We start from the raw sequence: 57671 nt of genomic DNA on the forward strand, positions 1-57671 counted from the left end.
TGTGCTGCTTTAATATTTAGTATAATTTTAAAAGCTCAATAGTCAGTTTTTTAGCATCATTTTTATTCATCCTTGATGCATATGATTTAGCTATTTCAATAATTTTTTTATTATCAAATTCATATATGTCTTGATAAATTTTATGTGATAAAGAACTTAAAAATTCTTTAGGTTTCTCTTTTATTCTTTTATAAAATTTTTCTAACTCACGATATGTTATTTCTTCTTTACTTTTAAATTCAGTTATTCTTTTAATATTATCATTTTTAATTTCAGTAGAGTGTTTTAGAGAATTGTTAACTTCTCTTAATTGGTCAACTTCTGCATATGCGTTTATAGTTTTTATGTCAATATTTTTTAAAGTTAAATATTGATTTAAATCTCTCCAATTAAATTGTTTATTAACTGATTTATCTTCATAAGAAGCGGAAATTAAGTTTTTAATGTTTATTTCTAAATGTTTGAATGAATAAATAATTTTCATTTCAAAAAGAACAAATAATTCATCTTCTATATAATGAATATCCTGTATATATTCATATTCTTGAATGTGTAAACTATGTCCTGTTTGTTGTGCTATTTCATCTAATTCCTCATATCTCTTCGGGTTTTCGGATGATAAATCAATAAGTTTTTTATGCTCATCATAAAGTTTATTGATGTCAAGTTTTAAATTTTCAATCAGTTTATCTATTGGAAAATCTAAAACATTGTGCTTGTCAAAAACGAATGTATCCAATGAAATCTTATTCATTTCCCTTTTTATTTCTATATCATTTCCATAAAAATTTTCCATTAATTACCTTATTTCTTGATTAATCATTTTTTCAACTTTCTTAATACTTTCATAGCTTCTAGCTTCACATACATCTTCCCAACCAAATTCGTGCTGTATTTTTAATACGCTATCTTTAGATTCTGCTATAAAATTAATAGATGCCCTTAAATGTACTAAACCTTGAGAAGATTTTGCATTCCAAGAAAATTTCGGGTCTAATCTTAATTTATTTGCAAGTTTTAATCTTTGTCGAGTTAATTTTATTTTACTTTTTTTGTCACAATTTATAATTTCATTTATATTTTCAGTCATAAATGGAGCAAAATACCATTTAAATTCATCGTAAGTTAGATAATCAAGTGGATTAATAAAAGGTTGAAAAAGAGGAAATATTCGATTGCTAAATTCTTTATCTTGCTCAAAAAGGTTATGAGGAAATTCTTGAGAAATCATAATTCTACATCCTTTTGCAATTCCTTCAAGTTTAACAGCTTCTGTGACTGCATTTCCAACTATAAATCTTCCGAGCTTGTGATTTTGATATGTTTCAAGAATTTCACCATATGACAAACCACCACGACAGAAAATCCCATTATTAATACATTCTGACATTATATTATTTGCAACAATTATAACTTCTTTTATGTTTTCTGACCAAACAAAAGCACAATCAGAAAGTTGGGATATTACAACGTTTTTGTATTTTCTGTCAATCTTGTTTAATATCTCTCTAAATTCTGCAAGAATAGATGCCGCTAAAACCTGATTGTCATAGTTTTGATGATATTTGTCTAGCCAAATTGAAAAATCTTTATTGTCTAGATTAACTTGATTTTGAGTTAAAGCACCAAAACCTAATATATCCACAAAGAATACAGCTCCATTAGTTCTTTTTAAAAATTTCATTAAAGTTTGTTTTTAGTAGTATTTTGGTTAAAAGTTGCACACAACTTGTTTATACGTCTGATAGCGTCCGACTTATCCACCCTAAATTGGGTTGTTATGTCTGATAAGTATCAGTAGTTATTTATTTTCAAATATATAATAATTATCTTATAAATCATCAACAGAGCTTTTTATTTATTGGATGCTTTTTGTACTTATGGGAGTGTCGATTGAGTACGTTTCGCGTGAAGGATGGCAGTGGAGCTCTTTATTGTTTTATCCCGAAGGGTAAAACAATAAAAGCGGGAACAAACAGCCTGACCTTGTTGCGGGACTAATCAAAGTGATTTATAAAATAGTGCTGCAACAAGGACACGCCCAAAAATAATTAAATGCCATAAAAAAACCGACTTACTTTCACAAATCGGTTCGTATTTTAAAGGGGATTTTCGTTTATACAAATAAGCCTTCGATGCTTAAATAATGTTCGCCGGTGTCGTAACAAAAAGTCAGGACTTTGGCGTTTTCAGGGATTTCGGGTAGTTTTTTGGCCACTGCTGCCAGCGAAGCTCCAGAGGATATCCCTACGAACATGCCTTCTTCTTTTGCGGCTCTTTGGGCATAGACAAATGCTTCGTCTTTGCTCACTTGGATGGTTCCGTCCAGCAAATCAGTATGCAGGTTTATGGGGATAAATCCGGCGCCAATTCCTTGAATAGGGTGAGGAGCAGGTGCGCCACCGCTGATAACGGGCGATGCTTCGGGCTCTACTGCGTATACTTTTAAGTTTGGGAAATGTTGTTTCAATAGGGTTGCACAACCTGTAATATGACCGCCGGTTCCTACGCCGGTAATTAAATAATCCAAACCATCAGGAAATGCTTTTATGATTTCCTGAGCGGTGGTTTTTTTATGAATTTCGATATTGGCGGGATTCTCAAATTGAAGCGGTGACCAGGCATTAGGCATTTCGGTTACTAATTCCTGTGCTTTTTCCAGCGCGCCTTTCATCCCTTTTTCACGGGGAGTCAAGACAAATTCGGCACCATAAAGGCTCATGAGTCGGCGCCTTTCTATGGACATGGATTCTGGCATGACCAGCACTAATTTATAACCTTTTACAGCGGCAACCATCGCGAGTCCAATGCCCGTATTTCCGGAGGTAGCTTCAATAATGGTACCGCCTTCTCTTAACAATCCTTTTTCTTCGGCATCTTCGATCATGGCAAGAGCAATTCTGTCCTTGATGCTGGCTCCGGGATTTGCACGTTCCAGTTTAATCCAGACATTGTGGTTTGGCCCAAATAAACGGTTGATTTTTACGTGCGGTGTGTTCCCTATTGTTTCTAGTATGTTGTTGTATTTTGTCATAATTTAGATGGAGAAAAAATTAATATCTTTTATTTCCTGCTGATTCAAAACGGTGTTTTTTGTGGATTGCATCACAAATGAATACGGATTCACACTCTTGGTTATAAACGTATTTCCGCCTATAATACTGTGGTTTCCTATGATTGTGCTACCGCCCAAAATGGTGGCATTGGCATAAATAATAACATGGTCTTCTACAGTAGGATGGCGTTTTTTTTCCTGCATGTTTTTTTCCACTTGCAACGCTCCTAAAGTGACTCCTTGATAAATACTCACGTGTTTTCCTATGGTTGTGGTTTCACCAATGACAATTCCGGTGCCATGATCAATGATAAAAGGAACGTCAATTGTAGCACTTGGGTGAATGTCAATTCCGGTTTTACTGTGTGCATATTCGGTAAGAATTCGCGGAAGCAGACATGTGGTACGGGAAGCAATAGCGTTGGCAATACGATAGACTTCTATGGCAAAAAAACCGGGATAGGAATTGATGATTTCCTGAATGCAATCGGCAGCAGGATCCGTATCTAATATGGCTTGTGCATCTTTTTGCATCGAAGTGTACAAATCCGGAAGCGCGGTGTAAAAAGATTCGGCGTCATCCAGAATTTCATTGGCCGTTTTATCTTTTACAATCTCCGAAAGAATGGCAATAAAGTTGGCTTTGTTTTGGTCCAAAAGCAATTCGATTTGTATGGTTTCCAAAGCTTTCTCGGGAAATAATATTCTGAATAAATCATCAATCCAATTGATGATTTTGGAAGAATCGATGGCTCTTACCCAATTTTTATTTTGGTTTTCGTGTAGTGTGTTCGAAAAACGGATGGTTTCAGTATTCATTTATGGTATAATAAAATCGAAATGGCGTTAGTAAAAAGGCTTGAAATACAAATATAGAGTACAATACGATAGGTTCAAAACCTTGATTAGTAAATAAATGTTAATATGCTAAATTCCCACAAAATGGATGCTTTGTGTTGCAAATGATGTTATGAAAAAATCCGATTGACTTTCGCCAATCGGATTTTATATTCGTTTTTCGAAACGCGTTTATATTTACAAATGTATTACCTCACCATACGCATCAGCAACCGCTTCCATAACAGCTTCGCTCATCGTTGGGTGTGGGTGAATTGATTTTAGGATTTCGTGTCCAGTAGTTTCCAGTTTACGCGCCACAACTGCCTCAGCAATCATATCGGTAACTCCGGCTCCAATCATGTGACATCCTAACCATTCTCCGTATTTAGCATCAAAAATTACTTTTACAAAACCATCCGGTGTTCCGGCAGCTTTCGCTTTTCCTGAAGCTGAGAAAGGGAATTTACCAATTTTCAATTCGTATCCTTTTTCTTTAGCTTGTTTTTCAGTCAAACCTACAGAAGCAATTTCTGGAGTTGCATAGGTACAACCCGGTACGTTTCCGTAATCGATAGGTTCTACGTGTAATCCTGCAATTTTCTCCACACAATTGATTCCTTCAGCAGAAGCTACGTGCGCTAGTGCTTGTCCTGGCGTAACATCACCAATAGCATAATAACCCGGAATGTTGGTTTGGTTGTATGCATTTACTAAAATTTTATCTTTGTCAGTAGCGATTCCTACTTCTTCTAATCCTATGTTTTCAATGTTGGTTTTGATTCCAACAGCCGAAAGTAAAATCTCCGCTTCCAAAACTTCTTCTCCTTTTGCTGTTTTCACAAATGCTTTAACACCTGCTCCGGTAGTATCAATTCTCTCAACAGATGAGTTCGTCATGATTTTGATACCTGCTTTTTTCAAAGAACGTTCCATTTGTTTCGAAATGTCTTCGTCTTCAACAGGAACTACGTTTGGCATGAATTCTACAATGGTAACTTCAGTTCCCATTGAGTTGTAGAAGTGTGCAAATTCAACTCCAATCGCTCCAGAACCAACAATAATCATTGATTTTGGTTGTGTTGGTAATGTCATTGCTTGTCTGTAACCAATTACTTTTATACCATCTTGAGGCAAGTTTGGCAATTCACGAGAACGTGCTCCAGTAGCAACAATGATATGATCCGCACTGTATTCAGTAACTTTATTGGCTGCATCAGTAACATCAACTTTTTTTCCTGGTTTTAATTTTCCAAAACCATCAATCACGTCGATTTTATTTTTTTTCATCAAGAATTGAACACCTTTGCTCATTCCATCAGCAACACTACGACTGCGTTGTACAACAGCAGGGAAGTCTTTATCAAATGATGAAACAGTCAATCCATAATCAGAAGCGTGTTTTAGATAATCAAAAACTTGAGCCGATTTCAATAAGGCTTTCGTTGGGATACAACCCCAGTTCAAGCATACACCGCCTAAGTTTTCTTTTTCTATTACGGCTACTTTAAAGCCTAATTGTGATGCTCTAATAGCTGTAACATAACCACCTGGACCACTTCCTAAAACTATAATATCGTATTTCATTTTTTTAGTATTTATTTTTTAATTGTAAAATGAAATTTGCAAAAGCACATTTCATTTTGTGTGTTTTTCTTATTTAATTGATTGGGCGAATTTAAGGATTTATTCTGTTTTGAGAAAGTTTCAAAGTAATAAAGTGGCAAACTAACAAATTTTCAGAAAAACACCTTTGTTTTAAACAAACTGCAGCAGTGTAAATCCATATCTGTTAATTTTTTAGTCTTCGTCCCTTTAATGCCTCGCAGCAAAAAAACTAATTTGCCACCGAAAATTGGGAATCATACAAGTTCTTATAATAGCCACTTTCGCGGTTGATTAATTCCTGATGCGTTCCTTGTTCTACGATCAGTCCTTTATCCATCACCACAATTTTATCAGCATTGACAATCGTTGCCAAGCGATGCGCAATCACAATGGAGGTTCTGCCTTTGGTAATCGTTTCCGTAGCACGTTGAATTAATTCTTCGGAATACGTATCTATCGAAGACGTGGCTTCATCCAAAATCAAAATACTGGGATTACTCACATATGCTCTCAAGAAAGCAATCAGTTGACGCTGACCGGAAGAGAGCATAACCCCGCGTTCCTTCACATCAAAATCATAATTATCCGGTAAACTCATGATGAATTCATGAACGCCAATTTTTTTGGCTGCAGCCAAAACCTGTTCGCGACTTATTTCGGGACTATTCAAGGTGATATTATTGAAAATAGTATCGGCAAAAAGGAAAACATCCTGCAATACAACCGCAATTTGTTTTCGTAAGGAACCCAATGTGTAATTCTCAATATTGTGATTGTCAATATAAATAGAACCGCTGTTGATTTCGTAAAAACGATTCAGTAAGTTGATTATCGTAGATTTTCCGGCACCTGTAGAGCCTACAATAGCAATTGTTTGACCGGCATTAACCTCCAAATCAATTCCTTTTATCACTTCTTCATCCGGAATGTACCCAAAACGGACGTTTTTAAATTCGATGTCTCCCTTAAAGATTGGCGCTTCGATAATTCCGGTATCCTGAATTTGATCTTCGGTATCCAAGATGTCAAAAACACGGTTCGCCGCAATCATTCCCAGTTGCATCTCATTGAATTTATCCGCAATTTGACGCAACGGATTGAATAACATCCCGATGAACATCGTGTACGAAAATAAATCTCCAAAAGTGGTGAAGTTATCTCCGTTTAATATTTTGATTCCGCCATACAATACAATAAAACCAAGCGTTAAAGATGAAATAATATCGGCAATAGGGAAGAAGATGGAGTTATAAAGAATGGTTTTTATCCAGGCTTTTTTGTGTTTGTCATTGATGTTTTTGAATTTTTCGTATTCAATTTCTTCCCGATTAAAGAGCTGAACAATCTTCATTCCCGTTACACGTTCCTGCACAAAGGAATTCATGTTGGCAATTTGGGTACGCACTTCCTCAAAAGCGACTTGCATTTTCTTCTGGAAAATTCTTGTGAAATAAACTAAAATTGGCATTGCCACAATCACAATCCAAGTCAGTTTCCAGTTCATGTAGAACATAAAAGCCAGTACCACAACCATTTTCATCAAGTCACTGATAATCATGAACAATCCCTGACTAAAAATTCGGGCAATCGATTCAATATCCGAAACTGAGCGTGTCACGAGCTGTCCCACAGGAACGTGATCAAAATATTTCATTCGGAAACTTAGAATATGGCGAAATAATTTTGTTCGAATGTCTTTTACAATATCCTGACCGAGCCAGTTCGCCCAATACACAAAGTAAAATTGCGAGAATACCTCCAGTAAAAGTACAATTCCCATCAGGATTACATACAATAATAATCCCTGTTGGTCTTGGGTTGCGATGTATCCATCAACGGTTTGTTTCAATAAATACGGACGTAATGCCGCAAAAATCGATAGCGAAACGGCAAAAATAATCACACCGTTAAAACGCCATTGGTAGGGTTTGGTGAATTTTAATATTCGTTTGAATAATCGGGTATCAAATGCTTTTGCTTTCAAAATTTGAGTTTTGAGTTATGGGTTAGAAGTTAGAGGTTTATCCTGAAATCTGCTGTCTAAAATCTATTCTCTATTTTCTAGAATCTAAAATTGTACTCTATTTTGGTTAAATACAAACCATGCGCCGGAACCGAAAAACCAGCTTTATCTCGGTTTTTACTTTCTATGATGGCCGTAAAATCAGCCAGTGTAATCTTGTGTAATCCTATGTTTACCAATGTTCCCACAATGGCACGAACCATATTTCGTAAGAAACGATTGGCCGAAATGGTGAAAGTTAAGTTGCCGTTTTCTTGTTTCCAATTGGCTTCAAAAATAGTACAATCAAAAGTATTTACATCTGTATTTACTTTTGAAAAACATTGAAAATCAGTGTGATTGAATAGTATTTTTGCTGCTTCATTCATCAAATCGATATCTAACTTTTGATGGAAATACCAACTTTGTTCTTGCGAAAAAACATCTTTAAACGTATTGATATGGTATTCGTAGGTTCTTTTAGTAGCATCAAAACGAGTATGCGCTTCATCATGAACCGGAATAATAGCATAAATCACAATGTCTTTGGGCAAGTAGGAGTTGAGTTTGTGTACTAAACTTGGAATGTCAAATGCTGTTTCAAAATCAAAATGAGCATACATTTCTTTGGCATGAACACCGGTATCCGTTCTTCCGGCTCCCATAAGATTGATGGTTGTATTCAATAGCACCGAAAACGCTTTGTTCATCGTTTCCTGAACGGAGGCAGCATTGGGTTGGTATTGCCAGCCGTGATAATGGGTTCCGTTGTATGCTAATTTTATGAAATATCTCAATTGAATTTTTTTGAAGTCACAAAGATACTTATTAATTTTTTTGCCACGAAGTCGCTAAGGCGCAAAGTTTGTTAAGTTTCAGTTTGATTTTTTATTTGGAATTCGAATGTTTATTTTTACCACAAAATCGTAGCCCTGATTGAAATGGAAATCCTTTTTATTTTTCCTTTAAAAATAAAAAGATTGAAAAGAAAAGCAGGAAATAGCTCCAGATTGCTTCGTACCTCGCAATGATACTATAAATATGAAAAAAATACTACTGCTTTCTGATACACACAGTCATATTGACGATACGATTTTGAAATATGTCGCACAGGCTGACGAGGTTTGGCATGCGGGCGATATAGGTGATTTGGCTGTAACGGATGCGATAAAAAAGCTAAAACCGTTACGTTGTGTCTATGGTAATATTGACGATGCAAAAGCCCGATTGGAATTTCCGTTGCACAATCGTTTTATGTGTGAAGGAGTGGATGTTTGGATTACGCATATTGGCGGTTATCCTGGGAAATACAACCCCAATATTAAAGCGGAGATGGAATCGAATCCGCCAAAATTGTTTATTTGTGGGCATTCGCACATCTTGAAAGTCATATTTGATAAAAAATATAATCTCTTACACATGAATCCCGGAGCGGCTGGGAAAAGTGGTTTTCATCAAGTGCGTACGATGTTGCGTTTTGTGATTGAGGGTGACAAAATCAAGGATATGGAAATTATTGAGATGGAAAAACGGATGTAGTTATTTTTTTTTGATAGGTAATAGGTACTTCAATAACAACAGATGTACCGGAATCAATCTTTGAATGTATTGCGATAGTTCCTTTCAGATTATTTATTCGGGCTTTAATCTGGTTGATTCCGAAGCCCTCCAGAATATAAAATTTATCGGTGTCAAATCCTTTACCGTTATCCTCGATTTCGATTTGAAGTGATTTATTGTTTTCTTGAATAGTTAATTTAGCCTGAGTCGCTTTACTGTGTTTTATGATGTTGTTTAGTAGTTCCATTATGATAAAATACATTTTAATTTCAAAATCTTCATTGTAACGTGTTTTTGTGGGCACAACAATTGCGTAATTGAATTGAATTGCAGAGTTTGAGTTTTTTTCACATAAATCTTCTAATGCATAAAATAAACCAAATCGTGCTAAAAGGGTAGGCATCAGTTCGTGTGATAAATCACGAACTTGATCATGCGCTTCCTCTAATATGGCTTTGGTTTTTATGATTTCTTGAGAAATAATTTGGTTCTTCGAAGTGAAAGTGCTCAAGTGTAATCCTGCCGAAGAGAGTAAGGCACTAATGTTATCGTGTAAAAAAGAAGCTATTTTTTTTCGTTCTAATTCTTGTCCGTTAATGGATGCGTTGATTATATTTTGATGTACTTGGCTTTGAATATCTTTTAGTTTGTTTTTTTGTTTGAGTTTAGAATTTTCAGAAAAAATGTAAAAAAGGAAAAAGAATAATAGTAAACCTGAAATGATTCCAATTACAATTTTTTTGTTTCTGGATTGTTCCTGTATTAATAAATATTCTTTGGTTTTGTATTCATTTCCTATTTTATCAATTTCTCTTTTGTACTCGTCAATTTCAAGATTTATTCCGGCAACATTTGCTTTATTAAGTTTGTCTTCGTTGTTTAATTCGACCGTTAAATCATTGTAAAGCGCAAGATTTTTATACGCATTTTTGAAATCTCCATTTTTTAATAAAAATTTAGAAAACTCATGATAGGAATACGATAAGTCTGATTTCTCATTTCCTTCGTTCCCTAGTTTTATCGCATTTTGGAAAAAAAACAGTGCTTTTTTTGGATCATTTTTATAGTTGTAATACATTCCATTGAGCATGTTCAGTGCAACAATGGTAGATTCATCGCCATATTTTTTGTGGTATTTGTTTATGTATTTTAAATAGGGCAGTCCCTCTTCATAACGACCAATGTCAAAATAGGCCCAAGTAATGTTGAGTTTTGTAAAAACAATTTGAGATGAATCATGAATTTTAGTGCTGTATTGCAGTGATTTTTTGTAGTAGTAAATCCCTTTTTCGTATTGTTTCTTGTCAAAACAATAAATGTTTCCCAAATTATTATTTAACCAATTTTTTAACTCATCATTATCGGTTTTATTCGCATGGGCTAACCCTTTATTGTAATAAAAAAAGGCTTTGTCATATTCAGACAATTGATCAAAATTTGCAGCAATCGTGTTATAGGCGGATGCAATGAGATTGTCATCTTTTAAAGCAATAGCATAACTTAAAACAAGTCTTGATTTTATTAAGGATTTTTCGAAGTTACCGGCTTTCATCAACTTAATGGCCTCGTTGGAAATCAAGGTAACTTCTTTTTTTGAAGGTGTTTTCTTTTGTGAAAAAACAGTGATGCAAGAGAGATTCAGGAGTAAAATCAATACTATAACAATTTGTTTGTACCGCATAGAGAATTTAATTTTATTCTGTTTTTGTGTGATTTTTAAGGGTTCTAATGTTTCAGCCACGGCTGATTAATTGCAAATTTAATTTGTTTCAGAAATAGTTTAAGTGGAAAACATATGTGAATTTTAGCTTTCAGAATCCAGCTAAAGTTTCATGAAAAGTAAATCGTATTTCTAATGGATTGCCATCGATTCAGGATTTAATTAATTTATGTTTAATGGCATATTTAACAAGACTTATGGAGTTTTTTGCGTCTAATTTTTTCATTATATTTTTACGGTGAGTTTCAACAGTATTCATGCTGATAAACAGTTGATCACTAATTTCTTTACCGCTATATTCCAGTGATATCAATGTGATAATTTCTAATTCCCGATCCGTTAAAATAGAATTTACCGCAGACTCGTTTTTTAGTAACTTTATGTTGTCTTTTGTGACGGTACTAAATATTTTTTCCCTGACTGATTTGCAAAAATATTCTTCGCCTCTGGATACCGCTTGAATCGCTTCAACGATATTTTCACCGGCACATTTTTTTGTCAAATAGCCACTGCTACCCAATTTCATCACTTCTTTTATTATTCTTAAATCATCGTAACTGGATAAAACAATAATCTTGCAGGGGAATCCCTTTTTAGCAAATTCCTTGATGACTTCAATACCATCTTTTTCAGGCATATTAATATCCAAAACTAGAATGTCTGCTTTGTTTAGGGTGACTTCATTGAAAATGTTGCCACCATTGAGTGAAAACCCAACTACTTCAAAATTAGGGACGGTATGCAGTAAAGTCCGAATGCCATCAATAAGAATTTGATGGTCATCAGCGAGGTGAATTCTAATTTTTTGTAACATATCGTAATAGCTGTTTCCAAATTTATAAAAAAAATAGGAGAATATCATTTTATAAGAATTTTATTCTCTTTTTTTTGCTAAAATAAAAAATAGAAGGTACAAAAAAACCCGAATTGTTACATTCGGGTTCTCTTCGCACTAATAAACTAAAGTTTATAGGTTTACCTCAATCTGTCCACAGATTTTACAAGATCTTCATCCTTTTTGATGGCCTTATTAGCCAAGACTAATAATACGATAGCTACTACAGGTAGAAACATCCCAATACCTTTCTCCGAAACAGCAGGTGTCTCTCCAGATAGATTTAGTGAACGATATACAAACAATCCTAATAAAATCAAATTTAATATGATATTCAATCTGCCAATAACAAATTGATTTTGTCTTTTTTTATAGGAAACAATACTTAATAAAGTTAGTGTCGTACTCAATCCCAATACTATGGTATAGACTTGACTTTGCATGAAATAAAACTCTTTTCCATCTTTCATGGTCCATAACGGAATAAAAAACAGTAAGATGCCTGTAACTACAAATGCAAGTAGTAAATAGATGGTCTGAATTCTTTGTATCATTTGTTAAATATCTTTTACAAAAATATATTTTCTTTTTTATAAATACTATTGTCTGATTAAATTTTATTCGTATTATTGCATCATAATACCGTAAGCACTTCATACTGCGGTTGATTCAAAATAAAGTTTACTACCTAATCTTTTAGATTATTCCCAATTAATTAAACTCATAGAACATTCATGTTTGATATTTCTGCATTAAAAGAAATGAAGCTTTCTGAGCTTCAAGAAATAGCTAAATCGGCTAAAACCATAAAATTTAACGGTGTGAAAAAAGAGACTTTAATCAGTCAGATTTTAGCGCATCAAGTGGACAACGTTGATTCGGCATTAGACACAAAAAAGGAAAGTGACCTTGAGGACGATAAGCCCAAAAGAGCTAGAATTGTTCCTGTTAAAAAAGTAGCCATTCAAAAAGCTGTGCCAAATTCTCTTTTTGAAAAAGAAGAAATTGATACTGAAACAAATGTTCCTGTTGAAAATAACCTTCCGATTGAAGCTGTTTCAAAAGAAGAGGAATCGGCTCCAAATCCGGAATCTGAAGGGAATGAGAAAAAAGTAGGTAAAATTATTAAATTTAATAAATCAGCTTACGAAAAGAAAATTGCTTTAAAAAAGGATAAAGAAGAGGTTAAAGAAGCAAGTAAAGAGAATGTAGAGGCTACAGATACAGTAACTGAAGAGAAAACAGAAGCTCCTGTTGCTCCGGTAAAAAAGATCAATCCAAATCAATTACACAAACAAAATCCAAATCAGAACCCGAACCAAAACGGGAATCAAAATCCGAATTTTAAAAATAAGAAAAGTAATTTTGCTGCTTCTGATTTTGAATTTGACGGAATTATAGAAAGCGAAGGCGTTCTGGAAATGATGCCTGATGGATATGGTTTCTTGCGTTCTTCAGATTATAATTATTTGGCTTCGCCAGATGATATTTATTTATCGACTTCTCAAATCAGATTGTTCGGTCTTAAAACCGGAGATACGGTAAAAGGCGTGGTTCGTCCACCAAAAGAAGGAGAGAAATTTTTCCCATTAGTTAGAGTTTTAAAAATAAACGGACACGATCCCCAAGTGGTTCGTGACAGAGTTTCATTCGAGCATTTAACCCCAGTTTTTCCATCGGAGAAATTCAAATTGGCGGAGAAGCAAAGCACGATTTCAACTAGAATTATCGATTTGTTTTCACCAATAGGAAAAGGACAACGTGGTATGATTGTGGCGCAGCCTAAAACAGGTAAAACCATGTTGCTTAAGGAAATTGCCAATGCAATTGCGGCAAATCATCCTGAAGTATATTTGATTGTTTTATTGATTGATGAACGTCCGGAAGAGGTTACGGATATGCAACGTAGTGTACGTGGAGAAGTAATTGCTTCTACATTTGATAGAGAGCCGCAAGAGCATGTAAAAATTGCGAATATCGTTCTTGAAAAAGCAAAACGACTGGTAGAGTGTGGACATGATGTAGTGATTCTATTGGATTCCATTACGCGTTTGGCGAGAGCGTATAATACGGTGCAACCTGCTTCGGGTAAAGTATTAAGTGGTGGTGTGGATGCGAATGCATTGCAAAAACCAAAACGTTTCTTTGGGGCAGCCCGTAACGTTGAAAATGGAGGTTCATTGAGTATCATTGCTACTGCATTGACTGAGACTGGTTCGAAAATGGATGAAGTTATTTTTGAAGAATTTAAAGGTACCGGTAATATGGAATTGCAATTGGACAGAAAAATTGCCAACAAACGTATTTTCCCGGCGATCGATTTAACTTCTTCAAGTACAAGACGTGACGATATGTTATTGGATCAAAAAACATTGCAACGCATGTGGATTATGCGAAAATACCTTTCGGATATGAATCCAGTGGAAGCAATGGATTTTATCAATGATCGTTTTAAGAAAACGAAGAATAATGAAGAGTTTTTAATCTCAATGAATGATTAATCAATAGCAATTGCAAAAATCAATATCAAAAAGGAATTTTTGAAATTTATAGTCAATAAAAAAAGTTCCAATTTCAAATTAGAAATTGGAACTTTTTTTATTGACTATTGCCATTGTTATTGCCATTGCTTTTTGAAACTTATTCTTTACGTTCTAACAAAGCCATATAAAACCCGTCAAAACCAGACTCTGAGGCCAAGATTTTTTGGTCTTTAATAAAATTGAATTGTTTTCCAATGTCAGTTGTCAAGAAACGAGCAATTTGTTCTTGATTTTCGGATGGTAATATAGAACAAGTTGCGTATACTAATTTTCCTCCCGGTTTTACAATTTTAGAATAACTTTCTAAAACTTCCGATTGTACTTTACGAATGTTGTCAATAAACTCCGGTTTCAATTTCCACTTAGCATCTGGGTTTCTTTTCAAAACTCCTAATCCGCTACAAGGTGCGTCAATTAAAACACGGTCTGCTTTTTCGTGTAATTTTTTGATGATTTTTGTCGAGTCAATAATACGGTATTCAATATTGAAAGCACCGTCTCTTTTGGCTCTGATTTTTAATTGCTTCAATTTGCTTTCATACAAATCCATAGCGATTAATTGTCCTTTGTTTTCCATCAAAGAAGCAATATGCAATGTTTTTCCACCTGCTCCAGCGCATGTATCAACAACACGCATTCCTGGTTTTACGTCAAGGAAAGCCGCCACTAATTGTGAATTGGCATCCTGAACTTCAAAGAAACCTTGTTTGAAAGCGTCGGTCAAGAAAACATTGGCTCTTTCTTTCAGTACCAAAGCATCGGGCTGATTTTTAAGTGTTTCCGTTTCAATGTTTAAATCCATCAAAATAGCACGAAGCGCTTCCCTCGTAGTTTTAAGTGTATTTACTCTTAGGATTACTCTGGCTGGTTGGTTTTGAGCTGCTATTTCAGTTGCCCAAACTTTTTCACCTAATTCTTTAACTCCCAATTCGTCCATCCAGTCCGGAATAGATTCTTTTAAAGCTCTCACTTTTGAAAGTTCGTCAAAACGCCCTTTTATTTTTCTTTCTGGAGTTCCTTCCAGTTGACGCCAATCCGGAATAGGGTAGCCTCTTAATACTGCCCAAACGGAGAACATTCTCCAAAGATTGTCTCTGTCAAAAGGTTCTTTTACTTCGGCTATTTCTGCGTATAATCTTTTCCAACGTACAATTTCGTAGATGGTTTCGGCAACAAACTTTCTGTCAGAGCTTCCCCAACGTTTGTCTTTTTTTAAGGATCTTGCTACCACTTTATCAGCATATTCGCCTTCGTTAAAAATGGCATTTAATGCGTCAATGGTAGTATAAACTAAATTTCTGTGTAATCTCATTTTAAATAATTGAGGTGCAAAGGTACTATTAATTGATTGAATGTTATATTTTTAATAATGAATGTTGTTTTTTAATTTTTTGGCATAAAAAAACACTGTTTTTAAAACAGTGTTTTTTTAGATTTTTAAATGAAAAAAATTATTTAACTCTTGTCAAGCCTATGTTTTCAGGAGCATGAAGTACCATTGGGAATTTCTCCACTTTTACGGAACTACTGTCTAAACCGAAAGCTCTTTCTTCGGATAAACTTAGTTTTTTGATAAAGAAATAAGAATTCATAATTAATTTTTCATGCCAACGTAAATCACTATCGTTAGAAAGGAACTTTTCAGATAATACAAATTTGAAGTCACCTATGATATTGTTTTTGTTCAAAGATTCATATCTGCTGGTGATATCTACTTCTCCTTTTTGGACCATGTCTTTAATTACTTCTTTAAACATCAGGTTTATTTTGGTAGGTTCTCTAAAACCTAAATTGAAGTCCACACGATACAAATCATCTTTGACTATCTCGGTTACTTTATAATCGGTTCTGTAAGGTTCCGTTAATATATTTACGTGTACAAACCAATAAATATCAGCTCTTTTGGGTCTTTTTTGTAAAATAGAGTACATTACTTTTTCTTCTATTTCATCTGTTCTTCCGGCATTAGTCATGTACACTAAATGCGTTGCATATTTTGGGATGGATAAATCAGCACTTAATTCAACAAGGACTTTTTTATAATCCTCAATTTTAACAATTTTAGTATAGCTCTTATTAATTTTCTTAGCCAAATACCAAATTGTCATTATACTTATCAAAGTGATCGCTATAAGTAGGGTTACATAACCTCCTTCGGCAAACTTCGTGATGTTAGCAATCAAAAAGCTAAATTCAATTATTAGATATATCGTAATCAAGGGTACGATAAAATACAATTTTACTCTTTTCATTATTAAATAAAAATTAAGTAAAATAGTAGTCATTATCATACATAAAATAATAGCTAATCCGTAAGCATGTTCCATATTACTGGATTCTTCAAAGTGCAATACAATACCAACACATCCGATAAACAATAACCAGTTTATGGATGGGATGTACAATTGTCCTTTTAATTCAGTAGGATATTTTATTTTTACTTTTGGCCAAAAATTCAATCGCATCGCTTCATTTATTAATGTAAATGAACCACTAATCAACGCTTGAGAAGCAATCACGGCTGCCATTGTTGCAATTACAATTCCAATGGGTTGAAACCAATCGGGCATGATAAGATAGAATGGGTTTCCATTTTTTCCGCCTAAAGTTTGTAGCGTTTCACCTTCGTGACGAATCAAATAGGCTGCCTGTCCAAAATAATTAAGCACTAAAGCCGATTTTACAAAGATCCAGCTAATTCTAATGTTTTTTCGCCCGCAATGTCCCATGTCTGAATACAATGCTTCAGCTCCAGTTGTACAAAGGAATACAAAGCCCAAAACAAAAAATCCTTCAGGATGAATGGTTAATAAATGATAGGCGTAGTACGGATTGATAGCTTTTAAAACCTCCGTATTTTGTCCGATTTGTAATGTTCCCAGTACGGCAAGCATTCCAAACCAAATAAGCATCATTGGTGCAAAAAATTTACCGACTAACTTGGTTCCAAATTGCTGAATAGCAAAAAGCACAAATAAGATACCTATAACAATTGGGATTGTGTTTATTTCAGGATAATAGGTTCTAATACCTTCAACTGCAGAAGATACAGAGATGGGAGGAGTAATGATTCCATCGGCCAGTAAGGCGCTTCCCCCAATAATGGCGGGGACGATTAACCATTGAATTTTTGTCTTTTTGACTAAAGCATATAGAGCAAAAATTCCACCTTCACCATGATTGTCAGCACTTAAAGTGATCAGTACGTACTTAATGGTTGTTTGTAATGTAAGGGTCCAAAAAACGCAGGATATACCTCCTAAAACAACGTCGGCGTTTATAATATGATCGCTCAATATGGCTTTCATTACATACAAAGGTGAAGTACCTATATCACCATAAATTATTCCTAATGAAATCAATAAACCGCCTAATGTTAATTTACTATGTAGGTCTTTGTGCGCTGCGCTCATGTATTATTTTTAAAAAACTTTTCAAATTTACACTTTTAAAATAAATTAAAGCTTTTTATCTAATAAAAAAAAACACGGCTGTCAGAGCCGTGTTTCAGTTTTATATAGAAATTTTTTAAGATCTTCTGTTGTCGTTTCTTGATGAATTGCCTCTTTGAGATTCATTTCTTTGTGGAGCTGCTTCTCTTGAAGAATTTCCTCTTTGTTGTTCCGCTCTTTGTGGAGCTGCTTCTCTTGAAGGGCTAGTTCTGTTTTGAGAATAATCTCTTGGGGATTCAGCTCTTTGCGGAGCAGCTTCTCTTGAAGAATTACCTTTGTTTTGAGAATAGTCTCTTTGTTGTTCCGCTCTTTGTGGAGCTGCTTCTCTTGAAGAATTACCTTTGTTTTGAGAATAATCTCTTGGGGATTCAGCTCTTTGTGGTGCTGACTGACTAGAAGGATTGGTTCTGTTTTGAGAATAATCTCTTGAAGATTCTGCTCTTTGTGGAGCTGCCTGACTAGAAGGATTGGTTCTGTTTTGAGAATAATCTCTTTGAGAATTTCCTCTTTGCGGAGTTGCCTGACCAGAAGGATTGGTTCTGTTTTGAGAATAGTCTCTTTGAGAATTTCCTCTTTGTGGAGTTGCCTGACTAGAAGGATTAGTTCTGTTTTGAGAATAGTCTCTAGACGAACCGGCTCTTTGCGGCGTTGTTTCTCTTGAAGGATTAGTTCTGTTTTGAGAATAATCTCTTGAAGAACCTGCTCTTTGTGGTGTTGTTTCTCTTGAAGAGCTAGTTCTGTTTTGAGAATAATCTCTTTGTGATCCTGTTCTTCGGTTAGAGGAACCAACTTCATTTCTTGAACCTCTTCTTTGATCTAATTCATAACGGTTTGTTACATTAGCATTTCTTCTGGAGAAGGAATAATTTGGGTATTGTCTTTCATAGCCATTTGAACGTCTTGAATTATATAGAACGACTGCTCGTTCACTTCTTCTGTAATTAACATAATTGTAATTGTTGTTGATGTTCAAACAAATGTTGATGTTATTTCTATATCTGAATATTGGGAATGGATTCCATGCATAATAATAGGAAGGATAATAACCCCAATTCCAAGTGGAGTAATACGGGCGATAATTAGCAGACCAGAATGAAGCATAAATTAATGGAGTGCTATAATATACAGGCTCATAAATATAATTTTGACCATACATGTATACATCTCCTACTACTTGAACGTGAATGTTGTTATTTCTGTCTTTTTCAACGTCAATTGTAGCTACATCTTGATACACATCGGTGTCTATAACAGATTGAATGATAATTACGTGAGTCCGATTTTCGACAGTTTCGATAACTCTTAAATAATCAACTTCATTATCATTATTCAAATCTAAATTTGATATTTGTAGTTCAGGGTCATTCAGGCGTCTTTCAAAATCCTGTAGATTTCTGGAGTCACCAAAAATAGAAGCAACAGCTCTCAAATCAAGGTTGTCACTGATTTCGTTATTCATTGCATTTACTGATGTTCTATCTTGCGCCTGTATTTGTGTTGCGAAAACAGAAGTCAATAGACTCAATAGTAATAGTTTCGTTTTCATAATTAATTGGATTAAGTTTATTCTTTTTTTGATTATCCAATTACTGTGCCATAATTTATTCTTTGTTTCCTATTCTTATTATTAATTGTAAATTAGCCATAAAATGTATAAAAAATGAAAAATATTTTTTTAATTCTGTTAGCTTCAACTGTTTTTGCGTCTTGTAAGACAAGTGTTTATAATGTAAAAAATGAAAATAACAGTGAATTTAAGTCCGTTGTAATTGACACGTTATTTCAGGATAAAATAAGTATTAGGGCAATTTTATTTGATGTAAATAAAGTTTGGTTTGCTGCGGATAAAGGAAGATTCGGTTTTTTTAATTTGGATAACAATCAAAAATTTGAAAGCAAAATTATCAAAGATTCTTTAAAGCTTGAGTTTAGAAGTAATGCCAAAACAAAAAAACATATTTTTATTCTAAACGTAGGGAATCCAGCGTTGTTATATCAAATTTCAAAAGACGGCAAGGAAACAAAATTAGTGTACCAAGAAAACCACGAGAAAGTGTTTTATGATAGTATGCAATTTTGGAATGATAGGGAAGGAATAGCGATCGGTGATCCAATCGCGGATTGTCTGAATATAATAATCACTCGTGATGGCGGAAATTCATGGAATAAAGCCCCGTCTGCTAAATTACCAAAAGTGATCGATGGAGAAGCAGCTTTTGCGGCAAGCAACACTAATATTGTGATAAAAGGGAACAACACTTGGATTGTTTCCGGTGGAAAAAAATCAAGAGTTTTTTATTCTTCGGATAAGGGAAATACATGGACCGTGTATGATACCCCAATTGTTCAAGGAAAGTCGATGACCGGGATTTTTACAGCAGATTTTTATGATGCTCAAAACGGATTTGTTACCGGAGGGGATTATGAGGTTCGAAATCAAAATTTTTCTAATAAAGCAATCACCACAGATGGTGGAAAAACATGGAACCTAATAGCAGAAAATCAAGGTTTTGGATACGCTTCTTGTGTGCAATATGTTCCTGAAAGTAACGGTAAAGGTCTGGTAACAGTTGGTTTTTCAGGAATTTACTATTCCTCGGATAGCGGTAATTCATGGAAACAATTGTCAACAGATTCCAGTCTTAATACCATCAGGTTTATAGATAATCATACGGTCATTGCAGCGGGACAAAATAAAATGATTCGCATCAATTTTAAATAATGAAAAATGACTGTCCGTTACTAATACCAATGTATTTAATTTTGTCATTTCGACGAAGGAGAAATCTCATTAGTTACTCTCGTTATGTGATTTCTCCTTCGTCGAAATGACAAAACAGCTAATTTTATTTATAAGATGTAGCTTGGGACAAGTAACGGACAGTCATTTAATAAAATATGACTGTCCGCTAAGCAGACTAAATTTCTTTTCTGCCACAGATTCAAAAGATTTTCACAGATTCCTTTTCAATAAACGGTTCGTTTTTTCTTTAATCTGTGAAAATCCGTAAAATCTGTGGCTGAAATGATCAACTGGTATTAGTAACGGATAGTCATATAATAAAAATACCCTAAGTCTAATATAATTAGAGCTTAGGGTATTTTTTTTGAACTAATAAAATAAAACTAATGGTTTTTTTGACATTTGTTGCGATATTGTTGTAGCAATTTTCTATTGAAATCTTCTTCAGCTTTTTTAAGCTTAACTATTTTTACGGCTGGCAAAATTGTTCTTACATTTTTCATGAATTTTTTTCGCAATAAAAATAGTTCTTCCTCTGTATTTTCTATTTGGGACAAAAAGGTATTTGCTTCTTTTTCGGTTATTTTATCTAGCGAACCATCATTCATTCTTTTCATGTACGTTCTCATTTTTTGATGTCTCAGTTCAAACTGTTTGTCATCAAATGCATTGTAAATTGGCCAGAATTTTTCGGCTTCATTAGTAGTTAAGTCTAATTCAGTCGTGAAAAAAGCTACTTTTAAAGCTTTTATTTGCTCTTTTTTTTCTTTCATACTTTCGCCTTGAGCGTAAAAGTTGAATGAAACAAATAGCAATACTATTGGGATTAATTTTTTAATATTCATTTTTATTTTTTGTTTAATTATAGCTTAAATTTAAAGCTTTACAATCGGGTTTATTCTAAAATAAGATTTTCTAAATTGGAATTTACTGATAAATGATCTTCTATGGTTTCATCTTCTAAAACAATACCAGTTTTTATGTTATTAATATCTTCGGTTTCTAATACATTTATCAAATCATATTGATTCACATTAGACTGATACGTAATATAATTTTCTAAAGCTGTAGCGTCCAGTTCTTTTTTGTCTGTCGAAGAAGGACTTAAAATTGGAATCATTAATGCAAGTACTAAAACCGCTGCTGCCGCGATGATTAAAGTTTTTCTTTTTTGGAAAATAGAAATTACTTTTGGCTCGTTTTTAGGTAATTGCTCCATCATTTTGATTGAAAAATTTTCAAAATAATGGTCTGGAGTTTTAAATCCAGTTTCAATTTTAGGTTCGTTCTCTAATTTAAATGTTTTCATAATGTACTTTAGACAGTGTTACAGCAAAAAGGTTTAATTTGTCGAAACAAAAGCTTCAATTTTTTTTACAGCAAGATGATAAGATGCTTTTAATCCACCAACGGAGGTTCCCAGGATTTCTGAAATGGCTTCGTATTTCAGTTCTTGAAAATATTTCATTTTAAAAACCAACTGTTGTTTTTCAGGCAATAATGCAATCGCTTTGTGTAATTTTATTTGAATTTCATTCCCGTCAAAAAACACATCGGCTTCCAGATTATCGATAGTTTTGTTTTGTAAAGTTTCTGATGAAATGCCACTTGTTTTTGATTTTTGTTTCAAAAATGTCAAGGCTTCATTCGTAGCAATGCGATACATCCATGAAAAAAGTTTGCTTTCTCCTTTGAAATTTTTCAGATTTTGAAATATTTTTATAAAAACATTTTGCAATACATCATCAGCATCATCGTGATTCAAAACGATGTTACGAATATGATTGTATAACGGTCTTTGATAATCCTGTAACAACTGCTGAAACGCTTGATTTTGCGTTTTAGGGTTTAACAAGTGATTTATAAATTCCTGTTCTTCTTGCAAAGCGATTATTTAGGAGTTAGAATAGAATTTATCAAAAAGGTTTAATAGGCTTTAAAAAAACATTAAAATTCAGATTGTTCTTCTTCCTTATTTATTGCAGGTGCAGGCGTTTTTACGGCTTCAGTTTTCTTGATGGCAGCCGGAGTGAAAGTTTTTACAGGAATTACTTTTGGTTGTATTGGATGATAAATTTCCGTAACCCATTTTGAAGGGTTTTTAATTTCGGTTCTACTGATGGTGAAATTCTCTAAATGAGAAAATGTCGGGTCAATATCAATTCGATTCGTGTTAATGTATGCTTTTGCTTTATCCAAAGCTTTTTTTGTATGCGAATAATCCCCAGTTAAAGTAGTTTTAATTGCGTCGAATGGTTCCAGTTTTCCAGTTAAAATATCACTTCCGGAGCTCGTTAAGATTTGATTTTTTATAGGCACACAAAAAGATAATTTGGTCAATCCGCTTACGGAATCATAAGTGTGATAAATTATAAATGGTTTTCCGTTTAACTCGATATTATTTTGTTCGCAAAAAGTAATCATTTTTGGGAATACGATTTGAGCATTTTTAGTAACCTTTGAAATTTCACTGGTAAAGGTTTGTCTTAAATAAAAAGTGCCTAGTTTTTTTACCAATCCATTTACTTTTACCGCATAAGTATTGATTTCGAAATCAAGAGTCTTGTCTAAGTTAGCTAAGCTCTTTTCATACATTCTTCCTATGATTTTATTTATGCCTCCATTAAAAGCGGTGTAAACCTTCATAGTGAAACTCATTTTTCCGGTAGTTTTCCAAGTTACTTTTGTTCCGCCTATCGTGTCCTTAAAACTCCAGAAAACGGATGATGAAGTTCCATCGTAATTCATTTTTTGAGAAATACTATCATTTTCTTTTACAAAAAGAGTCATCATATCACCCGTTCCCTCTTTTCCTTCCCATGAAAAGGAAGCTCCAGGACCAATTGTTTTTTTAGGATACGTAATTTGCATTTCAGGATCTTCAACAACCCAAGAACTAAAATCTTCCCAGTTTCTATAATCATTAACAAAATTAAATACTGTTGATTTTGGAGAATTTATGATTTGACTTCTTTCTACGGTAAAATCTCCTTTTTGAGTTGCCACAAAAATGGATAAAGCCACAAAACTTAGCAATAGTAAAAGAAATAAGTATTTTAAAATCTTCATAATATACAGGATTGTTAATTTTTGTAAAGTTAAAGATTTTATTTACAAGTCACCGATAGTGTTAAATAAATATAGATCATTTTCTAAATAAAGGATTTTGATCTATTTATGTTTGGTTTGAATTTAAGGTAGGCTTTATGCTATTCGATCATTTTTATCTTATCTGTTTTCGAAGAAAAAAAATAAAGAAGTCGAGTAGTTTAGTTTATTAAGTGTTTGGTTTTTAATTGAATAAAAGAGGTTGTTTGAGGTTTTTTTATTGCCAATTATGAAAGATTTAGAAATAAAAAAGTCCACTATTTAGTGGACATTATTTGTTTGGTTTAAAAAAAACTAACGTTTGAAAAACACTTTTATCAAAAATAAAATTCCAATAAAAATTCCAAATCCTATCAGAATCTTGTAATTTCCTTTATAAAACTCTTTATGTATTCTTATATCTTTTCGATAGGCATAAATTGCAGCAATAACAAATGCAACAAAAAACAAGCCTGCAAACACTAATTGACCTTGACTAAACATAGTTTAAATTATTTCCGGCAAATTTAGTTAATAGTTTAGAAATAGTTGCTAATTTGCCTTTTCATTTAACAAAATAAAAAGATGCAAAAACAGATAGACTCAGTTAAAGAATTTCATACGGCTTTTAAAATAGGTCACAGTGAAATTCCTACAGCTAATTTAGGGGAAAGTAAACACACGCTTCGTTACAACTTAATGAAAGAGGAAAACGAAGAATATCTTGAAGCAGTTCAAAATAATGATCTGGTAGAAATTGCAGATGCATTGGGTGATATGATGTATATTCTGTGCGGAACCATTATTGAACATGGTTTGCAGCATAAAATAGAAGCAGTTTTTGACGAAATCCAACGCAGTAATATGAGTAAGTTAGGAGAAGATGGCAAACCAATTTACCGTGAAGATGGGAAAGTGATGAAAGGACCTAATTATTTTAAACCTGATTTTTCTAAAATAATAGGAGAATAGGGTTTAAAGATTTGTTTACAGATAGGACATAAAAAAAGCGATTTTCACACTGAAAATCGCTTTTTTTTAAATTATGATCTTAGAGTTATACTTTAACAGTCCATCCAAAAGTATCTTCTTCTAATTTATTTTGGATATTTTCCAATTTAGTTTTTAGTTGTAAAGCCATTGTGTTTTCAATTTTTGGCAATTCATAATAAACATCCTGATAAGAAAATCCAGAAATTGGACTTACTACAGCAGCCGTTCCTGCTCCAAAAATTTCTTTCAAAGTTCCGTTTTTGGCAGCCTCAACAAGCTCAGAAACTAAAACCGAACGAATATCTACATTTATACCTTCACTTTTTGCTAAATCAATAAGTGTTTTTCTAGTCACACCATCAAGAATTCGTTCACTTGTAGGAGCAGTAAATAATGTATCATTTATTCTGAAAAATACATTCATAGTACCTGCTTCTTCCAGTTTAGTATGCGTAGCATCATCAGTCCAAATTACCTGTTGGAAACCTTCTTTGTTCGCTAAATTTGTAGGATAAAATTGAGCAGCATAATTTCCGGCAGCTTTTGCAGCTCCTATTCCTCCATTTGCAGCTCTACTGAAATGTTCCGCAATAAGTACTTTTACATCACCAGAATAATAAGAAGTCACTGGCGATAAAATAATCATGAATTTATAGTCATTCGAAGGATTTGCAATTACTCCGGTACCAGTTGCAATCATAAATGGTCTGATGTACATAGCATTTCCTTTTCCTTTTTTAATCCATGCTTCGTCTAATTGCAACAATTGATTCAGACCGCTCATAAATATTTCTTCAGGAACTTCCGGCATAGCCATTCTTACTGCTGACGTATTAAAACGCTTATAGTTTTCATCAGGTCTAAAAAGCCAAACGTCATTATTTTCATCTTTGTACGCTTTCATACCTTCAAAAATCGCTTGCCCATAATGAAAAACTCGTGTAGATGGGTCTAACAAAAATGGTGCGTAGGGTTTAATGACTGGTTTCTGCCATTCCCCATTTTTGTAATCACATTCAAATAGATGATCTGTAAAAACAGAACCAAAGCTTAAGTTCGAAAAATCAACTTCATTTATTTTTGTAGAGGAAGCTTTTATTGTTTCAATTTTGTTAGTTTGAGTAGTACTCATAGTAATGTGTTGTTTTTTGATTTTTTTTAAATGATAAACTAGAGCTTAAAAAAACTAGATTTCTATAAGTTGAAGTTTAATGTTTGCAAAATTAAATAAAAATCAACAAATGACTTGTCAAAAAACTATTAATTATAGCATTTAACTAAGATTTGTTTACATTTTAAAAAAAATAAAAAAATCATGCCTATTTCTATTAATTATACAATAAATATAGATTTTTCAGAGGCAAACGTATTAGATTTTGATTAATTTTGGACAAACATTGTAGCTTTTAATCCAATATAACCTCAAAATCCAATTTTGAAAAGAGAAATAATCCAAACACTTGATGGTTCAACTACCATTCACATAGCAGAATGGGATGAATGTTATCATTCTAAACATGGTGCCATACAGGAAGCACAGCATGTATTTATTAAAAACGGCCTTTCATTATTTCAAAACAGGAATGTTTCTATTTTGGAAATAGGATTTGGCACAGGTTTAAATGCCTTTATCACGTTGTTAGAGGCAAAAAAAATGAAGCAATCGATAGATTATGTCGGAGTAGAAGCCTATCCAATTTCAGTAGACGAAGTTTTACTGATGAATTATGTCACAGAATTAAATGCAAGTCAAGAAAGCGCAATTTTCGATAGAATGCATGAAAGCAATTGGGGAGAAAAAATTGATTTAAGGGATGATTTTTCACTTACGAAAAGGAAACAGTTTTTTGAAGAAATTGATGATATTGATCAATTTGATTTGATTTATTTTGATGCTTTTGGGTATAGAGTACAACCTGAATTGTGGAGCACCGCTATTTTTGAGAAGATGTATAAGGCGCTTAAAACTAATGGTGTGCTGGTTACTTATGCTGCCAGAGGAGTTGTAAAAAGAAGTATGATCGAAGTGGGTTTTACTGTCGAAAAACTTGCCGGGCCACCCGGAAAAAGAGAAATGTTTCGTGCTAGAAAAAGCTAAGATTTGTTGTTTAAGTGGTTTATTTTCAGCGATTTATTTTTTTCGAACCAAAATCCATGAATTAGAAATAAAAAAATTAAAACTACGTTAAATAGTTATGTTGTAATTAAAAAAAATGTATTTTTACAACACTTTAGAATCCAAATCTAATTAAAATCTTTGTTTACTATGTCAAAAATCATGTATGATTATACAAAATCAATTTTAGAAAGAGTGAGTTTTGATCCATTGCTTTTTTGTAAGGAACTAGAAAAAGCCATCAAAACATTATTACCCTACGAAATGGAACAATTGCGAGAATGGTTATTAAATTATACAATTGGAAAACCGGAATTAAAACAATGTTTACTAATTGTAAATTCATAAAATAAAAAAAGGAACCGCAAAACGGTTCCTTTTTTTATTTTTTAGGAAGTGAACTTATAATTTGAACATTTTGAAATACGATAGCACCTTTTACAACTCCTGCAATTGTATTTCGAAGCGCATCAATTATCTGTATTTTTAATTCGCTCTTAGGGAAGATGAGACTGACCTCTCTGGCAGGTTTGGGTTCCTTAAAGTGGCGTAATTTTAATTTGTCAGTTTCTTTTAAATCCAAGGTGTGTAAATAGGGAAGCAATGTTGTCCCTAAACCTTCGTCGGCTAATTTTATCAGGGTTTCAAAACTCCCGCTTTCTAATTGAAAACGACTCGTTTCATTTTTACCTACATTTTTGCATAAATTTAAAATTCCGTCTCGAAAACAGTGTCCGTCTTGTAATAATAAGATTTCCTCTAAGTTTAAGTCAGAAACTTCGATTTCTTCCTTTTGAAAATGATGGTGACTTTCTGGAATGTAGGCTACAAAAGGTTCGTAATACAAGACAATTTCTTTTATTTTTTCCTCCATCAAAGGAGTGGCGGCAATGGCAGCATCGAGATGGCCATTGTTTAGTTTTGTTATAATTTCTTCCGTATTTAACTCTTCAATTATGAGTTTTACTTTTGGGTATTTTTTTATAAAATTACTCAAGAACATTGGTAATAACGTAGGCATAATTGTTGGGATTATTCCCAATCTGAATTCGCCGCCAATAAATCCTTTTTGTTGTTCCACAATATCCTGAATCCTATCGGCTTCATTGACTATATTTTTTGCTTGGTTTACAATTTTTTGACCAATGTCAGTAAGCTGAATCGGTTTTTTGGTTCTGTCAAATATCTGAATACTTAATTCTTCTTCTATTTTTTGAATTTGCATGCTCAATGTGGGTTGAGTTACAAAACATTTTTCGGCAGCAAGAGTGAAATTTTTGTGTTCGGCTACAGCAAGAACATATTTTAATTGAGTGATTGTCATCTTTTTTATAGTAATATCTGATGCAAATATAAAAACAATCAATTTAATTTATAGTGTAAAGCAGAGTTTTCTTATCTAAATTTTTAGAAAATAAAAATTATGAAAACAAATATTTTAGGATTACTGGTAAAAGAATCAGAATTGATAGTAAGTGAATTAAATATTTTATTATCAAATTTTCAAGTTTATTATCAAAACTTAAGGGGAATTCATTGGAATATTAAAGGGAAACGTTTTTTTGATTTGCATGTAAAATTTGAAGAATTATATACGGATGCCCAAATAAAAATTGATTTAATTGCCGAAAGGGTTCTTACTGTTGACGGGACACGACTTCATACTTTTGAAGATTATATAAATAATAATCAGTTAGTTGTGGGTAAAAATATTTCAAACGATGAAAAAGCAGTACATTTAATTGTTACGTCATTGACACATTTGTTAAAAATAGAAAGAGAAATTCTTAACAAATCGGGGGAAATTAATGACGAAGGGACAAATTCGATGATGAGTGATTTTATTTCAGAACAAGAAAAGACGATCTGGATGATGCAAGCTTGGCTGGAAGAAAGTTTGTAGTTTTATAGGGATTTAAAAAAGGCAAAATGAAATGGGATAATTTCATTTTGCTTTTTTTTTGAATGTTAATTTTTTTTTAAATTTAGAAAAACGATTGCTTTTTTAATAAACTTAATTCTATTTTTGCGGCAATGAAAATAATATCTAAAATATTTTTAATTGTATTTATCGCCTTTCTGATCACTCCGACAATAGTTACTGTGATTGAGAAAAGTGCAGATATTTCTATTTTCTACAGTATTTCTGAAGAAGAACATGCACACAAAGAAATTAAGACTTTTTTTTATTTTGAATCTTTCACAGAAATAATTACTTCATCGAGATTATCATCTAGCGCTATTCTATCTGAGAATTTATCTAAACACGATAATATAGCCTCATCTATATTTATTCCCCCGCCTGACCAAGTTTAATACAATTTTTGATTTTAGTATTTTGAAATCAATTTTCACATGTAGCATGTGAGCAAACTCTTTGTATTCAAATTTTAGTAAGGTATTATGACAAAAAAAATAAATCTTTTTGCTAACCTTAAATCCGATTTTGCGTCTGGTTTAGTGGTTTTTTTGGTAGCGCTTCCATTATGTTTAGGTATTGCAATGGCTTCAGGTGCTCCATTGTTTTCAGGAATTATTTCAGGAATTATAGGAGGAATAGTAGTAGGCTATTTAAGCACATCCAATATAAGTGTTTCAGGACCTGCGGCTGGTCTAACAGCTATTGTTCTTACCGCAATTACGGATTTAGGAGCTTTTGATATTTTTTTAACCGCAGTTTTCATTGCAGGTTTGATACAATTAATATTGGGATTCGCAAAAGCGGGAAGTATTTCTAATTATTTTCCAACGAATGTTATTGAAGGAATGTTGGCGGGAATTGGAATTATTATTATTCTGAAACAATTGCCACACGCATTTGGTTATGACAATGATTTTGAAGGAGACCAATCTTTTTCACAACTTGATGGCAGTAATACATTCTCTGCGTTGTTTAGTATTTTTGACTATATCCAAATAGGGTCAATCGTTATTACATTGGTTTCTATGGTAATTTTGATTTCTTGGGATAAAGTTCCTTTTTTGAAAAAACTTAAATTAGTTCCGGGAGCTTTAATTGCAGTAGCTATTGGCGTTATTTTGAATGAGATTTTCGTTGGTACAGGAAGTGCTTTGGCTATTGGAAAAGAACATTTAGTTTCCTTACCGGTTCCTTCTTCTTTCGAAGAATTTAAAGCAATTATTGTAACTCCTGATTTTTCTGGGGTTATGAATCCAAAGGTTTGGGTAGTCGCATTTACAATTGCTATTGTTGCTTCGGTTGAAACTCTTTTGAGTATTGAAGCGGCTGATAGAATGGATGTTCAAAAACGCTACACAGACACTAATAAGGAATTAAAAGCGCAAGGAATTGGTAACATGGTGAGTTCTCTTTTGGGGGGGTTACCATTGACTTCAGTAATTGTTCGTTCCTCTGCAAACAGTAATTCAGGTGCTAAGTCTAAGATGTCAACCATTATCCACGGATTATTATTATTGATTAGTGTACTAGCCATTCCGGTGATTCTGAATAAAATTCCATTGGCTACTCTAGCGGCTATTTTAATAGTAATTGGATATAAACTGGCTAAACCAGCGACATTCAAACATTTTTGGGAAAAAGGAAAATATCAATTTGTTCCTTTTATTGCCACATTATTGGCGGTTGTATTTTTGGATTTATTGAAAGGAGTTGCTTTGGGAATTATCATCAGTATCATTTTTGTATTGAAAGGAAATCTAAAACGAGCTTATAATTTTAGAAAAGAAGCGTATGAGGATGGCGATGTGATTCATATTGATTTGGCTCAGGAAGTTTCTTTTTTGAATAAAGCAGCAATCAAATTGACCTTAAATGACATTCCTGAAAATTCTAAAGTGATCATTAATGCACATGATACGGTATATATTGCGCATGATGTTTTAGATTTAATTCATGAATTTAAAACGACAAGAGCCAGAGATAAAAAGATTAAAGTCAAACTCAAAGGGTTTAAAAAAGCGTATCAGTTAGAAAATACTGGAGAAGAAGAAAAGCATGTTTTTGTTGAACATAAATAATAAATAAAATTTAAAAAAATGAAGACATTAAATAAAGAATTGCAATCTGCAATTACACCAAGAAAAGCTTTAGAGATATTAAAAGAAGGGAATAACAGATTTGTAAATAATCTAAAAGCGCATAGAGATTTACTCGAACAAGTTAATGATACTCGTGATGGTCAATGGCCGTTTGCAACAATTTTAAGTTGTATTGATAGTAGAACTTCTGCAGAACTCATTTTTGACCAAGGTTTAGGCGATATTTTTTCGGTAAGAATTGCGGGTAATATTGTAAATACAGATATTCTAGGAAGTATGGAGTTTGCCTGTAAATTAGCTGGTTCTAAGCTTATTGTTGTTCTTGGACATAGCAAATGTGGTGCTGTAAAAGGTGCTTGTGACCATGTAGAAATGGGAAATCTTACTGAATTGTTATCAAAAATTCAACCAGCAGTTTATCAGGAAAAGGAAACTTTAACTGAAAGAAATGCTAAAAACGCTTCATTTGTTGAGAATGTTGCTCAAATTAACGTAAAGCGTAATGTAAAAAACATCATTGAAAGAAGTTTTATTTTAGAGCAAATGATTGAAAATGGTGAGATAGGAATAATTGGAGCTATGCACAATATAGAAACAGGTGAAGTTATTTTCTATGATGATGTTGAATACATTAAGGATGATAAAAATCTAGATTTCACAATAGCCGAATTGAGACATTAATATTTTTAAATTTCATATATTTGAACTTTATTGTATAATCTAACAATTCAAAATTAATCAGATTAACAATCAAAATAATTATGAGCGATTTTTATAAAAAAATATTAGAGAATAATAAAAAATGGGTTGAAACTTCTTTAGCGAGTGACCCAAATTATTTCCAGGATCTTGCCAAAGGTCAAACACCGCCATTATTATGGATAGGTTGTTCAGATAGCAGGGTTCCTGCAAATGAAATTGTAGGTGCAAAACCTGGAGAAGTTTTTGTACATAGAAACATAGCCAATATGGTAGTGCATAGTGATATGAATATGTTGAGTGTACTGGATTATGCAGTAAACGTATTGAAAGTAAAGCATGTACTGGTTTGCGGGCATTATGGTTGCGGAGGTGTGAAGGCAGCAATGGGAAATGATTCTATTGGTATTATTGACAACTGGATTCGCCATATAAAAGATGTTTATCGTTTGCACAGCACCTATTTAGATTCTATCGAAGATGAAACGGAGCGTTTTAATACTTTTGTAGAATTAAATGTAAAAGAACAGGTTTTTGATTTAGCCAAAACATCAATTGTACAGTCTGCTTGGAAAAACGGTCAGGATTTAACCTTACACGGATGGGCTTACGGACTTAATTCCGGTTTTGTAACGGATTTAGATGTTAACATCAGTTCCGATAAAGATTTGGACGAAGTATACCAATTGAAATTTTAATACAAGAATTCAAATAAAAAATCCGCTCTTTAGCGGATTTTTTTTATTCGTTATCCAGATTTTCATTAAAAGCAGAAGGCAATAGAGTAGGGATGAATTTTATTAAAATAGGCAACAATAAACTACCGCCAGGAAGTAAAAAGATAGTCAGCGAAGGAATGGTTTTACAAATTTCCAACAGTTGTTTTTTGACTTTTTTCTTTTCTTTTTCGTCCAAATCTCTTCGAGTAGAGTAGGCCAATAGCATCATTAATTCTTTGCTTTGCTCAATTTCCTTTATCAATCTGTTTTTATTACGGCTTATTAGCGTAACAACACTTTGAGTCGTTTGATCGTAAAAATGTTTGACAGGATTTGAATAATTGAAATACGGTATTTCTTTTTTATGTTTCGTTATAAATGCATCGGTACTGTCTATGCTTTGATTTACAAAATCATCTGAAACCGATAATGTTTCAGCTAATGAATGTAAAAAATAGGATTCATTGTTTTCAATTTTGCCATCACTCCATAAAGCCATTCCGGCAATATCTATTAAATAATATTTTTCCAGTTCATTTGTAAAGTAATCCAATTGAAGTGTTTCCAAACTCTGAACAGAAACTTTCGAGAATTTGCTGTAGCGTATCGAAGCCTCAAAAAGTTTGATTAATAAATCATCATATTGTGATTTTTCCGATTTGATTTTTAACGCAAGTGTTACAATATTGACAACCGTTTCTTCAATTTTCTTCAGGTACTTTTCTGGAATTTCACCGTGTATTAAGTATTGGCGGAAAGCCAGGACATCTATAAAAAGTAACGCATTGGTTACCAGATGGGAGAAGTTTTTACTGATGATGCTATCGTTCGTTTGAACACGTTCATCAATTATTTTTTCCAGTGTTAAGGAAAGAGAATTTTTAGGCAGTATCTTTTTAAACAAATTGAAACCCTGAGGATTCATTTGATTGTAAAAAGTGACTGTTTGTTTAATGAAATTTTCGGAACTGATTTCGTCACTGGTCAAACAAAAAACATTATATAAAGTGTTTAATAGTGCAACTTTAGAGATCTCTTCTTTAAACCAGCCTTTGGTTTCAATTGTATTTACGGTGTCAAATGTGATTATGTGGCCATAAATAAATCCTGTTTCTCTAACTTTTTGATAAAATGTATCCGTAGTTTCAGAAACCGTTTTCTCTGAAATTTTTTGTTCAATAAAAAATTTATCTATCCAACCTGATGCCGAAGGGTTAATCATTGCTTTAATTTGAAGATACAAAGCTATACTTTTTTGCGGTAGTTTTAACTGGTGTTTTTTAGTTTAACACAGATACTACAATTAATTAGTATTGTTTTTTTTGTTTTAAACAAGATAAATTTAATTGTTATAATTTTTGATGAAAAACACCCACAATCAGGCACTTTTTTAATCGCAATGATTGAGAATGGGCATTAATAAAAATAGGATTTTGATACAAGATGTATCTGTATAATAAGAAGCCCTGATTTGCAATGAAAACAGGGCTTTTATTGGTATTTAAGAATTGAATAAAGTTTCTGCGGCTTCCCAATTGACTACATTCCAAAAAGAAGCAATATAATCGGCTCTGCGGTTTTGGTTTTTCAAATAATACGCATGTTCCCAAACGTCTAAAGCTAAAACAGGTTTTCCTTTTAATCCTTTACCACGCAAACTCATCAATGGATTGTCTTGATTTGCCGTTGAACCGATAACTAATTTGCCGTCTTGAACCACTAACCAAGCCCAACCGGAACCAAATCGTTTCATCGAAGCATCACTAAATTGTTTTTTGAATTCATCAAAAGAACCAAAAGTACTCGTTATAGCATCTCCTAATTTCCCTTTTGGAGTACCACCGCCATTTGGTTTCATTAAACTCCAAAACAAACTGTGATTGTAATGCCCACCACCATTATTACGAATTGCTTCCGGAAATTTCGACATTTTTCCGAAGATGCTTTCCAGTGATTTAGAATGTTCCACTACGTTTTTATCCAAAGTTTCTATTGCTTTGTTCAAATTCGTGACATAAGCTTGATGGTGTTTGCTGTAATGAATTTCCATTGTCATTTTATCAATATGAGGCTCTAAAGCATCATAGGCGTATGGTAATTTTGGAAGACTATAGTTTCCTTGAAAATCCATAGTGTCTAATTCTGGTATTTGATTTTCTAGTTTTAAAGCAGATTCAGAAGCAAATGCGGAATTAAATAAGCTAGAGCCAATAATTGTCCCAGTTGAAAGTATTGCTGTTTGTTTTAAAAAATTTCTTCGTGTATTATTATTTTCCATAGGTTGAAAATTTATCCTAAAAAGGTTATTAAAGTAGGACATAAATTTAAACATTAAAAGATAGGGATGGGTTAATAAAGACTTAAAATTTGGTTCCTTTTTTGTTTCCAATATATTTTAAGAGCTTTAAAAGGTATAGGAATTATGTAAATTTCATTTCAAATTTGTAGGGTCAATAATTATTATTTTAATCTGGGTTTATTATTAGGTTATACTATAATATTTTGGAGCCAAATTTACGCTATTGTGTATGGCAATAAAACTATTCCAAATGCTTATGCAGTTGGAATTAAGATGAAGGTTGTAGAGACAAAAAGAATTAGATTACTATTTCCGACAGTAAAGATTTGATGAGTTTAAAAACAGCCTTTTGTAAGACTCTATTTTGTGATTTTTTTTGGAGAAACGATATATTGGCAATGTTTTTGCTTTATCTTTAAAAATATAAAAATCAAAAATTGAACACATGAAAAAAGTAATTGTATCGCTGACTATTTCATGCTTGGCATTTATCTCTTGTAACTCGGTCCAAACAGCAACGAATAAAACAGCTTCACTTGAAGGAACGTGGGAGTTAAATTATATTACAGGTCCAAGAATTGCTTTTGCAGGATTATATCCAAACAAAAAACCAACCATCACTTTCGATTTGAAAGAGAACAACGTTTCAGGCAGTGGTAGTTGTAATAGATATTCGGGTAAACTAAATGTAGTTGGCAATAAAATCAGCTTTAAAGAGGGAATGGCAATGACCAAAATGATGTGTACGGATATTCAAGGTGAAAATGTTTACATGTCAACTCTAGAAAAAATAGATTCTTATGCAATTTCAGAAGATGGAAAAACCTTAAATTTCATCATGGGCGATATTGCCATGATGCGTTTTGAGAAAAAATAAATCTAGAGTTTTAGTTTAATTTATCTTCAGAATCTTTCAATGTGTATTTAATATTGGATTTGAATTATGAAATAGCAATACCATAACAGTAAAAAAGTATATCATGAAAATAAAAACATCAATATCAGTAATTTTTCTGTCACTCCTCATGACTACTGGTTATGCCCAAGAAAAAAGTAAGAAAGAATTAAAAGAAGAACGCAAAATAGAGAAGCAAAAACAAACAGCGGCTTTGGTTGATTCTAAAGAGTTTGTTTTTATTGGAAAAACAGCTTTTCCTCAAGGGTTTAGAACTATGGATTTAACCACTAATTCTAATTATATAAAATTTCAGCCTGATTTTATCAAAAGCGAAATGCCTTTTTTTGGAAGAGCCTATAGCGGTGTTGGATATGGTGGAGGAGGCGGATTAAATTTTGAGGGAAAACCTCAAGAATTTACTATTGAAAAAGGTAAAAAGGCGTATCAGATAAAAGCAGTTGTCAGAGGCGATAAAGATACATACAGACTGTTACTTTCCGTTTTCTTTGAGGGTAGTGCTACACTTTCAATTAGTTCCAATAATCGAAGTACCATTTCCTATAATGGAGAAATAACACCAATAGAGAAAAAAGAGGCTAAGTAGTTTGGCTACTGAATCAATAAAAAAACCGTCTTGTTTTCAGGAACAAGGCGGTTTTTTAACAAATAAAATCAACTAAAAACTATCTTCTAATTAAAAACAATATTGATTTTCAGCCACTAATTTTGAAGTGATTATTTCTCTTAATCCTACAATATTCGGCATGTTCGTGTATTTTGTAAAACGACGTAATCCCATTAACATCATGCGTTGTTCATCACCTTCAGCAAAAGAGATAATACTTTCTTTTCCTTTTTGAGTTACAATATCAACCGCTTGGTAAAGGTATAATTTAGCCATAGCGATTTGCTCTTGTATTTTAGCTTCACCTTCTTTTTTGGCTAATTTCTCCGTTCTAAGAATAGTACTTTCAGCCATGTAGATTTCGATTAAGATATCTGAAGCTGCCATCAATAATTGTTGGTGTGCATCTAAATCCGGTCCGTATTTTTGAACTGCTCCACCAGCAACCATTAAGAATGCTTTTTTCAATTTACCAACCATTTCCTTTTCTTCTGCAAATAATTCAGAATAATCAGGTGTGTCAAAAGATGGAATTCCCATTAATTCTTCTTGCACTTTTGATGCAGGTCCCAATAAATCAACATGGCCTTTCATGGCTTTTTTGATCAGCATTCCTACAGAAAGCATTCTGTTTATTTCGTTTGTTCCTTCGTAAATACGAGCAATTCTGGCATCTCTCCAAGCACTTTCCATAGGAGTGTCTTCAGAGAATCCCATTCCACCAAAGATTTGAATTCCTTCATCGGCACAGTTTTGAACATCTTCAGAAACAGCTACTTTTAGAATAGAACATTCAATAGCATATTCTTCAACTCCTTTTAGTTCCGCTTCTTGATGAGAAGATCCTTCGGCTTCACGAGCTATTATTCGATCTTCAATATCTTTTGCGGCTCTGTATGAAGCACTTTCTCCGGCATAACAACTCGTTGCCATTTCTGCTAATTTTGCACGAATAGCGCCAAATTGAGAAATTGCAGTGTTGAACTGAATTCTTTCGTTTGCATATTGTACAGAACCTGAAATCACTCTTCTTTGCGCATCCAAACAAGCTGCTGCTAATTTGATACGACCTACATTCAAAGCATTCATGGCAATTTTGAAACCGTTTCCTCTTTCAGAAAGCATGTTTTCAACAGGAACTTTCGTTTCACTGAAGAAAACCTGACGCGTAGAAGAAGCACGAATCCCTAATTTATGTTCTTCTTCACCCATTGAAATTCCATTATCAGCTGTATTTTCAAGGATAAAACCAGTAATGTTTTTATCATCACCAATGCGTGCAAAAACGATGAATACAGAACAAAATCCAGCGTTCGAAATCCACATTTTTTGTCCTGTGATTTTATAATGCGTTCCGTCTTCAGATAAAACTGCTTTTGTTTTTCCAGAATTTGCATCTGATCCTGCACCTGGTTCTGTCAAACAATAGGCTCCAAACCATTCGCCAGAAGCTAGTTTAGGAACGTATTTTTGTTTTTGTTCTTCTGTACCGTATAATGTAATTGGCATAGTTCCAATTCCGGTATGTGCTCCAAAAGCAGTTGAGAATGAACCCGTTGCCCCTGAAATATAATCACAAACAAGCATTGTTGAAACAAATCCCATTCCTAATCCACCGTAAGCTTCAGGAACAGCCACTCCAAGAAGTCCAAGTTCACCTGCTTTACGCATACTTTCTTCTGTAAATGCGTAATCTTTACTTTCAAAACGATTTTTATTTGGCCAAATTTCTTTGTCCACAAACTCTTTTACAGAGTCACGCATCATTAATTGCTCTTCCGAAAAATCTTCTGGAGTGAAGATATCTTCGCACTTTGTTTCTTTTACCAAAAACTGACCGCCACGGGTTACGTTTTTTTCAATTGTATCTGCCATTTTTTTATTTTTTTAATATGTTTTTATTTATAATCTAAATCCTCAATATTGTCATTCTGACAAAGGAGGAATCTCAATAGTTAATTCTGCAATACTGGTGAAAATTCCTCCTCCGTTGGAATAACAAACGGATGGAAATCTATGACTACAAAAGTTCGTAAATTCCTGCTGAACCTTGTCCGGTTCCTACACACATAGAAACAATTCCGTATTTGCTTCCTCTGCGTTTCATCTCGTCGAATAATTGAACAGAAAGTTTAGCTCCAGTACAACCCAGTGGGTGGCCTAATGCAATCGCTCCACCATTTACATTGATGATATCCGGATTTAGGTTTAACTCACGTGTAACCGCTAATGCTTGTGATGCAAAAGCTTCGTTTAACTCAATTAAATCAATATCATTCAACGTTAAACCAGCTTGTTTCAAGGCTTTTGGAATCGCTTTTACAGGTCCAATTCCCATGATTCTAGGTTCCACTCCAGCCGAAGCGAAGTTTACCAAGCGGGCGATAGGAGTAAGGTTCAATTCTTTTACCATTTCTTCGCTCATGATTAGAACAAATGCTGCTCCATCACTCATTTGAGAAGAGTTTCCTGCAGTTACACTTCCGCCAGCTTCAAAAACGGGTCTTAAACCTGCCAAAGCTTCTACAGAAGTTCCGGCTCTTGGGCCTTCATCTTTATTTACGACATACGATTTGGTTTCTTTTTTACCATTTTCATTGATAAACGTTTGTTCTACTGTAATAGGAACAATTTGTTTGTCAAATTTACCTTCAGCTTGCGCTTTCAGGGCTTTCATATGGGAGTTATAAGCAAACTCATCTTGGTCCGCACGAGATACATTGAATTGTTTGGCAACCGCTTCCGCAGTTAGTCCCATTCCCCAATAGTAATCTTCGTTTCCAGCTTTTGCAACAGCATAATCCGGAGTTGGTTTGTACCCTCCCATTGGAATAAAACTCATGCTTTCGGCGCCACCGGCAATGATACAATCTGCCATTCCAGATTGAATTTTGGCTGTAGCCATACCAATAGTTTCTAATCCTGACGCGCAATAACGGTTTACGGTTACACCCGGAACATCTTCGATTTTTAATCCCATCAAGGAGATCAATCGTCCCACGTTTAATCCTTGTTCTGCTTCCGGCATCGCATTTCCTACCATCACGTCGTCAATACGTTTTTTGTCGAAATCAGGCAACTCATTCATCATAAACTGAATCGTTTCTGCTGCCAATTCATCAGGACGTTTAAATCTAAACACACCTTTTGGGGCTTTACCCACGGCTGTTCTGTATGCTTTTACTATATAGGCTGTTTTCATAAATTATGTATTAAGATTGGAGAATTAAGTATTAAGATTTTCCAATGTTTGTGTTAATTTTTTCTTTTAATGTTTTTTGAAATGAAAAATTCATATTTGAAACTTCGACTAATTGATTAATAATAGGTTGAATTAAATCTTCATTTGCAAGTTTAAGCCTTTTAGCAAGTATTAATTGAGTTATTAATTCAAAAGTAGAACCATTTGCAATTCCTAAAAATTGTACAAATTCTTTATCATAATTTCTTCCAGAACCTTCAGCAATGTTAGAAGGAATAGATACTGCGCATTTTTTTATTTGATGAATTAAATTAAATTTTTCATCATTAGGCAATAAAGTAGAAACTTCATAAACTTCAACAGCAATATCCATCGCTTTTTGCCAAATTTTTAATTTTTCAAAATTGTGCATAGTCTTTTTTTTAAGTCTTAATACTTAATACTTCAGTCTTAATTCTAATTTCTCAACGGTTTTCCTTTGGTTAACATAAATTGGATTCTCTCCAATGTTTTTCTTTCTGTACAAAGCGATAAGAAAGCTTCACGTTCCAAATCCAATAAATATTGTTCGGTTACTAATGTTGGTTCTGATAAATCACCACCAGCCATAACATACGCCAGTTTGTTAGCAATTTTCTTGTCGTGTTCCGAGATATATTTTCCGGCTTCCATTTGGTCCGTTCCTACTAAGAACATTCCAAGAGCTTGCTTTCCAAGAACTTTTACATCGCTTCTGCGAATCGGTTGTGTGTAACCTGCTTCTGCCATTAGTAAAGCGTGTTTCTTCGCTTCGGCAATCTGACGGTCTTTGTTCACTACAATGATATCTTTCCCTTGTTGTAAAAGTCCGGTATCAAAAGCTTCATAACCAGAAGTGGACACTTTTGCCATAGCGATCGTCAAGAAATATTCTTGCAATACATTCAACTCGACATCATTTTTATGGAATAAATCAGCTGCACGCAGTGCCATTTCTTTCGATCCGCCACCGCCAGGAATTACTCCAACACCAAATTCCACCAATCCCATATACGTTTCCGCCGCGGCAACTACTTTATCAGCATGCAAACTCATTTCGCACCCCCCGCCAAAAGTCATTCCGTGTGGCGCAACCACAACCGGAATTCCAGAATAACGCACGCGCATCATCGTGTCCTGGAACATTTTGATAGCCATGTTCAACTCGTCGTATTCTTGCTCGACTGCCATCATGAATATCATTCCGATATTGGCTCCAACAGAGAAATTCGCTGCTTGATTTCCAATAACCAGACCTTGATATTCTTTTTCAGATAAATCAATCGCTTTATTGATTGCTGCCAAAACATCGCCACCAATCGTATTCATTTTTGACTGGAATTCTAAATTCAAAATTCCGTCTCCTAAATCTTGTATGATTGCTCCGCTATTGCTCCATACTTTTTTGCTTTCGCGAATATTGTTCAGGATAATAAAGGAATCCTGACCCGGAACTTTAGTTTGCGATTTGGTTGGTATATTGTAGAAAAAAGTTGCTCCTTCTTTAATAGTATAGAAACTAGAACTTCCTGAAGTCAACATATCAGTTACCCAAGCTGCTGGTTCTAGACCTTCAGCTTTCATGATTTCGATTCCTTTTTCGACACCAATGGCATCCCAAATTTCGAAAGGACCATTTTCCCATCCAAAACCGGCTTTCATCGCATCGTCAATCTTGTATAATTCATCTGTAATTTCAGGAATTCTGTTCGAAACGTAAGCAAACATTCCTGCAAAACTTTTTCTGTAGAATTCTCCCGCTTTGTCTTTTCCTTTTACCAGAACTTTAAAACGGTCAATAGGTTTGTCAATCGTTTTTGTCAGTTCTAAAGTAGCAAAAGAAGCTTTTTTAGCCGGACGGTATTCTAAAGTATCTAAGTCCAAAGACAAAATATCTTTGTCTACTTTTTTATAAAAACCTTGACCCGTTTTACTACCCAACCATTTGTTTTCCATCATTTTGTTGACGAAATCAGGCAGTTTGAACAAATCGTGTTGTTCGTCATTCGGGCAGTTTTCGTAGATTCCGTTGGCAACATGTACCAAAGTATCCAATCCAACAACATCAACCGTTCTAAAAGTAGCCGATTTTGGTCTTCCAATAACCGGACCGGTCAATTTATCCACTTCTTCAATGGTTAGTCCCATTTCTTTTACCAAATGAAATAAACTTTGAATCCCGTAAATTCCAATTCGGTTTCCGATGAACGCCGGAGTATCTTTGGCCACGACCGAAGTTTTACCTAAGAATTTAGAACCATAATCAGTAAGGAAATCTAAAACTTCCGTTGCTGTTTGTGGGCCAGGAATGATTTCGAATAATTTTAAATAACGCGCAGGGTTAAAAAAGTGTGTCCCACAGAAATGCTTTTGAAAATCGTCGCTTCGTCCTTCACTCATAAAATGAATTGGAATCCCCGATGTGTTTGAAGTCACCAAAGTTCCCGGTTTTCTGAATTTTTCAATTTGTTCAAAAACCATTTTTTTGATATCCAAACGTTCCACCACAACTTCAATAATCCAATCGACATTGGCAATTTTAGCCATATCATCAGTAGTATTTCCCGTAGTGATTCTGCTGGCAAATTTCTGATTGTAAATAGGGGATGGTTTTGATTTCAGCGAATTGGCTAAATGCTCGTTCACCAATCGGTTTCTTACAATTTTGCTTTCTAAAGTGAGTCCTTTTTTAGCTTCCGCTTCGGTAAGTTCTCTTGGAACAATGTCCAACAGTAACACTTCAACTCCAATGTTGGCAAAATGGCAGGCAATTCCTGAACCCATAATTCCGGATCCTATTACTGCAACTTTTTTAATTGTGCGTTTCATACGTTGTTTATATTTGTTTTTTATTTGAATATGGGAGCGCCATTATTGATTGTTCTTTTGAATCTTGGCGATGTCATTTTCTGTTTTTTCGGTTTGCTCCGCCAGTTCGCTGACGCTCGTGTGATTAAATATGTTTTTGTCTAGAATTAATTCGTTGATCGTTTCCGCTACTTCTATAAAGTGTTTCAACTTCTCCTCTGAGATGTGTTGTTTCACCGTTTCATTGAATTTCAACACTGTATTCTTTGATAATTCTCTTTTTTCTTTACCAAAATCAGTCAGGTAAATCAATACGCCACGGCCATCTTCCGGGTTTTTCTTCCGGGTGATTAAGCCTTTTTCCTCCATAGATTTTAAGGTTCTGGTCAGGCTGGTGGCTTCCATTCCCATTTTTGGCCCCAAAGACGTCGATGGTGTTCCACCTTCTTTATCGATACTCAACAAAGCAAAACCTGTTGCCATGCTCGCATCATATTTAGAAGCTTCCTCATTATACATTCTTGCTACTGCTTGCCAAGTGGCGCGTAAAATATAATCTATCGTTTTATCTTTCATATGTAACTATATCGATTTCAAATATAATAAAAAAATACTATGCATGCATAATATATTAAAATATTTTTTTGTGAATTTTTGTTTAAACCAAAAAACTCCCCATAAAATGAGGAGTTTATTTGTGTGTTTTTATATTTTATTTTAGTTTCCCATTAACAAGAGCAATTACTGCACCTACTAATGCGGCCATTACAACAGTGATTACAATATCTAACCCCATAGTTTGATAATTGATGTCGCTTGTCATCGAATTCATAAAGAAATTACTGTACAGCGCCATGAATAATCCAATAACGGCACCAGCTTTAAAACCAGTCGTTGCATTTGAAATTCCGGCCCATTTCGTAAAAATGTAAGAGACAAAAAAGCCAAAAGTCATGCATCCTAAAAATATGAATACCATGTTTTCATTTCCATCAGTAGGGAATGAGTTTTTAAATAGGATTGCGTAAAACAACCATCCTAAAAGAAATTGGACGATACCACCTACAATGCCTGAAACTAAAAAATTTTTTACATTCATAATGTTTGGTTTTATTGGTTAACAGAATAAAGGTATTAAAAAATAATAAAATAACAGATAGAGTGTTAAAAAACAATTAAATATGAAATAATTGGTTTCGTTTTCGTTTTTAGATTTAAAAAAAAAAACTCATCAGCTATTGATGAGTTTATAATTATTTCCAATTATGTTTTTTCTAGAATCTAGTTGTAGATTTTATGGAACAAATCACTGTATTTCTCCATCACTATTTTTCGTTTTAGTTTTAGAGTAGGAGTCAATTGTCCACCTTCAATAGACCAAACGTCAGGTGTGAGTTCAAAACGTTTAATTTTTTCCCAATTCCCAAATTTTTCATTTAAGCTATCTACTTCTTCCTGAATTCTGGCAATAACTTTTTCGTTTGCAATGATTTCTTCATTACTTTTTCCAACACCAATTCCGTGAATATTCGCCCATTCTTTAATGAAGTCAAAACTCGGCTGAATGAATGCTGCCGGCATTTTTTGCCCGTCACCAATCACCATTATTTGTTCAATGAAACGGGATTGTTTCATCGTGTTTTCAATTAATTGTGGCGCAATGTATTTTCCTCCCGAAGTTTTGAACATTTCTTTTTTACGATCTGTAATTTTCAAGAAACCTTCTTCATCAAATATTCCAATATCACCCGTGTGGAAATAACCGCCTTGAAGTGCTTCGGCTGTTTTTTCAGGATCTTTGTAATAGCCCATCATCACGTTAGGCCCTTTACAAAGAATTTCTCCGTCTTCGGCAATTTTTACTTCTACATTATCGATTACTTTCCCTACAGTTCCTATTTTGAAACCGTGATTTCTCGTGTCGTTTACTGATATTACAGGAGAAGTTTCGGTTAAGCCATAGCCTTCCATTACCGGAATTTCTGCGGCAGCAAAAATCCTGGCTAATCTAGGTTGTAAAGCGGCACTTCCTGAAACCATCAGGTCCAAATTGCCTCCCAAACCTTCTTTCCATTTGCTGAAAATCCATTTGCGTGCTATTTTGAGTTGCAATTCATACCAAAAACCATTGGCACCATAAGGTTCATATTTCAATCCTAAATCAATGGCCCAAAAGAAAAGTTTCTTTTTGATGCCTGTTAATTCGGTCCCTTTTGCATAGATTTTATCATACACTTTTTCAAGAAGTCTGGGAACCGCAGTGATAACATTTGGTTGTACTTCTCTGATATTGTCACCAACTTTATCTATCGATTCACCAAAATAGATAGAGATACCATAATATTGGTATAAATACAAAATCATTCTTTCAAAAATATGACAAATAGGAAGGAAGCTTAAGGCACGACTTTTTCCTGCTTCAAAAGGAATTCTCGAAGCACTGTCCAAAACATTGGATACAATATTTTTATGCGATAGCATGACTCCTTTTGGTCTTCCTGTTGTTCCCGAAGTATAAATAATGGTCGCTAAATCTTCTGATTTTACATTGTTTTTTCTTTCTTCAACTAGGTTTTGATTGCTACGGTCTTCGCCAAGGTTAAGCAATTCAGTCCAATTTTTACAACCTTCGATTTCGTTGAACGAATAGACTTCTTTTAAATTTGGAACATTATGTTTTATCAAATTTACTTTTCGTAATACTTCAGCATCCGATACAAAACAATAAATGGCACCGGAATGATTCAGGATATATTCGTAATCTTCTTCGGAAATAGTAGGATAAACAGGGACATTTTGAGCGCCGGTTTGCAAAATACCAATATCCATAATATTCCATTCGGTTCTATTATTAGTAGATATAATGGCAATTTTATCGTCTTTTTGAACGTTCATTCTTAAGAGCGCTCTCGAAACAGCATTGGCTTTGGCTATATATTCTTGGGTAGAAGTTTTTACCCAAACGCCATTTTGCTTTGTTGTTAAAGCGTCAGGAATTGAAGTATATTTATTTTGCTGGTAATAAGGAAAATCAAAAAGTCTGGTTATTGGAGTCATTATTCGAATATTGAATTGACTCGCAAATTAGAAAAAAATAGCGAAATTTTTAATTTTTTTGTAAAATTTTAAAATATAATTTTATTTTATTGGTTTGATTTCAATAATATTTAAAAAAAGAGTATTGAAATCAATAATTGCTGGCTACGCAATAATTGCAAAAGATTCATTTACAATCATATAATATAACCTTCATAATTATGTAATGTGTTGCGCCTTTCTTTTTTGTGACTTTGCTAAAATTATTCTATGAAAAAGGCATACAAACGAATTGGAGGATTTTTAGTGTTATTTTCTTTGTGCTATATCGCAGCTTGTCTTTATGATATTCATTTAAATTATAATTTTAAAGAAATCGCAACAAAGAAAGTATATAAATCAGGGGTAATTCCACCGGATCAAATTAAAGATTATGTTCTGAAATATAAAATTAAATCTATTATTGATTTAAGAATACCGGGTACAAACGATTTGAAGTTGAATCCTGAAGTGCCGGGAGAATTGCAAGCGGAGAAAAATGCGGTTGCAAAAATTAAAGGGCTGAATTATTTTAGCAATCCGTCTGACCAAATTCCGAGTCAAAAAAACATAAATTATTTTCTTGAAATTATGGACAATCCTGCTAATTACCCCGTTTTAATCCATTGTCATCATGGTACTGGCAGGGCCATTTTGTATTCGGCAATTTACAGAATAGAATTCGAAAACAGCAGTAATGAGCAAGCTCGTTTAAACACGCGTGATCTTGTTTTATTCAGTTCTTTTGACAACGGAACTCCAAAAGGGGAATATTTAAAAGCGTATGTTTCCAGAAATAGAGTCGTTGCGCAAAAGTGATTTGTTCAATTTATAATAAACCTTGCAAGGTACTTTTTCGAATTAATTGAGCCGTATTTCTAGAGTTGGATTTCTTTAAAATATTTTTACGATGCTGTTTCACAGTATTTACGCTGATAAAAAGTTCATTCGCAATTTTATTGTTGTCAAAACCTTCTGCAATTAGCCTAATAATATCAATTTCTCTTTTTGAAAATTCTGAAAAACATTGGATGTCTTCAAAAACATCAATATTCATATAAGATGCCTCGTCTTTTAATCCTATTATGGAATATTGATAGGTATTGTTTTTGGTCAAATGATCGATTCTGGTATGAATATTCAATGATTTTCCAAAACCGCCGTTTGGATCTAATGTCAGTATTATGGCTTGATGATTGAGCATGCAATACTCCCCATTTTTCATTCGACTTCTAAAACTGTAATTCATTTTGTAGTTAGTCAATTTTTCCGGACCTATTTTGGTATAAAAAAAATTAAGTATTGAAGCTTCGGCTTTTGATATAAAGTCAATATCGTCAGGATGAATTGTTGCAAGAATATCATTAAAACATACGGTTTCCGGATCGAATCCATGAATGTCAGCTATCGCTGGACTAATGTTTGATAAGGACATATCATAAAAATCAATAATGTAAAAATAAAATGGACCTGTGCTTATTATTGAACTGGCAATTTCATCAAACTTTATTTGTGGTAATAAAGTGTTCTCGTTGGCTCTTTTTTGAGTGTCAATCCAAACCGAGTGAAGTTTTTGTAGTTCTTGGGTCATTTCTCATTATTTTTAATATGAAACTTTGTTAAAAATACAATTGTTTTTATAATTCGATGAATAATAAATGAGATTTTGTTTAAATAAATGAAATTATACTAAAATTCTTAAATTTTAGTAGTGTAAATTTTTATGACAAAAAAAGCGTTCACCTTGGCGAACGCTTTTATGTAAGTATTGATGTAGTTAAAATTAGATTTTATCAATCCATTTTCTGGCATTCACAAAAGCTTCATGCCAAGGTGTAACTTCGTCATTACGGTCTTTTGGATAATGAGCCCAGTTCCACTGGAAAGTAGAACGCTCAATGTGTGGCATCATTACCAAGTGACGACCTGTTGTGTCGCACATCATAGCAGTATTATAATCAGAACCGTTAGGATTGGCAGGGTAACTCTCATAACCGTATTTACCTACGATGTTATAGTGCTCTTCGTCCATTGGTTTGCTGAATTTTCCTTCACCATGCGAAACCCAAACTCCAAGTGTAGCACCAGCAAGTGTTGATAGCATCACCGAATTGTTTTCCTGTATTGTTACAGAAGTAAAGATGCTCTCGTGCTTTTGGCTTTCGTTGTGGAGCATTTTTGGTTTATGCTTGTGTTCTGGGTTGATTAATCCTAATTCGATGAACAATTGGCAACCGTTACAGATTCCAACAGAAAGTGTATCTTCTCTTTTAAAGAAATTGGTCAAAGCTGTTTTAGCTTTTTCATTGTACAAAAAGGCTCCAGCCCAACCTTTGGCCGAACCTAAAACATCCGAGTTAGAGAATCCACCAACAGCTCCGATAAACTGAATGTCTTCTAGATTTTCACGTCCCGAAATCAAATCGGTCATGTGTACGTCTTTAACGTCAAATCCAGCCAAGTACATAGCATTCGCCATTTCACGCTCGGAGTTACTTCCTTTTTCGCGAATGATTGCTGCTTTTGGTCTTGGTTTTGAAGAGTCTATAACTGGTGCTTTCCCCGTAAAATGAGTTGGGAAAGTATAGTTTAAAGCTTGATTTTTATAATTGTCAAAACGGGCTTGAGCTGTTCCGTTTTTAGATTGTTTTTGGTCTAATAAGAAAGACGTTTTAAACCAAATGTCTCTGTATTTGGCAATGTCTAATTTGCAAGGACCAAAGTCTAAAGTAGCTTCGGTTGTTGCAGTTCCTAATTTATAGAAAGCAACATTGTTTGCTTTTAATTTAGCTTCAACAGCTTCATCTGAATTAGCTTGGAAAACTATAGCTATGTTTTCGGCAAAAAGATATTTGATGATGTCTTTTTCTTCGAAAACAGAGAAGTCAATTTTTGCTCCCAAATTCACATCAGCAAAACACATTTCCAGTAAAGTAGTGATTAAACCACCGCTTCCGATGTCGTGTCCAGCCAAGATTTGATTGTCTAAAATCAGTTCTTGAAGGGTGTTGAATGCATTTTTGAAGAAAGCTGCGTCTTTAATTGTTGGTGCATCGTTTCCGATAGCATTCAATGTTTGTGCGAAAGAAGAACCTCCTAATTTGAAGTCGTCTTGAGACAAATTGATATAATAAATAGAACCTCCGTCTTTTTGTAAAACTGGCTCCACTACTTTTCTAATATCGATACAGTTTCCACCTGCAGAAATAATAACCGTTCCCGGTGCGATTACTTCGTCGTTTGGATATTTTTGTTTCATCGAAAGTGAATCTTTTCCTGTTGGAATGTTGATCCCCAATTCGATTGCAAATTCAGAACAACCTTCTACAGCAGCATACAAACGAGCATCTTCACCTTCGTTTTTACAAGCCCACATCCAGTTGGCCGAAAGTGAAATACCTTTCAATCCGTCTTTTATTGGAGCCCAAACGATATTCGATAAAGATTCGGCAATTGCAGTTCTACTTCCTGCAACAGGATCAATAAGTGCAGCAATAGGAGAGTGTCCAATTGAAGTAGCGACACCTTCTATTCCTTGATAATCCAAAGCCATTACACCACAATTGTTCAAAGGCAATTGCAATGGTCCAGCACATTGTTGTTTGGCAACTTTTCCTCCAACGCAACGATCCACTTTATTAGTCAACCAGTCTTTACAGGCTACGGCTTCCAATTGTAGAACTTGTTCTAAATAAGTCGAAATATTTTTTACGCTATATTCTAATGCAGGATAATTGTAATTAATGGTTTTATCAGTCATTACCGTTTTTGGAGAACTTCCGAAGAAATCTTCCAAAGCATAATCCATTGGTTTTAAACCAGTAGTTTTAGATTCGAAAGTAAAACGATTATCACTGGTTACATCACCTACTTGATACATCGGAGAACGTTCTCTGTCTGCAATTCTTTGTAAAATATCGATATCTTTTTTACCAATAACCAATCCCATTCTTTCTTGAGATTCGTTACCGATAATCTCTTTTGCCGAAAGGGTTGGATCTCCAATAGGCAATTTGTCTAAATCAATTAATCCTCCTGTTTCTTCAACTAGTTCAGAAAGACAGTTTAAGTGTCCACCTGCTCCGTGATCATGAATAGAAACAATTGGGTTATTGTCGCTTTCTACCAAACCACGAATGGCGTTGGCAGCACGTTTTTGCATTTCTGGGTTCGAACGTTGGATCGCATTCAATTCAATTCCTGAACCAAAAGCTCCTGTGTCAGCTGATGAAACCGCAGCTCCACCCATTCCGATTCTATAATTTTCTCCTCCAAGGATAACAATTTTGTCTCCTTCTTGTGGTTTCTTTTTGATAGCTTGGTCTAATTTTCCGTAACCAATTCCACCCGCTTGCATGATTACTTTATCGTAACCAATTTTACGGTTATTTTCTTCATGTTCGAAAGTAAGAACGGAACCTGTAATAAGTGGTTGCCCAAATTTATTTCCAAAATCAGATGCTCCATTCGAAGCTTTGATTAAAATATCCATTGGAGTTTGATACAACCATTTTCTAGCTTCAACAGCATCTTCCCATGGTCTGTTTTCTTCCAATCGAGAATAAGAAGTCATATAAACCGCAGTTCCTGCCATTGGCAATGAACCTTGTCCTCCTGCCAAACGGTCACGAATTTCTCCTCCAGATCCTGTTGCAGCTCCGTTAAAAGGCTCTACAGTTGTTGGGAAATTGTGCGTTTCTGCTTTTAAAGAGATAACCGAATCAAATTCTTTTACTTCGTAAAAATCAGGTTTGTCAGCTGTTTTGGGAGCAAATTGCTGTACTCTTGGTCCTTTTACAAAAGCCACGTTGTCTTTGTAGGCCGAAACAATGTCGTTAGGGTTTTCCTGAGATGTTTTTTTGATTAATTTAAAAAGAGAAGTTTCTTTTTCTACGCCATCAATAACAAATGTTCCGTTGAAAATCTTGTGGCGACAGTGTTCTGAATTGGCTTGTGAGAAAGCAAAAATCTCTGAATCCGTTAATTTTCTACCTAATTTAGTGGCTAAATTATCTAAGTACTCTACTTCTTCAGGACTTAAAGCTAGACCTTCACTTTTGTTGTAAGCAGCGATATCTTCAATATCCAATATAGCTTCCGGAAGTACATTGATAGTAAAAATATCTTGATTCAACTCGGTATATTTTTGCGAAAGCATAGGGTCGAAATCATTGAAATCAGCCGTAGCTTTATGGAATTCTTCTATACGAATGATTCCAGAAATTCCCATGTTTTGGGTAATTTCCACCGCATTGGTACTCCAAGGAGTAATCATAGTGGCGCGAGGACCAACAAAAAAATCCGTCAGTACGGATTTTTCTATTTTATTTGAGTCGGCAAAAAGCCAGTTTAATTTTGAAATGTCTTGAGCCGAAATTTCGTTTTGCGTTTGTACGGCAAAAACAGTTTTGCTTTGGTTTTCAAAGAAATGGATCATTGTTGTGTAGTTTGTTGTATTTAACGGTGCAAATTTAGTTTAAATAAATAGTAAGAACAAGGGACAAAAGAAAAGACTTTTTAAATTATTTCGGAAATGATTTGTTTTGATAGGCACCTAAATCGGGTGGCAAAGTTCTGGTATTCCCTAAAATATCAAAAGGAATCAGATATGCCGAATTCCCTTTTGCGAAAGCGGCAGAAGTTTCGTCAATATTGAATTTGTTCTGTGATATATTAAAAAAATTCGGGTTTTTGTTTAGAATTATGGCATTGTAATGTGTTGGATCTGTATTGAACTGATAATCGGGATTCGTCGTGAATTGATTGGAAACGTTATCAAATTTAAGCAGGCAATTGTTGAATTGATATTCGAAAGCAGCTCCAGTTTTTTTATTCAATATCATTTCAGTAGAATACGAACCATAGATAATGCAGTTGTTGAATGTTGCTGCGGTTAAATCTTTTACTTCAGGAATTGCGCCTGTTATATAATTGCTCACAAAAACCGCCACTTGTTGCGAGCTGTTCCAGTTATTATTGAAGGTGGAATGTGTAAATGAATAATTTCCGCCATACGAACAGGCTAAACTAGCTTGTCCGGCATTGTTGATGACTAAATTTTCCCCGTTAATTTTTGCGGTCTGCGCCAAAATTCCGTAGTTACTGCTATTGTATATTTGGGTGTTTTTGATAGAAACGGTTGTGCCATCATTATTTTGAATTAACAAACCAATGGTTGCATTTTTAATTGTCAGATGATTAAAAGTGTTATTCGTACTGCCATCAGTAAGCCAAATTGCTCCCCATTGTCCCGGCACATCAGAAAAATCAGGTTCTAATCGGTCACCTTCAAAAATGACTTCGTTTTCTAGTTTATCGGTTGTTGACAGTGTTCCATTAATATTAATAGAGGCATTATTGGCTACAATAAGTCCAGAATTAGCATGAAAATGAACTTTGGTTCCAGCCTCAAAAGTGACCGTTTTATTCGAAGGAACAGCTGCGTAGCCATAAATCACATACGGTTTGTCATTCGTAAACTGTAATTCATTGCCATTTATGGGATCATTTTCATCAAGATAAAATCCATCAATTTTTTCGTCTCCAATAGGAAGTGTTTCAGTAGTGCCATCAGCAAAACGTTTTGGATAAAGGAAAACGGCATCTTGTATAAGGGTTACTAATTCCACATTTTGTAAATTTTCGCCACTGTCAAACTGAATTTGATCGGTGTATAAAAAATCAGTTGGGTTAGCATCTGCAATATTTGCGGTGGTTTCTATGAAGATATACAAACTGTCTTTTGCTAAAAGATCCACATTGTTGAAAATTTTCCCGTCTGTCCCTTGCATTCCATCAACGGTCATTCGGTATTTTGAGTTTAATCCTTTTCCTAGTTTAATGCTTGGAATGGTAATGTCATTTTTGCTTTTATTGTACACTTTGAGTCGGTATGTACTGGAACCTATGCTGGTAAAAACGGTATCTAAATAAATGGTGTCTTTCGAAAATTTCAAATCGCCGGTGCTTGCTACAGTCTCAAAATCGGAACGACAGGAAAAAATAGAAAGCACTATTCCAATAAAAAACAGTAATGTGATGGGACGCATTTAGTTGTATTTTTTTGTAAAAATAGGAAAAATCTAATAGTATTGGGAACGATTTTAAGTTTGAATTTAGAATAACAATTGCATTTACTATTTTGTGACTTATCTTTTAATTATTTTTACATTTTAAAAAGCAATTCTATGACATTAGATAAAGATAAAATGCTTGAATACTGTAATCAGTTTTCAAAAAACACGTTGATGGAGACCTTAAATATTGAATACATAGATGCTGGCGAAGGTTTTCTGGTGGCCAGAATGCCTGTTGATTCATCCGTTCATCAACCCATGGGATTGTTGCATGGCGGTGCTTCGGTGGCTTTGGCAGAAAGTGTGGGAAGTGCCGCGTCTCATTTTTTTATTAACGACAAAGAGCAGGAGGTACGCGGAATTGAGATTTCGGCGAATCATTTAAAAAGTATTCGTGAAGGATTTGTTTTTGGAACAGCACGAATCATTCACAAAGGAAGAAGTCTGCATCTTTGGGAAATTAAAATTACGGATGAAGAAGGAAATTTGGTGTCGCTTTGCAAATTGACGAATATGGTTTTGACCAAAGAAAAAAATAAGAATTGTCAGTAGTTTTTTATTGAAATCCATTTTAAAAATTTAGCGTATGATTGATTTTTTTATAAAAGTAAAACAACAAAAAGCTCAAAATTTACCTTTTGTATTATACAGAAAACCAAATGATATCAAATTAGTGGGTTTTTTTCAAAATAATGACCATTTGTATTTTGCTGAAAATTTTGAAGAAACAGGTTTTGTTTTTGCTCCTTTTGAAGGTAGCCAAATGATACTTATTCCTAAAAATCTGTCCGTAAAATGGGAAGCCTTGATTACTTCTTTTAAAGAAAATGAGGATTCTGATTTCACAGATTCAGAAGATATACAGGCTAAAGAACATTTTGAAATACTTGTTCAAAAAGGGATTGATGCTATTGCAAAAGGGCCTTTAAAAAAAGTGGTTCTATCCAGGAAAGAAATCGTTGATTTGTCAAATTTTGATTTAGTTTCAATTTTTGAAAAGTTAATTCAAAGTTATCCAACTGCTTTTTGCTATTGTTGGTTTCATCCAAAAATAGGATTATGGATGGGCGCTACACCAGAACGATTGCTGAAGGCCAATAACAATACCTTTTATACGATGGCATTAGCTGGAACGCAAAAACTTCAAGGTACGACAGAAGTAGTTTGGGAGAAAAAAGAAATGGAAGAGCAACAGTTTGTTACCGATTTTATTTTGAATAATCTAAAGAACCTGACTTCAGAAGTGGCAGTTTCGAGCCCTTATACGTTACAGGCGGGAACTTTAGCGCATATTAAAACAGATATTGAAGGGGTAATAAATGAGAATTCAAGTTTGAAACAAGTAGTTTCTGTTTTGCATCCAACACCCGCCGTATGCGGATTGCCAAAAGAGGCCGCTAAAAATTTTATTATTAAAAATGAAGGCTACGACAGAGAATATTATACCGGTTTTTTAGGGGAATTAAACAAGGAAGGGTTTAATAAAGAAGAATTAAAATCCGATTTGTATGTCAATTTGCGATGTATGCAAATCAAAGATAATCAGGCGCATTTGTATGTGGGTTGTGGTATTACAAAAGACAGTATTCCTGAAAAAGAGTGGAAAGAAAGTGTCAATAAATCGATGACAATGAAAAAGGTTTTAGATTTAGGATAAAAATTCCAGATTTTAGGTCTATGCAAGAACGTTATACATTAAACGAGAAAATATTAAATAAATTTAGATGAAATTAGACATACTTGCTTTTGGTGCGCATCCTGATGATGTGGAATTGGGTTGTGCAGGAACCATTTTAAAAGAAATCTCGTTAGGTAAAACGGTTGGGATTATTGATTTGACCCGTGGTGAATTAGGAACCCGAGGTTCAGCTGAAATCAGAAATCAAGAAGCGAATGCTGCTGCAAAGATTCTGGGTGTTTCAGCACGTGAAAATTTAGAAATGCGTGATGGGTTTTTTGTCAATGATGAAAAGCATCAATTAGAAATTATAAAAATGATTCGTAAGTACCAACCGGAAATTGTTTTGTGTAATGCAATTGATGACCGTCATATTGATCATGAAAAGGGAAGTAAACTGGTTTCGGATGCTTGTTTTTTATCTGGCTTGATGAAAATTGAAACCACATCAGAAGGGGAGAAGCAAACTGCTTGGAGACCAAAATTAGTCTATCATTATATACAGTGGAAAAATATAGAGCCTGATTTTGTGGTTGACATTACAGGTTTTACCGATAAAAAAATCGAGTCAATTTTGGCTTACGGTTCTCAGTTTTATGATGCAAATTCCAACGAACCGGAGTCACCAATAACCAGTAAAAACTTCTTAGAAAGCTTGAATTACCGTTCCAGAGATTTAGGAAGGCTCATTGGAGTAGATCATGCGGAAGGTTTTACTGTAGAAAGATATTTGGCAGTCAATAGCTTAGCAGATTTGATGTAAATTTCATGTAATTTTTTAAAAAAAATATTTGCAGAAGTAAACTTATGTCGTATATTTGCCACCGCTAAGCAAATGGTGGTTGTAGCTCAGTTGGTTAGAGCATCGGTTTGTGGTACCGAGGGTCGCGGGTTCGAGCCCCGTCTCCCACCCAGAAAGCAAAAGCTTCGAAGAAATTCGAGGCTTTTTTTGTGGGGTAAAGTTTTTTGCTTAAAGTTTTGATAATGTTATCTAATTAGATAACTTTGTAGAAATCTAATAATTAATTCTATTGAAGGAGTTTAAGCGAGAAGTAGGTATTTATAAAGAGTATTTTACAGATTTCTATAGAAAACAGTCTGTCGATGTCAGAAAGAAAATGGATTGGACAATTCTTCTTATTCAAACTATGAAAATTGTTCCTGATAAATTTCTTAAACATTTAACAAATACAGATGGACTTTGGGAAATTAGAGTTGCAGCCGGAAACGGAAATTTTAGAATTTTTTGCTTTTTTGACGAAGGAAATCTTGTAATTCTATTAAGCGGATTTCAGAAAAAAACGCAAAAGACTCCCAAAAGCGAAATCATTAGAGCCGAAAAACTTAAGAAAGAATATTATGAAAACAAATAAAAACATAAAACCATTTACTGCTCACCTTGAAGAGTATTATGGCGAAGCAGGTACTGAGACCAGAGAGAAATTTGAAGAAGAGTTTGACACCTTCAAATTAGGTGTTTTAATACAAGAAGCCCGAAAAAAACAGCATTTAACTCAAGAAGAACTTGCAGAAAGAGTGGGGACTACCAAAAGCTATATTTCAAGAATTGAAAATAATGCAAGTGACATTAGACTATCTACTTTAATGCGAATTATTAAAGATGGTTTGGGTGGAAATTTAAAATTATCCCTTGATTTATAAAAAATAGTGTAAATCACATTTTATCTTACAAGACAAAAATTGAGTATTTTGCAAAAGCTTCGAAAAAATTCGAGGCTTTTTTTGTGGGATAAAGTTTCGTGAGATTGTAGGGGTTACTTTATTGGCTTGAATATTGTAAAAGGGAATAGTATCAGAGTGCAATTAAAGAAGTTATTTAGGATTTCATGATTAAACAAATTAAGGCAATTCCTGTTAGGGGTTATATTATTTGTTTTACATACATCGTATTTTCTTTTGTGTATCTTTGAACGCATTGCAAAGTTAAATCAACCGAAAATAAGCTTTCAATTTTTTAAATATTATTTACATAATTTAATGGAAAACGAGAAAATCAATTCTAAAATTCTTAGAAGTAATTACATTCCAACAGCCGAGTTTTATAGCCAAATAATTGATAGTTTACAAGATTACTCGATTTTTACTCTTGACAATGAATTTATAATCAACAGCTGGAGTTCAGGGGCAACAAAAATTTTTGGTTATGAACCAGATGAAATTATTGGAAAACATTTTGATATAATTTTTACAGATGAAGATATACAAAATGGTATTTCGAAAAATGAAATTGAAACTGCATTAAAGGAGGGAAGAGCAACAGATAATAGATGGCACATTTGCAAAGACAAGAGTGAATTTTATGCCTATGGTCTGGTTTTTCCACTCACTGGAATAGATGGAGAGATGTTAGGATACGTTAAAATCCTACGCGACTTAACAGAAAGAAAGAAATCAGAAGACGCGATAAAAAATTATGTAAAAGAACTGGAAGATCTGAACACTCATAAGGAAAGCGTTCTTGCTATACTTTCGCATGATTTGAGAAGCCCATTGTCTAGTATTATTGCTACTACGGGTTATTTGAAATCAAATTTTGAAAAAATGGATCCAAGCACAGTTAAAGAAATGCTTGAGCTCCTTTACAAAGCATCAATTGATGAATTGAATATGTTAGACTACCTAGTGGAATGGGCAAGAATAAAATACGCAGCAGAAGTATTTTCTCCAAGAAAAATTGAACTGGTCCAGTATGTCCAAAAAGTTTTCGACACTTTAAATGATACCGCTTCTTTAAATACAATAAATCTTCATCATGAAATTGATGTGAATACTAAAGTCTTTGCTGATGGAAAAATGCTACTTTCCGTTATTCAGAATATAGTTTCGAATGCTATTAAACATTCACTGCCTGGAGGGGAAATTATGGTTTCAGCAAAAACTAAAGAAGATAAAATAATAGTTCAGATAAAAGATTCCGGTGTTGGTATGTCAAAAGAAATTCAAGACAAACTTTTTACGCCACAAATGGATATTCTTTCAAAAGCTAGAATAGAAAATAAGGGTGCCGGGATTGGATTATTGTTAGTAAAAGGGTTTTTAGAAAAAAATGGTGGTGAAATATGGGTAGAAAGTATAGAAGGCGAAGGTTCTTCTTTTTATTTTACATTGCCAATGGAGAAACCATTATACAAAATAGATAGTGCAGATAAAATGGAGTTTGACGAAAGGGTTTAAATAAATTAATGATAAAAAAAGAGCTTTGAAGTGATTCAAAGCTCTTTTTTTATGGGGTTTGCACAAGGGATAGCAGTGGAAATCCTTTTATTACCCTGTTTGGGTTTTAAACCCTGACAGGGTAATAAAAGATTGCAACGGATAGCCTGACCACGCTGTAACGCTAGTGAAAGCGTGGATGTGTCCAAATACTAAAACTATTTTTTATCTACAATAGGTCTTTCGGTACGGTTTGCCAGTTCCCAAGCAGTTACAAATGCAAATTGGGCTCTTTTGGTTAACGCATCGTATTCAATTTTGTCCGGACTGTCCGTTGGTTTGTGATAATCAGCATGTACACCATTGAAAAGGAATACAGAAGGAATTCCATTTTTGGCAAAATTGTAATGATCAGAACGCTCATAGAAATGGTTTGGATCTTTAGGATCATTGTATTTATAATCTAAATCCAAATTAGTGTATTTAGCGTTTGCAAGGGTGCAAATGTTATCTAAATCCGTTGACAATCGGTTTGCACCGATAACATACACGTAATTATTGCTGCCAGCATGTGCTTCATCACGGCGGCCTATCATGTCAATATTGATATTAGTTATCGTATTGGCTAAAGGAAACAAAGGGTTTTCTGAGTAATATCTTGAGCCATGCAAGCCATGCTCTTCGCCGGTAACGTGAAGAAATAGCACGGAGCGTTTTGGACCGTGTCCTTCTTTTTTAGCGATTTGAAACGCTTGCGCAATTTCAAGTAAAGCTACGGTTCCTGAACCATCATCATCAGCACCGTTATAAATTTCTCCCTCTTTTGCAC

At 34.0% G+C, this 57671-nt stretch carries 53 protein-coding genes and 1 tRNA gene (1 of these 54 running past the window's edge); 21 read left to right on the top strand and 33 right to left on the bottom strand.

Annotated features, from left to right (window positions below):
• Nucleotides 1-16: 16 nt before the first annotated feature.
• The 7 genes from E0I26_RS15110 to truA all read right to left on the bottom strand — a co-directional run bounded on the left by E0I26_RS15110 (nucleotide 17) and on the right by truA (nucleotide 8299).
• Complete coding sequence (locus E0I26_RS15110; protein WP_131917280.1) at nucleotides 17-796, bottom strand: hypothetical protein; 780 nt, start codon at nucleotides 794-796, stop codon at nucleotides 17-19.
• Between the two features lie 3 nt (nucleotides 797-799).
• The gene (locus E0I26_RS15115; RefSeq protein ID WP_131917281.1) at nucleotides 800-1684 is read right to left on the bottom strand and encodes a hypothetical protein; all 885 of its coding nucleotides are present in this window, start codon (nucleotides 1682-1684) and stop codon (nucleotides 800-802) included.
• Nucleotides 1685-2116: 432 nt separating this feature from the next.
• Nucleotides 2117-3034 carry a cysteine synthase A gene (gene cysK / locus E0I26_RS15120; protein WP_131917282.1) on the bottom strand — a complete coding sequence of 306 codons (918 nt, stop codon included), beginning with the start codon at nucleotides 3032-3034 and terminating at the stop codon, nucleotides 2117-2119.
• A gap of 3 nt (nucleotides 3035-3037) precedes the next feature.
• Entirely contained in the window at nucleotides 3038-3874 is an 837-nt protein-coding gene (locus E0I26_RS15125; RefSeq protein ID WP_131917283.1) for a serine O-acetyltransferase, read from the bottom strand.
• Nucleotides 3875-4090: 216 nt separating this feature from the next.
• Nucleotides 4091-5479 (bottom strand): dihydrolipoyl dehydrogenase, encoded by a 1389-nt coding sequence (gene lpdA / locus E0I26_RS15130; RefSeq protein WP_131917284.1) that lies wholly within the window; start codon nucleotides 5477-5479, stop codon nucleotides 4091-4093.
• 250 nt (nucleotides 5480-5729) lie between these two features.
• Entirely contained in the window at nucleotides 5730-7484 is a 1755-nt protein-coding gene (locus E0I26_RS15135) for an ABC transporter ATP-binding protein (RefSeq protein WP_131917285.1), read from the bottom strand.
• Between the two features lie 77 nt (nucleotides 7485-7561).
• Nucleotides 7562-8299 (bottom strand): tRNA pseudouridine(38-40) synthase TruA, encoded by a 738-nt coding sequence (truA, locus tag E0I26_RS15140; protein WP_131917286.1) that lies wholly within the window; start codon nucleotides 8297-8299, stop codon nucleotides 7562-7564.
• Between the two features lie 244 nt (nucleotides 8300-8543).
• On the opposite strand from truA, the gene E0I26_RS15145 reads away from it, so the two are divergent.
• Nucleotides 8544-9041, top strand: coding sequence for a metallophosphoesterase family protein (locus tag E0I26_RS15145; RefSeq protein WP_131917287.1), 498 nt, complete (start codon nucleotides 8544-8546; stop codon nucleotides 9039-9041).
• Here E0I26_RS15145 and E0I26_RS15150 read toward each other — a convergent pair.
• The 3 genes from E0I26_RS15150 to E0I26_RS15160 all read right to left on the bottom strand — a co-directional run bounded on the left by E0I26_RS15150 (nucleotide 9016) and on the right by E0I26_RS15160 (nucleotide 12171).
• Nucleotides 9016-10743, bottom strand: a complete 1728-nt coding sequence (locus E0I26_RS15150; RefSeq protein ID WP_131917288.1) for a tetratricopeptide repeat-containing sensor histidine kinase — start codon at nucleotides 10741-10743, stop codon at nucleotides 9016-9018. The two genes, E0I26_RS15145 and E0I26_RS15150, sit on opposite strands and share 26 nt — an antisense overlap.
• A gap of 190 nt (nucleotides 10744-10933) precedes the next feature.
• Entirely contained in the window at nucleotides 10934-11596 is a 663-nt protein-coding gene (locus E0I26_RS15155; protein WP_131917344.1) for a response regulator, read from the bottom strand.
• A gap of 161 nt (nucleotides 11597-11757) precedes the next feature.
• On the bottom strand, nucleotides 11758-12171 hold the full coding sequence (locus tag E0I26_RS15160; protein ID WP_131917289.1) for a DUF4293 domain-containing protein: 414 nt from the start codon (nucleotides 12169-12171) through the stop codon (nucleotides 11758-11760).
• 180 nt (nucleotides 12172-12351) lie between these two features.
• Between E0I26_RS15160 and rho the strand changes: the two genes are divergently transcribed.
• Nucleotides 12352-14118: a transcription termination factor Rho gene (gene rho, locus E0I26_RS15165; protein WP_131917290.1), complete on the top strand. Its 1767-nt coding sequence runs from the start codon at nucleotides 12352-12354 to the stop codon at nucleotides 14116-14118.
• Nucleotides 14119-14257: 139 nt separating this feature from the next.
• Here the strand turns inward: rho and E0I26_RS15170 are convergent, their stop codons facing one another.
• The 3 genes from E0I26_RS15170 to E0I26_RS15180 form a co-directional block, all read right to left on the bottom strand.
• Entirely contained in the window at nucleotides 14258-15472 is a 1215-nt protein-coding gene (locus tag E0I26_RS15170; RefSeq protein ID WP_131917291.1) for an RsmB/NOP family class I SAM-dependent RNA methyltransferase, read from the bottom strand.
• Nucleotides 15473-15611: 139 nt separating this feature from the next.
• On the bottom strand, nucleotides 15612-17573 hold the full coding sequence (locus tag E0I26_RS15175; RefSeq protein ID WP_131917292.1) for a KUP/HAK/KT family potassium transporter: 1962 nt from the start codon (nucleotides 17571-17573) through the stop codon (nucleotides 15612-15614).
• Nucleotides 17574-17688: 115 nt separating this feature from the next.
• Complete coding sequence (locus E0I26_RS15180) at nucleotides 17689-19158, bottom strand: hypothetical protein (RefSeq protein ID WP_131917293.1); 1470 nt, start codon at nucleotides 19156-19158, stop codon at nucleotides 17689-17691.
• A gap of 114 nt (nucleotides 19159-19272) precedes the next feature.
• Here E0I26_RS15180 and E0I26_RS15185 point away from each other — a divergent pair, with 114 nt between their 5' ends.
• Nucleotides 19273-20334, top strand: a complete 1062-nt coding sequence (locus E0I26_RS15185; RefSeq protein WP_131917294.1) for a sialidase family protein — start codon at nucleotides 19273-19275, stop codon at nucleotides 20332-20334.
• Between the two features lie 404 nt (nucleotides 20335-20738).
• On the opposite strand, the gene E0I26_RS15190 is transcribed toward E0I26_RS15185, so the two are convergent.
• The 5 genes from E0I26_RS15190 to E0I26_RS15210 all read right to left on the bottom strand — a co-directional run bounded on the left by E0I26_RS15190 (nucleotide 20739) and on the right by E0I26_RS15210 (nucleotide 23946).
• On the bottom strand, nucleotides 20739-21200 hold the full coding sequence (locus E0I26_RS15190) for a sensor of ECF-type sigma factor (RefSeq protein WP_131917295.1): 462 nt from the start codon (nucleotides 21198-21200) through the stop codon (nucleotides 20739-20741).
• Nucleotides 21201-21250: 50 nt separating this feature from the next.
• Nucleotides 21251-21664, bottom strand: coding sequence for a hypothetical protein (locus E0I26_RS15195; protein ID WP_131917296.1), 414 nt, complete (start codon nucleotides 21662-21664; stop codon nucleotides 21251-21253).
• A 33-nt stretch (nucleotides 21665-21697) separates the two neighbouring features.
• Nucleotides 21698-22240, bottom strand: a complete 543-nt coding sequence (locus E0I26_RS15200; RefSeq protein WP_131917297.1) for an RNA polymerase sigma factor — start codon at nucleotides 22238-22240, stop codon at nucleotides 21698-21700.
• Nucleotides 22241-22302: 62 nt separating this feature from the next.
• A complete protein-coding gene (locus E0I26_RS15205) occupies nucleotides 22303-23424 on the bottom strand; it encodes an SRPBCC family protein (protein ID WP_131917298.1) in 1122 nt (373 codons plus the stop codon).
• Nucleotides 23425-23757: 333 nt separating this feature from the next.
• Nucleotides 23758-23946 carry a hypothetical protein gene (locus tag E0I26_RS15210; protein ID WP_131917299.1) on the bottom strand — a complete coding sequence of 63 codons (189 nt, stop codon included), beginning with the start codon at nucleotides 23944-23946 and terminating at the stop codon, nucleotides 23758-23760.
• An 81-nt stretch (nucleotides 23947-24027) separates the two neighbouring features.
• On the opposite strand from E0I26_RS15210, the gene E0I26_RS15215 reads away from it, so the two are divergent.
• The gene (locus E0I26_RS15215) at nucleotides 24028-24414 is read left to right on the top strand and encodes a pyrophosphohydrolase domain-containing protein (protein ID WP_131917300.1); all 387 of its coding nucleotides are present in this window, start codon (nucleotides 24028-24030) and stop codon (nucleotides 24412-24414) included.
• 85 nt (nucleotides 24415-24499) lie between these two features.
• Here the strand turns inward: E0I26_RS15215 and E0I26_RS15220 are convergent, their stop codons facing one another.
• Nucleotides 24500-25567 (bottom strand): branched-chain amino acid aminotransferase, encoded by a 1068-nt coding sequence (locus tag E0I26_RS15220; RefSeq protein ID WP_131917301.1) that lies wholly within the window; start codon nucleotides 25565-25567, stop codon nucleotides 24500-24502.
• 303 nt (nucleotides 25568-25870) lie between these two features.
• Here E0I26_RS15220 and mnmD point away from each other — a divergent pair, with 303 nt between their 5' ends.
• Nucleotides 25871-26533 (top strand): tRNA (5-methylaminomethyl-2-thiouridine)(34)-methyltransferase MnmD, encoded by a 663-nt coding sequence (gene mnmD, locus E0I26_RS15225; protein ID WP_131917302.1) that lies wholly within the window; start codon nucleotides 25871-25873, stop codon nucleotides 26531-26533.
• A gap of 168 nt (nucleotides 26534-26701) precedes the next feature.
• Nucleotides 26702-26899 carry a hypothetical protein gene (locus E0I26_RS15230; protein WP_131917303.1) on the top strand — a complete coding sequence of 66 codons (198 nt, stop codon included), beginning with the start codon at nucleotides 26702-26704 and terminating at the stop codon, nucleotides 26897-26899.
• Between the two features lie 34 nt (nucleotides 26900-26933).
• On the opposite strand, the gene E0I26_RS15235 is transcribed toward E0I26_RS15230, so the two are convergent.
• Nucleotides 26934-27875 (bottom strand): LysR substrate-binding domain-containing protein, encoded by a 942-nt coding sequence (locus E0I26_RS15235; protein ID WP_131917304.1) that lies wholly within the window; start codon nucleotides 27873-27875, stop codon nucleotides 26934-26936.
• 99 nt (nucleotides 27876-27974) lie between these two features.
• Between E0I26_RS15235 and E0I26_RS15240 the strand changes: the two genes are divergently transcribed.
• The 5 genes from E0I26_RS15240 to can all read left to right on the top strand — a co-directional run bounded on the left by E0I26_RS15240 (nucleotide 27975) and on the right by can (nucleotide 31968).
• On the top strand, nucleotides 27975-28454 hold the full coding sequence (locus tag E0I26_RS15240) for a Dps family protein (RefSeq protein WP_131917305.1): 480 nt from the start codon (nucleotides 27975-27977) through the stop codon (nucleotides 28452-28454).
• Between the two features lie 131 nt (nucleotides 28455-28585).
• Nucleotides 28586-28867, top strand: a complete 282-nt coding sequence (locus tag E0I26_RS15245) for a hypothetical protein (protein ID WP_131917306.1) — start codon at nucleotides 28586-28588, stop codon at nucleotides 28865-28867.
• 87 nt (nucleotides 28868-28954) lie between these two features.
• Complete coding sequence (locus E0I26_RS15250) at nucleotides 28955-30550, top strand: SulP family inorganic anion transporter (protein ID WP_131917307.1); 1596 nt, start codon at nucleotides 28955-28957, stop codon at nucleotides 30548-30550.
• An 18-nt stretch (nucleotides 30551-30568) separates the two neighbouring features.
• A complete protein-coding gene (locus E0I26_RS15255) occupies nucleotides 30569-31252 on the top strand; it encodes a carbonic anhydrase family protein (protein WP_131917308.1) in 684 nt (227 codons plus the stop codon).
• 80 nt (nucleotides 31253-31332) lie between these two features.
• Complete coding sequence (gene can / locus E0I26_RS15260; RefSeq protein WP_131917309.1) at nucleotides 31333-31968, top strand: carbonate dehydratase; 636 nt, start codon at nucleotides 31333-31335, stop codon at nucleotides 31966-31968.
• 43 nt (nucleotides 31969-32011) lie between these two features.
• On the opposite strand, the gene E0I26_RS15265 is transcribed toward can, so the two are convergent.
• Together E0I26_RS15265 and E0I26_RS15270 are read right to left on the bottom strand one after the other, a co-directional pair.
• The gene (locus tag E0I26_RS15265) at nucleotides 32012-33211 is read right to left on the bottom strand and encodes an LETM1-related biofilm-associated protein (protein ID WP_131917310.1); all 1200 of its coding nucleotides are present in this window, start codon (nucleotides 33209-33211) and stop codon (nucleotides 32012-32014) included.
• Nucleotides 33212-33490: 279 nt separating this feature from the next.
• Entirely contained in the window at nucleotides 33491-34120 is a 630-nt protein-coding gene (locus E0I26_RS15270; RefSeq protein ID WP_131917345.1) for a superoxide dismutase, read from the bottom strand.
• Between the two features lie 613 nt (nucleotides 34121-34733).
• Between E0I26_RS15270 and E0I26_RS15275 the strand changes: the two genes are divergently transcribed.
• Together E0I26_RS15275 and E0I26_RS15280 are read left to right on the top strand one after the other, a co-directional pair.
• Entirely contained in the window at nucleotides 34734-35165 is a 432-nt protein-coding gene (locus E0I26_RS15275; protein WP_131917311.1) for an META domain-containing protein, read from the top strand.
• A gap of 103 nt (nucleotides 35166-35268) precedes the next feature.
• The gene (locus E0I26_RS15280) at nucleotides 35269-35790 is read left to right on the top strand and encodes a DUF4251 domain-containing protein (protein ID WP_131917312.1); all 522 of its coding nucleotides are present in this window, start codon (nucleotides 35269-35271) and stop codon (nucleotides 35788-35790) included.
• A gap of 90 nt (nucleotides 35791-35880) precedes the next feature.
• Here E0I26_RS15280 and E0I26_RS15285 read toward each other — a convergent pair whose 3' ends face one another.
• From E0I26_RS15285 to E0I26_RS15315, 7 genes are all read right to left on the bottom strand, one after another.
• Nucleotides 35881-37686: an acyl-CoA dehydrogenase family protein gene (locus tag E0I26_RS15285; protein ID WP_131917313.1), complete on the bottom strand. Its 1806-nt coding sequence runs from the start codon at nucleotides 37684-37686 to the stop codon at nucleotides 35881-35883.
• Between the two features lie 145 nt (nucleotides 37687-37831).
• Nucleotides 37832-39013, bottom strand: a complete 1182-nt coding sequence (locus E0I26_RS15290) for an acetyl-CoA C-acyltransferase (protein WP_131917314.1) — start codon at nucleotides 39011-39013, stop codon at nucleotides 37832-37834.
• Nucleotides 39014-39044: 31 nt separating this feature from the next.
• A complete protein-coding gene (locus E0I26_RS15295) occupies nucleotides 39045-39425 on the bottom strand; it encodes a four helix bundle protein (protein ID WP_131917315.1) in 381 nt (126 codons plus the stop codon).
• Between the two features lie 44 nt (nucleotides 39426-39469).
• Nucleotides 39470-41860: a 3-hydroxyacyl-CoA dehydrogenase/enoyl-CoA hydratase family protein gene (locus tag E0I26_RS15300; protein ID WP_131917316.1), complete on the bottom strand. Its 2391-nt coding sequence runs from the start codon at nucleotides 41858-41860 to the stop codon at nucleotides 39470-39472.
• A gap of 42 nt (nucleotides 41861-41902) precedes the next feature.
• Entirely contained in the window at nucleotides 41903-42415 is a 513-nt protein-coding gene (locus tag E0I26_RS15305; RefSeq protein ID WP_235831787.1) for a MarR family winged helix-turn-helix transcriptional regulator, read from the bottom strand.
• A 136-nt stretch (nucleotides 42416-42551) separates the two neighbouring features.
• Complete coding sequence (locus E0I26_RS15310) at nucleotides 42552-42938, bottom strand: hypothetical protein (RefSeq protein WP_131917317.1); 387 nt, start codon at nucleotides 42936-42938, stop codon at nucleotides 42552-42554.
• Nucleotides 42939-43120: 182 nt separating this feature from the next.
• Nucleotides 43121-44896: an AMP-dependent synthetase/ligase gene (locus E0I26_RS15315; RefSeq protein WP_131917318.1), complete on the bottom strand. Its 1776-nt coding sequence runs from the start codon at nucleotides 44894-44896 to the stop codon at nucleotides 43121-43123.
• Nucleotides 44897-45145: 249 nt separating this feature from the next.
• Here E0I26_RS15315 and E0I26_RS15320 point away from each other — a divergent pair, with 249 nt between their 5' ends.
• Nucleotides 45146-45733, top strand: a complete 588-nt coding sequence (locus E0I26_RS15320; protein ID WP_131917319.1) for a dual specificity protein phosphatase family protein — start codon at nucleotides 45146-45148, stop codon at nucleotides 45731-45733.
• A 10-nt stretch (nucleotides 45734-45743) separates the two neighbouring features.
• On the opposite strand, the gene E0I26_RS15325 is transcribed toward E0I26_RS15320, so the two are convergent.
• The 3 genes from E0I26_RS15325 to E0I26_RS15335 all read right to left on the bottom strand — a co-directional run bounded on the left by E0I26_RS15325 (nucleotide 45744) and on the right by E0I26_RS15335 (nucleotide 51963).
• Entirely contained in the window at nucleotides 45744-46505 is a 762-nt protein-coding gene (locus tag E0I26_RS15325; protein ID WP_131917320.1) for a LuxR C-terminal-related transcriptional regulator, read from the bottom strand.
• 192 nt (nucleotides 46506-46697) lie between these two features.
• A complete protein-coding gene (gene purL / locus E0I26_RS15330; RefSeq protein WP_131917321.1) occupies nucleotides 46698-50351 on the bottom strand; it encodes a phosphoribosylformylglycinamidine synthase in 3654 nt (1217 codons plus the stop codon).
• A gap of 85 nt (nucleotides 50352-50436) precedes the next feature.
• The gene (locus E0I26_RS15335; RefSeq protein ID WP_131917322.1) at nucleotides 50437-51963 is read right to left on the bottom strand and encodes a hypothetical protein; all 1527 of its coding nucleotides are present in this window, start codon (nucleotides 51961-51963) and stop codon (nucleotides 50437-50439) included.
• Nucleotides 51964-52101: 138 nt separating this feature from the next.
• On the opposite strand from E0I26_RS15335, the gene E0I26_RS15340 reads away from it, so the two are divergent.
• The 7 genes from E0I26_RS15340 (at nucleotide 52102) to E0I26_RS15370 (ending at nucleotide 56863) form a co-directional block, all read left to right on the top strand.
• Nucleotides 52102-52542 (top strand): PaaI family thioesterase, encoded by a 441-nt coding sequence (locus E0I26_RS15340; RefSeq protein WP_131917323.1) that lies wholly within the window; start codon nucleotides 52102-52104, stop codon nucleotides 52540-52542.
• 34 nt (nucleotides 52543-52576) lie between these two features.
• Nucleotides 52577-53647 carry a chorismate-binding protein gene (locus E0I26_RS15345; RefSeq protein ID WP_131917324.1) on the top strand — a complete coding sequence of 357 codons (1071 nt, stop codon included), beginning with the start codon at nucleotides 52577-52579 and terminating at the stop codon, nucleotides 53645-53647.
• 67 nt (nucleotides 53648-53714) lie between these two features.
• The gene (gene bshB1, locus E0I26_RS15350) at nucleotides 53715-54431 is read left to right on the top strand and encodes a bacillithiol biosynthesis deacetylase BshB1 (RefSeq protein WP_131917325.1); all 717 of its coding nucleotides are present in this window, start codon (nucleotides 53715-53717) and stop codon (nucleotides 54429-54431) included.
• Nucleotides 54432-54505: 74 nt separating this feature from the next.
• Nucleotides 54506-54581, top strand: a tRNA-His gene (locus E0I26_RS15355).
• A 118-nt stretch (nucleotides 54582-54699) separates the two neighbouring features.
• Nucleotides 54700-55041 carry a type II toxin-antitoxin system RelE/ParE family toxin gene (locus tag E0I26_RS15360; protein ID WP_131917326.1) on the top strand — a complete coding sequence of 114 codons (342 nt, stop codon included), beginning with the start codon at nucleotides 54700-54702 and terminating at the stop codon, nucleotides 55039-55041.
• Nucleotides 55028-55330, top strand: a complete 303-nt coding sequence (locus E0I26_RS15365; protein ID WP_131917327.1) for a helix-turn-helix domain-containing protein — start codon at nucleotides 55028-55030, stop codon at nucleotides 55328-55330. Before E0I26_RS15360 ends, E0I26_RS15365 begins: the two co-directional genes overlap by 14 nt.
• A gap of 336 nt (nucleotides 55331-55666) precedes the next feature.
• Nucleotides 55667-56863, top strand: a complete 1197-nt coding sequence (locus E0I26_RS15370) for a PAS domain-containing sensor histidine kinase (RefSeq protein ID WP_131917328.1) — start codon at nucleotides 55667-55669, stop codon at nucleotides 56861-56863.
• A 197-nt stretch (nucleotides 56864-57060) separates the two neighbouring features.
• Here the strand turns inward: E0I26_RS15370 and E0I26_RS15375 are convergent, their stop codons facing one another.
• Nucleotides 57061-57671: the 3' portion of a M28 family metallopeptidase gene (locus E0I26_RS15375; protein ID WP_131917329.1), read on the bottom strand. Its footprint extends 403 nt past the window's final position; the window shows 611 of its 1014 coding nt (coding positions 404-1014); its start codon lies off the right edge, out of view; it ends in the stop codon at nucleotides 57061-57063.

The sequence above is a fragment of the Flavobacterium rhamnosiphilum genome (assembly GCF_004349195.1).
Lineage (GTDB): Bacteria > Bacteroidota > Bacteroidia > Flavobacteriales > Flavobacteriaceae > Flavobacterium > Flavobacterium rhamnosiphilum.

Bases quoted from the DNA above. Each gene is read 5' to 3' on its own strand.
- E0I26_RS15110 (WP_131917280.1), bottom strand. From the start codon at position 796: ATGGAAAATTTTTATGGAAATGATATAGAAATAAAAAGGGAAATGAAT.
- E0I26_RS15115 (WP_131917281.1), bottom strand. From the start codon at position 1,684: ATGAAATTTTTAAAAAGAACTAATGGAGCTGTATTCTTTGTGGATATA.
- cysK (WP_131917282.1), bottom strand. From the start codon at position 3,034: ATGACAAAATACAACAACATACTAGAAACAATAGGGAACACACCGCAC.
- E0I26_RS15125 (WP_131917283.1), bottom strand. From the start codon at position 3,874: ATGAATACTGAAACCATCCGTTTTTCGAACACACTACACGAAAACCAA.
- lpdA (WP_131917284.1), bottom strand. From the start codon at position 5,479: ATGAAATACGATATTATAGTTTTAGGAAGTGGTCCAGGTGGTTATGTT.
- E0I26_RS15145 (WP_131917287.1), top strand. From the start codon at position 8,544: ATGAAAAAAATACTACTGCTTTCTGATACACACAGTCATATTGACGAT.
- E0I26_RS15150 (WP_131917288.1), bottom strand. From the start codon at position 10,743: ATGCGGTACAAACAAATTGTTATAGTATTGATTTTACTCCTGAATCTC.
- E0I26_RS15155 (WP_131917344.1), bottom strand. From the start codon at position 11,596: ATGTTACAAAAAATTAGAATTCACCTCGCTGATGACCATCAAATTCTT.
- E0I26_RS15160 (WP_131917289.1), bottom strand. From the start codon at position 12,171: ATGATACAAAGAATTCAGACCATCTATTTACTACTTGCATTTGTAGTT.
- rho (WP_131917290.1), top strand. From the start codon at position 12,352: ATGTTTGATATTTCTGCATTAAAAGAAATGAAGCTTTCTGAGCTTCAA.
- E0I26_RS15170 (WP_131917291.1), bottom strand. From the start codon at position 15,472: ATGAGATTACACAGAAATTTAGTTTATACTACCATTGACGCATTAAAT.
- E0I26_RS15175 (WP_131917292.1), bottom strand. From the start codon at position 17,573: ATGAGCGCAGCGCACAAAGACCTACATAGTAAATTAACATTAGGCGGT.
- E0I26_RS15180 (WP_131917293.1), bottom strand. From the start codon at position 19,158: ATGAAAACGAAACTATTACTATTGAGTCTATTGACTTCTGTTTTCGCA.
- E0I26_RS15185 (WP_131917294.1), top strand. From the start codon at position 19,273: ATGAAAAATATTTTTTTAATTCTGTTAGCTTCAACTGTTTTTGCGTCT.
- E0I26_RS15190 (WP_131917295.1), bottom strand. From the start codon at position 21,200: ATGAATATTAAAAAATTAATCCCAATAGTATTGCTATTTGTTTCATTC.
- E0I26_RS15195 (WP_131917296.1), bottom strand. From the start codon at position 21,664: ATGAAAACATTTAAATTAGAGAACGAACCTAAAATTGAAACTGGATTT.
- E0I26_RS15205 (WP_131917298.1), bottom strand. From the start codon at position 23,424: ATGAAGATTTTAAAATACTTATTTCTTTTACTATTGCTAAGTTTTGTG.
- E0I26_RS15210 (WP_131917299.1), bottom strand. From the start codon at position 23,946: ATGTTTAGTCAAGGTCAATTAGTGTTTGCAGGCTTGTTTTTTGTTGCA.
- E0I26_RS15215 (WP_131917300.1), top strand. From the start codon at position 24,028: ATGCAAAAACAGATAGACTCAGTTAAAGAATTTCATACGGCTTTTAAA.
- E0I26_RS15220 (WP_131917301.1), bottom strand. From the start codon at position 25,567: ATGAGTACTACTCAAACTAACAAAATTGAAACAATAAAAGCTTCCTCT.
- E0I26_RS15230 (WP_131917303.1), top strand. From the start codon at position 26,702: ATGTCAAAAATCATGTATGATTATACAAAATCAATTTTAGAAAGAGTG.
- E0I26_RS15235 (WP_131917304.1), bottom strand. From the start codon at position 27,875: ATGACAATCACTCAATTAAAATATGTTCTTGCTGTAGCCGAACACAAA.
- E0I26_RS15240 (WP_131917305.1), top strand. From the start codon at position 27,975: ATGAAAACAAATATTTTAGGATTACTGGTAAAAGAATCAGAATTGATA.
- E0I26_RS15245 (WP_131917306.1), top strand. From the start codon at position 28,586: ATGAAAATAATATCTAAAATATTTTTAATTGTATTTATCGCCTTTCTG.
- E0I26_RS15250 (WP_131917307.1), top strand. From the start codon at position 28,955: ATGACAAAAAAAATAAATCTTTTTGCTAACCTTAAATCCGATTTTGCG.
- E0I26_RS15255 (WP_131917308.1), top strand. From the start codon at position 30,569: ATGAAGACATTAAATAAAGAATTGCAATCTGCAATTACACCAAGAAAA.
- can (WP_131917309.1), top strand. From the start codon at position 31,333: ATGAGCGATTTTTATAAAAAAATATTAGAGAATAATAAAAAATGGGTT.
- E0I26_RS15265 (WP_131917310.1), bottom strand. From the start codon at position 33,211: ATGATTAACCCTTCGGCATCAGGTTGGATAGATAAATTTTTTATTGAA.
- E0I26_RS15270 (WP_131917345.1), bottom strand. From the start codon at position 34,120: ATGGATTTTCAAGGAAACTATAGTCTTCCAAAATTACCATACGCCTAT.
- E0I26_RS15275 (WP_131917311.1), top strand. From the start codon at position 34,734: ATGAAAAAAGTAATTGTATCGCTGACTATTTCATGCTTGGCATTTATC.
- E0I26_RS15280 (WP_131917312.1), top strand. From the start codon at position 35,269: ATGAAAATAAAAACATCAATATCAGTAATTTTTCTGTCACTCCTCATG.
- E0I26_RS15285 (WP_131917313.1), bottom strand. From the start codon at position 37,686: ATGGCAGATACAATTGAAAAAAACGTAACCCGTGGCGGTCAGTTTTTG.
- E0I26_RS15290 (WP_131917314.1), bottom strand. From the start codon at position 39,013: ATGAAAACAGCCTATATAGTAAAAGCATACAGAACAGCCGTGGGTAAA.
- E0I26_RS15295 (WP_131917315.1), bottom strand. From the start codon at position 39,425: ATGCACAATTTTGAAAAATTAAAAATTTGGCAAAAAGCGATGGATATT.
- E0I26_RS15300 (WP_131917316.1), bottom strand. From the start codon at position 41,860: ATGAAACGCACAATTAAAAAAGTTGCAGTAATAGGATCCGGAATTATG.
- E0I26_RS15305 (WP_235831787.1), bottom strand. From the start codon at position 42,415: ATGAAAGATAAAACGATAGATTATATTTTACGCGCCACTTGGCAAGCA.
- E0I26_RS15310 (WP_131917317.1), bottom strand. From the start codon at position 42,938: ATGAATGTAAAAAATTTTTTAGTTTCAGGCATTGTAGGTGGTATCGTC.
- E0I26_RS15315 (WP_131917318.1), bottom strand. From the start codon at position 44,896: ATGACTCCAATAACCAGACTTTTTGATTTTCCTTATTACCAGCAAAAT.
- E0I26_RS15320 (WP_131917319.1), top strand. From the start codon at position 45,146: ATGAAAAAGGCATACAAACGAATTGGAGGATTTTTAGTGTTATTTTCT.
- E0I26_RS15325 (WP_131917320.1), bottom strand. From the start codon at position 46,505: ATGACCCAAGAACTACAAAAACTTCACTCGGTTTGGATTGACACTCAA.
- purL (WP_131917321.1), bottom strand. From the start codon at position 50,351: ATGATCCATTTCTTTGAAAACCAAAGCAAAACTGTTTTTGCCGTACAA.
- E0I26_RS15335 (WP_131917322.1), bottom strand. From the start codon at position 51,963: ATGCGTCCCATCACATTACTGTTTTTTATTGGAATAGTGCTTTCTATT.
- E0I26_RS15340 (WP_131917323.1), top strand. From the start codon at position 52,102: ATGACATTAGATAAAGATAAAATGCTTGAATACTGTAATCAGTTTTCA.
- E0I26_RS15345 (WP_131917324.1), top strand. From the start codon at position 52,577: ATGATTGATTTTTTTATAAAAGTAAAACAACAAAAAGCTCAAAATTTA.
- bshB1 (WP_131917325.1), top strand. From the start codon at position 53,715: ATGAAATTAGACATACTTGCTTTTGGTGCGCATCCTGATGATGTGGAA.
- E0I26_RS15365 (WP_131917327.1), top strand. From the start codon at position 55,028: ATGAAAACAAATAAAAACATAAAACCATTTACTGCTCACCTTGAAGAG.
- E0I26_RS15370 (WP_131917328.1), top strand. From the start codon at position 55,667: ATGGAAAACGAGAAAATCAATTCTAAAATTCTTAGAAGTAATTACATT.